This is a genomic window from Pedobacter sp. Leaf170 (genome assembly GCF_920984665.1).
GTDB lineage: Bacteria > Bacteroidota > Bacteroidia > Sphingobacteriales > Sphingobacteriaceae > Pedobacter.
Map to the genome: position 1 here is coordinate 749,731 of NZ_CAKLBP010000002.1, position 56,865 is coordinate 806,595.

69 protein-coding genes (1 of these 69 only partly in view) are annotated in these 56,865 nt (G+C 35.8%); 61 read left to right on the plus strand and 8 right to left on the minus strand.

The annotated features are described in order from the left end of the window. Positions 1-305: 305 nt before the first annotated feature. From LUA90_RS08290 to LUA90_RS08345, 12 genes are all read left to right on the plus strand, one after another. Positions 306-716 (plus strand): RidA family protein, encoded by a 411-nt coding sequence (locus LUA90_RS08290; RefSeq protein WP_231459124.1) that lies wholly within the window; start codon positions 306-308, stop codon positions 714-716. A gap of 9 nt (positions 717-725) precedes the next feature. Beyond that, complete coding sequence (locus tag LUA90_RS08295) at positions 726-1,331, plus strand: trans-aconitate 2-methyltransferase (protein WP_231459125.1); 606 nt, start codon at positions 726-728, stop codon at positions 1,329-1,331. Between the two features lie 29 nt (positions 1,332-1,360). Continuing rightward, positions 1,361-1,585 (plus strand): VF530 family DNA-binding protein, encoded by a 225-nt coding sequence (locus LUA90_RS08300; RefSeq protein WP_231459127.1) that lies wholly within the window; start codon positions 1,361-1,363, stop codon positions 1,583-1,585. 81 nt (positions 1,586-1,666) lie between these two features. After that, the gene (locus LUA90_RS08305) at positions 1,667-1,840 is read left to right on the plus strand and encodes a hypothetical protein (protein ID WP_231459128.1); all 174 of its coding nucleotides are present in this window, start codon (positions 1,667-1,669) and stop codon (positions 1,838-1,840) included. 157 nt (positions 1,841-1,997) lie between these two features. Further along, a complete protein-coding gene (locus LUA90_RS08310) occupies positions 1,998-4,811 on the plus strand; it encodes a TonB-dependent receptor (protein WP_231490704.1) in 2,814 nt (937 codons plus the stop codon). Positions 4,812-5,408: 597 nt separating this feature from the next. After that, entirely contained in the window at positions 5,409-8,399 is a 2,991-nt protein-coding gene (locus LUA90_RS08315) for a TonB-dependent receptor (RefSeq protein WP_231490705.1), read from the plus strand. A gap of 11 nt (positions 8,400-8,410) precedes the next feature. After that, complete coding sequence (locus tag LUA90_RS08320; RefSeq protein WP_231459131.1) at positions 8,411-10,123, plus strand: RagB/SusD family nutrient uptake outer membrane protein; 1,713 nt, start codon at positions 8,411-8,413, stop codon at positions 10,121-10,123. Between the two features lie 527 nt (positions 10,124-10,650). Further along, positions 10,651-11,064: a 30S ribosomal protein S12 gene (gene rpsL / locus LUA90_RS08325; protein ID WP_010599925.1), complete on the plus strand. Its 414-nt coding sequence runs from the start codon at positions 10,651-10,653 to the stop codon at positions 11,062-11,064. 17 nt (positions 11,065-11,081) lie between these two features. Beyond that, entirely contained in the window at positions 11,082-11,549 is a 468-nt protein-coding gene (rpsG, locus tag LUA90_RS08330; RefSeq protein WP_056097505.1) for a 30S ribosomal protein S7, read from the plus strand. Between the two features lie 134 nt (positions 11,550-11,683). Further along, positions 11,684-13,798 (plus strand): elongation factor G, encoded by a 2,115-nt coding sequence (gene fusA, locus LUA90_RS08335; RefSeq protein ID WP_231459132.1) that lies wholly within the window; start codon positions 11,684-11,686, stop codon positions 13,796-13,798. A gap of 149 nt (positions 13,799-13,947) precedes the next feature. Continuing rightward, complete coding sequence (rpsJ, locus tag LUA90_RS08340; RefSeq protein WP_008244591.1) at positions 13,948-14,253, plus strand: 30S ribosomal protein S10; 306 nt, start codon at positions 13,948-13,950, stop codon at positions 14,251-14,253. Between the two features lie 98 nt (positions 14,254-14,351). Continuing rightward, complete coding sequence (locus LUA90_RS08345) at positions 14,352-14,609, plus strand: hypothetical protein (RefSeq protein ID WP_231459133.1); 258 nt, start codon at positions 14,352-14,354, stop codon at positions 14,607-14,609. A 7-nt stretch (positions 14,610-14,616) separates the two neighbouring features. Here LUA90_RS08345 and LUA90_RS08350 read toward each other — a convergent pair whose 3' ends face one another. Beyond that, complete coding sequence (locus LUA90_RS08350; RefSeq protein ID WP_231459134.1) at positions 14,617-15,276, minus strand: response regulator transcription factor; 660 nt, start codon at positions 15,274-15,276, stop codon at positions 14,617-14,619. 259 nt (positions 15,277-15,535) lie between these two features. Here LUA90_RS08350 and LUA90_RS08355 point away from each other — a divergent pair, with 259 nt between their 5' ends. After that, entirely contained in the window at positions 15,536-15,784 is a 249-nt protein-coding gene (locus LUA90_RS08355; RefSeq protein ID WP_231459137.1) for a hypothetical protein, read from the plus strand. A 69-nt stretch (positions 15,785-15,853) separates the two neighbouring features. Here LUA90_RS08355 and LUA90_RS08360 read toward each other — a convergent pair whose 3' ends face one another. Further along, on the minus strand, positions 15,854-16,048 hold the full coding sequence (locus tag LUA90_RS08360) for a YtxH domain-containing protein (protein WP_231459138.1): 195 nt from the start codon (positions 16,046-16,048) through the stop codon (positions 15,854-15,856). A gap of 10 nt (positions 16,049-16,058) precedes the next feature. Continuing rightward, positions 16,059-16,448 (minus strand): hypothetical protein, encoded by a 390-nt coding sequence (locus LUA90_RS08365; protein WP_231459139.1) that lies wholly within the window; start codon positions 16,446-16,448, stop codon positions 16,059-16,061. Between the two features lie 150 nt (positions 16,449-16,598). Here LUA90_RS08365 and dgt point away from each other — a divergent pair, with 150 nt between their 5' ends. From dgt to LUA90_RS08385, 4 genes are all read left to right on the plus strand, one after another. After that, entirely contained in the window at positions 16,599-17,942 is a 1,344-nt protein-coding gene (gene dgt / locus LUA90_RS08370) for a dGTP triphosphohydrolase (protein ID WP_231459141.1), read from the plus strand. A gap of 248 nt (positions 17,943-18,190) precedes the next feature. Then, positions 18,191-20,587, plus strand: coding sequence for a hypothetical protein (locus LUA90_RS08375; RefSeq protein WP_231459143.1), 2,397 nt, complete (start codon positions 18,191-18,193; stop codon positions 20,585-20,587). A 5-nt stretch (positions 20,588-20,592) separates the two neighbouring features. Beyond that, positions 20,593-21,111: a gliding motility-associated C-terminal domain-containing protein gene (locus tag LUA90_RS08380; RefSeq protein ID WP_231459145.1), complete on the plus strand. Its 519-nt coding sequence runs from the start codon at positions 20,593-20,595 to the stop codon at positions 21,109-21,111. A 5-nt stretch (positions 21,112-21,116) separates the two neighbouring features. Beyond that, positions 21,117-22,013 carry a PorP/SprF family type IX secretion system membrane protein gene (locus LUA90_RS08385; protein ID WP_231459147.1) on the plus strand — a complete coding sequence of 299 codons (897 nt, stop codon included), beginning with the start codon at positions 21,117-21,119 and terminating at the stop codon, positions 22,011-22,013. A 47-nt stretch (positions 22,014-22,060) separates the two neighbouring features. Here LUA90_RS08385 and LUA90_RS08390 read toward each other — a convergent pair whose 3' ends face one another. Next, the gene (locus LUA90_RS08390) at positions 22,061-22,672 is read right to left on the minus strand and encodes a hypothetical protein (RefSeq protein ID WP_231459149.1); all 612 of its coding nucleotides are present in this window, start codon (positions 22,670-22,672) and stop codon (positions 22,061-22,063) included. A gap of 84 nt (positions 22,673-22,756) precedes the next feature. Between LUA90_RS08390 and LUA90_RS08395 the strand changes: the two genes are divergently transcribed. From LUA90_RS08395 to LUA90_RS08555, 33 genes are all read left to right on the plus strand, one after another. Then, positions 22,757-24,013, plus strand: a complete 1,257-nt coding sequence (locus LUA90_RS08395) for a prephenate dehydrogenase (RefSeq protein ID WP_231459150.1) — start codon at positions 22,757-22,759, stop codon at positions 24,011-24,013. Between the two features lie 248 nt (positions 24,014-24,261). After that, positions 24,262-25,098 carry a sulfite exporter TauE/SafE family protein gene (locus tag LUA90_RS08400; RefSeq protein ID WP_231459152.1) on the plus strand — a complete coding sequence of 279 codons (837 nt, stop codon included), beginning with the start codon at positions 24,262-24,264 and terminating at the stop codon, positions 25,096-25,098. After that, positions 25,098-25,478 (plus strand): DUF1634 domain-containing protein, encoded by a 381-nt coding sequence (locus LUA90_RS08405; RefSeq protein ID WP_231459154.1) that lies wholly within the window; start codon positions 25,098-25,100, stop codon positions 25,476-25,478. The genes LUA90_RS08400 and LUA90_RS08405 overlap by 1 nt, the downstream gene beginning before the upstream one ends. Before the next feature lie 260 nt (positions 25,479-25,738). Then, positions 25,739-26,356: a 50S ribosomal protein L3 gene (gene rplC / locus LUA90_RS08410; RefSeq protein WP_231459155.1), complete on the plus strand. Its 618-nt coding sequence runs from the start codon at positions 25,739-25,741 to the stop codon at positions 26,354-26,356. A 4-nt stretch (positions 26,357-26,360) separates the two neighbouring features. Further along, complete coding sequence (gene rplD / locus LUA90_RS08415) at positions 26,361-26,990, plus strand: 50S ribosomal protein L4 (protein WP_231459157.1); 630 nt, start codon at positions 26,361-26,363, stop codon at positions 26,988-26,990. A 1-nt stretch (position 26,991) separates the two neighbouring features. Then, entirely contained in the window at positions 26,992-27,282 is a 291-nt protein-coding gene (gene rplW, locus LUA90_RS08420) for a 50S ribosomal protein L23 (RefSeq protein ID WP_231459159.1), read from the plus strand. A 20-nt stretch (positions 27,283-27,302) separates the two neighbouring features. Next, the gene (rplB, locus tag LUA90_RS08425; protein WP_231459161.1) at positions 27,303-28,127 is read left to right on the plus strand and encodes a 50S ribosomal protein L2; all 825 of its coding nucleotides are present in this window, start codon (positions 27,303-27,305) and stop codon (positions 28,125-28,127) included. Beyond that, positions 28,127-28,393: a 30S ribosomal protein S19 gene (gene rpsS, locus LUA90_RS08430; RefSeq protein ID WP_010599906.1), complete on the plus strand. Its 267-nt coding sequence runs from the start codon at positions 28,127-28,129 to the stop codon at positions 28,391-28,393. The genes rplB and rpsS overlap by 1 nt, the downstream gene beginning before the upstream one ends. A 7-nt stretch (positions 28,394-28,400) precedes the next feature. After that, positions 28,401-28,760, plus strand: coding sequence for a 50S ribosomal protein L22 (gene rplV / locus LUA90_RS08435; protein WP_231459164.1), 360 nt, complete (start codon positions 28,401-28,403; stop codon positions 28,758-28,760). Positions 28,761-28,770: 10 nt separating this feature from the next. Continuing rightward, entirely contained in the window at positions 28,771-29,616 is an 846-nt protein-coding gene (rpsC, locus tag LUA90_RS08440; protein WP_231459166.1) for a 30S ribosomal protein S3, read from the plus strand. A gap of 40 nt (positions 29,617-29,656) precedes the next feature. After that, the gene (gene rplP, locus LUA90_RS08445) at positions 29,657-30,079 is read left to right on the plus strand and encodes a 50S ribosomal protein L16 (RefSeq protein ID WP_010599903.1); all 423 of its coding nucleotides are present in this window, start codon (positions 29,657-29,659) and stop codon (positions 30,077-30,079) included. Positions 30,080-30,154: 75 nt separating this feature from the next. Continuing rightward, positions 30,155-30,367, plus strand: a complete 213-nt coding sequence (gene rpmC / locus LUA90_RS08450; RefSeq protein WP_056097521.1) for a 50S ribosomal protein L29 — start codon at positions 30,155-30,157, stop codon at positions 30,365-30,367. A 13-nt stretch (positions 30,368-30,380) separates the two neighbouring features. Then, positions 30,381-30,635, plus strand: coding sequence for a 30S ribosomal protein S17 (rpsQ, locus tag LUA90_RS08455; RefSeq protein ID WP_010599901.1), 255 nt, complete (start codon positions 30,381-30,383; stop codon positions 30,633-30,635). Position 30,636: 1 nt separating this feature from the next. Further along, entirely contained in the window at positions 30,637-31,005 is a 369-nt protein-coding gene (gene rplN / locus LUA90_RS08460) for a 50S ribosomal protein L14 (protein WP_010599900.1), read from the plus strand. A 1-nt stretch (position 31,006) separates the two neighbouring features. Further along, positions 31,007-31,348, plus strand: a complete 342-nt coding sequence (gene rplX / locus LUA90_RS08465; RefSeq protein WP_231459168.1) for a 50S ribosomal protein L24 — start codon at positions 31,007-31,009, stop codon at positions 31,346-31,348. Next, on the plus strand, positions 31,345-31,911 hold the full coding sequence (gene rplE, locus LUA90_RS08470; protein ID WP_086547740.1) for a 50S ribosomal protein L5: 567 nt from the start codon (positions 31,345-31,347) through the stop codon (positions 31,909-31,911). Before rplX ends, rplE begins: the two co-directional genes overlap by 4 nt. Next, entirely contained in the window at positions 31,911-32,180 is a 270-nt protein-coding gene (rpsN, locus tag LUA90_RS08475; RefSeq protein ID WP_231459173.1) for a 30S ribosomal protein S14, read from the plus strand. Before rplE ends, rpsN begins: the two co-directional genes overlap by 1 nt. Before the next feature lie 143 nt (positions 32,181-32,323). After that, the gene (gene rpsH / locus LUA90_RS08480) at positions 32,324-32,722 is read left to right on the plus strand and encodes a 30S ribosomal protein S8 (protein WP_010599896.1); all 399 of its coding nucleotides are present in this window, start codon (positions 32,324-32,326) and stop codon (positions 32,720-32,722) included. A 19-nt stretch (positions 32,723-32,741) separates the two neighbouring features. Next, a complete protein-coding gene (gene rplF / locus LUA90_RS08485; protein ID WP_231459174.1) occupies positions 32,742-33,299 on the plus strand; it encodes a 50S ribosomal protein L6 in 558 nt (185 codons plus the stop codon). 5 nt (positions 33,300-33,304) lie between these two features. Further along, on the plus strand, positions 33,305-33,658 hold the full coding sequence (rplR, locus tag LUA90_RS08490) for a 50S ribosomal protein L18 (protein ID WP_231459175.1): 354 nt from the start codon (positions 33,305-33,307) through the stop codon (positions 33,656-33,658). An 18-nt stretch (positions 33,659-33,676) separates the two neighbouring features. Then, positions 33,677-34,195, plus strand: a complete 519-nt coding sequence (gene rpsE / locus LUA90_RS08495) for a 30S ribosomal protein S5 (RefSeq protein WP_255713364.1) — start codon at positions 33,677-33,679, stop codon at positions 34,193-34,195. 4 nt (positions 34,196-34,199) lie between these two features. After that, a complete protein-coding gene (gene rpmD, locus LUA90_RS08500) occupies positions 34,200-34,379 on the plus strand; it encodes a 50S ribosomal protein L30 (RefSeq protein ID WP_231459176.1) in 180 nt (59 codons plus the stop codon). 100 nt (positions 34,380-34,479) lie between these two features. Further along, positions 34,480-34,926 carry a 50S ribosomal protein L15 gene (rplO, locus tag LUA90_RS08505; protein ID WP_231459177.1) on the plus strand — a complete coding sequence of 149 codons (447 nt, stop codon included), beginning with the start codon at positions 34,480-34,482 and terminating at the stop codon, positions 34,924-34,926. 7 nt (positions 34,927-34,933) lie between these two features. Beyond that, a complete protein-coding gene (gene secY, locus LUA90_RS08510) occupies positions 34,934-36,280 on the plus strand; it encodes a preprotein translocase subunit SecY (RefSeq protein WP_231459178.1) in 1,347 nt (448 codons plus the stop codon). 92 nt (positions 36,281-36,372) lie between these two features. Further along, a complete protein-coding gene (map, locus tag LUA90_RS08515) occupies positions 36,373-37,158 on the plus strand; it encodes a type I methionyl aminopeptidase (protein WP_231459179.1) in 786 nt (261 codons plus the stop codon). A 71-nt stretch (positions 37,159-37,229) separates the two neighbouring features. Then, a complete protein-coding gene (gene infA / locus LUA90_RS08520; RefSeq protein WP_010599888.1) occupies positions 37,230-37,448 on the plus strand; it encodes a translation initiation factor IF-1 in 219 nt (72 codons plus the stop codon). Between the two features lies 1 nt (position 37,449). Continuing rightward, positions 37,450-37,566, plus strand: coding sequence for a 50S ribosomal protein L36 (gene rpmJ, locus LUA90_RS08525; protein WP_010599887.1), 117 nt, complete (start codon positions 37,450-37,452; stop codon positions 37,564-37,566). Between the two features lie 70 nt (positions 37,567-37,636). Then, positions 37,637-38,014, plus strand: a complete 378-nt coding sequence (gene rpsM / locus LUA90_RS08530) for a 30S ribosomal protein S13 (protein ID WP_010599886.1) — start codon at positions 37,637-37,639, stop codon at positions 38,012-38,014. A 150-nt stretch (positions 38,015-38,164) separates the two neighbouring features. Next, positions 38,165-38,554 carry a 30S ribosomal protein S11 gene (gene rpsK / locus LUA90_RS08535; protein ID WP_010599885.1) on the plus strand — a complete coding sequence of 130 codons (390 nt, stop codon included), beginning with the start codon at positions 38,165-38,167 and terminating at the stop codon, positions 38,552-38,554. A gap of 61 nt (positions 38,555-38,615) precedes the next feature. Continuing rightward, complete coding sequence (gene rpsD, locus LUA90_RS08540) at positions 38,616-39,224, plus strand: 30S ribosomal protein S4 (protein ID WP_231459180.1); 609 nt, start codon at positions 38,616-38,618, stop codon at positions 39,222-39,224. An 85-nt stretch (positions 39,225-39,309) separates the two neighbouring features. Next, complete coding sequence (locus LUA90_RS08545) at positions 39,310-40,302, plus strand: DNA-directed RNA polymerase subunit alpha (protein ID WP_231459181.1); 993 nt, start codon at positions 39,310-39,312, stop codon at positions 40,300-40,302. Between the two features lie 126 nt (positions 40,303-40,428). Further along, the gene (gene rplQ / locus LUA90_RS08550; protein ID WP_231459182.1) at positions 40,429-40,962 is read left to right on the plus strand and encodes a 50S ribosomal protein L17; all 534 of its coding nucleotides are present in this window, start codon (positions 40,429-40,431) and stop codon (positions 40,960-40,962) included. 88 nt (positions 40,963-41,050) lie between these two features. Beyond that, complete coding sequence (locus LUA90_RS08555) at positions 41,051-41,875, plus strand: glycoside hydrolase domain-containing protein (RefSeq protein ID WP_231459183.1); 825 nt, start codon at positions 41,051-41,053, stop codon at positions 41,873-41,875. Between the two features lie 40 nt (positions 41,876-41,915). Here LUA90_RS08555 and LUA90_RS08560 read toward each other — a convergent pair whose 3' ends face one another. Together LUA90_RS08560 and LUA90_RS08565 are read right to left on the minus strand one after the other, a co-directional pair. Beyond that, positions 41,916-42,551 carry a gluconate 2-dehydrogenase subunit 3 family protein gene (locus LUA90_RS08560; protein WP_231459184.1) on the minus strand — a complete coding sequence of 212 codons (636 nt, stop codon included), beginning with the start codon at positions 42,549-42,551 and terminating at the stop codon, positions 41,916-41,918. 10 nt (positions 42,552-42,561) lie between these two features. Continuing rightward, positions 42,562-44,298, minus strand: a complete 1,737-nt coding sequence (locus tag LUA90_RS08565) for a GMC family oxidoreductase (protein ID WP_231459185.1) — start codon at positions 44,296-44,298, stop codon at positions 42,562-42,564. A 261-nt stretch (positions 44,299-44,559) separates the two neighbouring features. Between LUA90_RS08565 and LUA90_RS08570 the strand changes: the two genes are divergently transcribed. Next, positions 44,560-45,765 carry an SAM-dependent methyltransferase gene (locus LUA90_RS08570; RefSeq protein ID WP_231459186.1) on the plus strand — a complete coding sequence of 402 codons (1,206 nt, stop codon included), beginning with the start codon at positions 44,560-44,562 and terminating at the stop codon, positions 45,763-45,765. 14 nt (positions 45,766-45,779) lie between these two features. Here LUA90_RS08570 and LUA90_RS08575 read toward each other — a convergent pair whose 3' ends face one another. Beyond that, positions 45,780-46,238 carry a DoxX family protein gene (locus tag LUA90_RS08575; protein ID WP_231459187.1) on the minus strand — a complete coding sequence of 153 codons (459 nt, stop codon included), beginning with the start codon at positions 46,236-46,238 and terminating at the stop codon, positions 45,780-45,782. 405 nt (positions 46,239-46,643) lie between these two features. Between LUA90_RS08575 and rlmD the strand changes: the two genes are divergently transcribed. Further along, positions 46,644-48,056, plus strand: coding sequence for a 23S rRNA (uracil(1939)-C(5))-methyltransferase RlmD (gene rlmD / locus LUA90_RS08580; protein ID WP_231459188.1), 1,413 nt, complete (start codon positions 46,644-46,646; stop codon positions 48,054-48,056). A gap of 98 nt (positions 48,057-48,154) precedes the next feature. Continuing rightward, a complete protein-coding gene (locus tag LUA90_RS08585) occupies positions 48,155-48,553 on the plus strand; it encodes a hypothetical protein (RefSeq protein WP_231459189.1) in 399 nt (132 codons plus the stop codon). A 61-nt stretch (positions 48,554-48,614) separates the two neighbouring features. Here the strand turns inward: LUA90_RS08585 and LUA90_RS08590 are convergent, their stop codons facing one another. Continuing rightward, on the minus strand, positions 48,615-49,322 hold the full coding sequence (locus LUA90_RS08590) for a head GIN domain-containing protein (RefSeq protein WP_231459190.1): 708 nt from the start codon (positions 49,320-49,322) through the stop codon (positions 48,615-48,617). Positions 49,323-49,563: 241 nt separating this feature from the next. Here LUA90_RS08590 and LUA90_RS08595 point away from each other — a divergent pair, with 241 nt between their 5' ends. From LUA90_RS08595 to hemH, 8 genes are all read left to right on the plus strand, one after another. Next, positions 49,564-50,073 (plus strand): phosphoribosyltransferase family protein, encoded by a 510-nt coding sequence (locus LUA90_RS08595; RefSeq protein ID WP_231459191.1) that lies wholly within the window; start codon positions 49,564-49,566, stop codon positions 50,071-50,073. 73 nt (positions 50,074-50,146) lie between these two features. After that, positions 50,147-50,770: a 1-acyl-sn-glycerol-3-phosphate acyltransferase gene (locus LUA90_RS08600; RefSeq protein ID WP_231459192.1), complete on the plus strand. Its 624-nt coding sequence runs from the start codon at positions 50,147-50,149 to the stop codon at positions 50,768-50,770. Continuing rightward, the gene (locus tag LUA90_RS08605; RefSeq protein WP_231459193.1) at positions 50,767-51,864 is read left to right on the plus strand and encodes a glycosyltransferase family 2 protein; all 1,098 of its coding nucleotides are present in this window, start codon (positions 50,767-50,769) and stop codon (positions 51,862-51,864) included. Before LUA90_RS08600 ends, LUA90_RS08605 begins: the two co-directional genes overlap by 4 nt. After that, on the plus strand, positions 51,834-52,490 hold the full coding sequence (locus LUA90_RS08610; RefSeq protein ID WP_231459194.1) for a carotenoid biosynthesis protein: 657 nt from the start codon (positions 51,834-51,836) through the stop codon (positions 52,488-52,490). The genes LUA90_RS08605 and LUA90_RS08610 overlap by 31 nt, the downstream gene beginning before the upstream one ends. 29 nt (positions 52,491-52,519) lie before the next feature. Continuing rightward, on the plus strand, positions 52,520-53,368 hold the full coding sequence (locus tag LUA90_RS08615; protein WP_231459195.1) for a 4-hydroxy-3-methylbut-2-enyl diphosphate reductase: 849 nt from the start codon (positions 52,520-52,522) through the stop codon (positions 53,366-53,368). A 61-nt stretch (positions 53,369-53,429) separates the two neighbouring features. After that, positions 53,430-54,104 (plus strand): fatty acid desaturase, encoded by a 675-nt coding sequence (locus LUA90_RS08620; protein ID WP_231459196.1) that lies wholly within the window; start codon positions 53,430-53,432, stop codon positions 54,102-54,104. A gap of 117 nt (positions 54,105-54,221) precedes the next feature. After that, positions 54,222-56,594, plus strand: a complete 2,373-nt coding sequence (locus LUA90_RS08625; RefSeq protein ID WP_231459197.1) for a TonB-dependent receptor — start codon at positions 54,222-54,224, stop codon at positions 56,592-56,594. A 2-nt stretch (positions 56,595-56,596) separates the two neighbouring features. Continuing rightward, on the plus strand, positions 56,597-56,865 hold the start of the coding sequence (gene hemH, locus LUA90_RS08630; RefSeq protein WP_231459198.1) for a ferrochelatase. Its footprint extends 742 nt past the window's final position; the window shows 269 of its 1,011 coding nt (coding positions 1-269); its start codon is at positions 56,597-56,599; the stop codon falls past the right edge of the window.

The window sequence follows — 56,865 nt, forward strand, 5'->3', positions numbered from 1 at the left end:
CTTTACATGCATTATATAAACGCTCTGAATTTTCAGGGCGTTTTTTTTTTGGAAATGTACGGTAAAGTAATGCTTCGGTTAATTCAGTCCCGCTGTACACTTTAGTCCCGATGAAAAATCGGGAGCTGCCGTTTCCATCGGGTTTACGATTAATGGTTTTGTTACTGCAAAAACAAAACACTCAAAAAAAACATTTTTTTCAAAAATTTTTGCTCAATTAGCGCTAAAAACTCTTTTAATATATTATTGCAAATTGCTAACACTGAAGGAAATTATAAATAATAGTTTTACCAGAAATAACTGAAATGAAAAATAAAGTTTTAGAAATTAGTAATCCGGAAGGCATTTATGATCCGTGTCCGCATGGTTATGCTCACGTTGCCACTGTATCAGCAAAAGATTTATTAGTATTTATTGCCGGGCAGGGTGGAAGCAGAATGGATGGGGTTTTAAGTACCGATTTCAGAACACAGGTAAAAATAGTTTTCGAGAATATAAATATCGCTTTAGCGAGTAAAGGCATGGGCTTTAAAAATATCGCAAAGCTTACTACTTTAGTTGTAGATTACGATGAGGAGAAACATCAGGTACTTATTGAAGAATCAAATTTAATATGGCCCGATTTGGAGTTTCCAGTAAATACATTAATTCCTGTTCAGAGATTAGCCTTAAGCGGCATGTTAATCGAAATTGATGCTACGGCAGTTGCTTTTTAAATAAAAATTATGGAAGGGAACCGGCAGAACGTGTTTGAAGTTTACAATAAAATTGGTGAGTGGTTCGCTGACAACCGGCCAACAAATTTAATCGAGAAAAAATACCTCGATAAACTAATATCCATTATCCCGGTAAGTGGAACTGTTTTAGATATTGGCTGCGGTACGGGAATTCCATTATTAAAATATTTTAAAGATTCTGGTTTCCAGGTAACCGGAGTGGATGCCAGTAAAAAGATGCTCAGCATTGCTAAAGAGAATTTCGAGGATGTCGAATTTATTCTTGCAGACATGCGAAAACTTAAACTCGAAAGAAAGTTTAATGCAATAATTGCCTGGCATAGTTTCTTTCATTTGCCTTTAGAAGAGCAGCCTGAAACACTTGATGTTTTTAAGAAGCATTTGCTTCCCGGTGGTGTTTTATTGTTTACCTCAGGTTCAAAAAATGGAGAATCGTGGGGATTAAACGGTGGTGAAAATTTATTTCATGCTTCTTTAGCCACTAAAGAATACCAATCGATTTTAAATAAACATCAATTTAAAATAATTGAACATAAAACTGATGATCCGGATTGCGGCGGTGCAACCGTTTGGATGGCGCAATATAATCCTTAATAAATCATAATTTGAATTAACTTTGCCTCATGGCAGAGCAGAAAAACAATCCCTTGCATGGTTTAACCTTAGAAAAAATTGTTACCGATTTACAAGTGCATTATGGCTGGGAACGGTTGGGTGGGCTCATTAAAATAGATTGTTTTAATAGCGATCCTTCCATAAAATCGAGTTTAAAGTTTCTCCGCAAAATGCCTTGGGCCCGAAAAAAGGTTGAAGATTTATATTTGGATACTTTTCATAAAAGTAGATAGTATATTCATCCATTCTTCATTTTGTATTTAGAGATTTATTAAACAATTAATAAGGTTTTATTAATCTTAAATCATAAGAAAATGAAAGCAATTAAAATTTTAATGATCGCCCTGATAGCAGCTTTTACTGTTAATGCCGTTAATGCACAAACTACTACAGCTGTTAAAGCTAAAACTGAAAAAGCTCAGGAAAAAAAATCCCATAAAAAACATCATCACAAACAAAAAGCCAAAGCGGTTGCATCAAAAATGTAAAATCTAAAATGTGTTTATATAAAAACCTCGGCCTGAAACCGAGGTTTTTTTGTTTTGTGTTAAAATGATTGTCACGTTTTAATATTTTTTGTGTCTTATACTTGAAAACGGATTAAAACCATCTATTTCAACCAAACAAGAAAACTTAAAATTTAGTATGAAGAACTATTTACTACTAATCCTGTGTGTAATATCTACGAAAGCCTTCGCACAACAATCTGCTACCCTAACCGGTAAAATTTTAGAAGAAAAAACAGCTCAACCTATAGAATATGCTGGTATTGTGCTTACAAGTAAAAAAGATTCAACTATAAAAATTGGTGCTGTTTCGAACGCAACAGGAGAATTTATTCTTAAAGATGTTGCTAATGGCGATTATAAATTCAAAATAACGGTAGTAGGTTTTAATCCTGTCGAAAAAAATATAGCGGTAAATGGCAAGCCATTAAATCTTGGCGTTTTTAAGCTGAAAGAAGATGCCATTATGCTCAAAGATGTTTCGGTAAATGGTAGAATTGCAACGGCAACCATAAAAAAAGATACTGTAGAATTTAATGCAGATGCCTATAAAACACAACCTAATGCTGCGGTAGAAGATTTGCTGAAAAAATTGCCAGGTGTTACAATTGATAAGGATGGAAGTATTTTAGTGCAGGGGCAAAAAGTTAACAGGCTTACCGTTGATGGAAAAGACTTTTTTGGAACAGAACCAAAAACTGCCACCAAGAATTTGCCTGCAGATGTGATTGCCAAAGTTCAATTAATTGATAGTAAAACTTTAGAAGCAAAAGCCACAGGCATTGATGATGGACAGCGGGAAAAGGTATTAAATTTAACCATCAAGGAAGATAAAAAGAATGGCTGGTTTGGTAATGCAAATTTATCAGGCGGTACTACAGATAGATACAGCGGATACCTGAGTGCAAATCATTTTACCAAAAAGATGCAGTTTGCTTTGTTAGGTATGAGCAATAACATTAGTAACTCAAGTTTTCAATATGAAGATTTAAATAGCTTTACCGGTGGAAATATCGGGAATATTTTTGCGCCACCTGGCGGAGGTGGTTTTTCTATCAATGTAAATAATGGGCGTACAACAATTGGTGGCTCAGGCGTGTTTGATAACAGCGCCATAGGCGAAGTAACCACACATAGCGGAGGTTTAAATTACAGCAATAGCTGGGGCAAAAAAGATAAGTTAACCTTAAGCAGTAGCTATTTTACTTATTTTAGTAAGGGTTTAGGTTACCGATTTTCGAACGTACAGGACATTAACCAGGATGACGTTTTAAGAACCGATGAAGTTTCAAACCGAAATTCGGACAACCAGGCACACCGTTTTAACTTTAAGGTAGAATTTCATCCCGATTCTTTAACAGATATTGCATTACGCTCTAATGCGATTTTGAATTACACCAGCAACATCAATAACCGAACGTTTAATTCTACTTTTGATTTGGCCGGAAAAACCAATCAAGGTAACCAATACCTAAATCAGGAAAATGCTACGCCGTCTGTATTCGGTGAATTTTCTTTAACCAGAAGACTAAAAAAAGGTTCGGTAATTTTAGGCTTAAACGGAACGCAAAATACTTTTAATGCTGATTGGTTAAACAAATCTTTAATAAATAATTATCGTGGAAACCTTATAGATGTTACCGATATAAATCAACAGGCAGAACAAGAAAACAAATCTAAAAATTATGGTTTCGCAATAAATTATATTCGCCCGCTTTTTAATAAAAAGTGGAGTGGAAACATCGCATACTTGCAAAATAATAGTGCCGTAGAAGCGCAACAAACCACCCTTAGTTATAACCCGCTTACCAACACATACGATACGGTTGTGCCTGATTTCTCCAACACTTTGAATAATAAAACATGGTTGCAGAGTGCCCGTGTTGGTTTGATTTATAACCGCACACAATGGACTTATAACCTGGGCTTAGGTTTTCAGGAAACCGGGCTCGATGCATCTACCTATAGCAGCACAGGTTTAAATACAAATAACATCGAAAGAAGATATTACAATATTTTGCCACGATTAAACATCAGTTTCAGAAACCCTGCTAAACACACTTTGCAATTAAATTATAATGCAAATGTGAATCTGCCATCGGTTAACGATTTACAGCCGGTACAAAATAATAGTAATCCATTGTATCAACGTGTTGGTAATCCAAATTTGGAGGCTCGTAAAAGTCATCGCATGTCGGTAAATTTTAACACATTTAGTGCCGATAACAATAAATACTGGAATGGATATTTCCTTGTAAATTATGCTTTGGATGATATTGGCAACAGTATTAATTATGTAGAAGGTGTTCAATATGTGCAACCTGTTAATGTTGATGGTAACTATTATATGAATGCAGGTACTTTTTTTGGGCAACCGACCAAGCTTAAAGGTTTAAGAATGGGTTACGGGTTAAACCTATCGTTTTCGCACAACTCATCCTTCATCAACAGTGAAAAAAATGTAACAGATAGATATAATTTCGGGCCAAATGCCAACATGAGTTATGATGTAGCAGATAAATTAAATGCAGGAATTTATTTTGGCGTTCAGTATAGTAAGGTAAACAATTCGCAACCAAGTGCGCTCGACAATAAATTTATTAGTTTTTACAGTAGCACCAGTCTGAGCTATGAATTTATTAAGAATACAAGGTTTAATGCAGAGCTTAACCACAATGGTACAGCCGGAAGAGCAGATGGATTTAACAATAATATTTTCCTTTTAAATGCCGGGATGGAGCAATATTTTATGCAGCGCAGAATTACTTTAGCGTTAAAAGGCTTTGATATACTAAATCAAAATACCAATATAGATAGAACTGTTAATGGTAGCAGGATAGAAGATATTCGTTTTAATAGTATAACCCGATACTTTTATGTTTCCTTAAATTACAAGATTACCAAAGTTGGTTCTAAAAGCGAAAGAAGCAACCCGAGAAGTACAGTAAATTAATGGTAGATAGCCTGTCGGAAATTGGGGTTTAATAAATTTTAAACCTCAATTTATCGTAACTATTAATTAGTGTTCAAATCAGCTTATTAAAAGGCTTTATTATAAATGCTGATTTCAAGTAAATTGAACACGCTAAAAAAAACTACGATTTTTCAAGAATTGTACCTGCTACAACAAATTTTAACGCAAACGATTGTTAGAAGTCGGTTTTTAATTTGGTTGACATCCCATAAAGGCAGAATGGATAGAAATATATGCTTGATAATAAGCTAAAATCACTTATTAATATCCTTAAACAAGCTATAAAATCTGTTAACTAACAGAAAACACTTCATTCTAAATAATTTCTTACAGATAAGCTTTAAAATTTCTTTAAAGGCTTGTGTTTGAGCAAACGTTTGCGTTGAGTTTGTAAGTTTTTTAATGCTTTAATCGTATAATTTTGAGTTAATCAGGATGTAAAATCTCCTCGATTAGCAAACAGATAAGTTTAATTCTAACTAACTAACAAATCTACTTTATTATGCTGTAATGTGTCCAAACCATTAGTTCCCATTCTTAAACAAACAAACTAACCATTTTAACCAAATTTCTGTAATGAAAAAGTTATCACTATTATTTTTTCTATGTGCTTTTGCTATATTAGTCAAGGCACAAAATCTACCCATAACCGGTACAGTTGTGGATGTTGAAGGCAAATCTATTCCCAGTGCCTCTGTAAAAGTTAAGGGCACCACTCGGGTTTCTTCAGCCAATGCTTCAGGCGCTTTTACCATAGAAGCTAAAACAGGCGATGTTTTAATCATCAGCTATGTAGGCTATACTTCAAAGGAAATTACAGTTTCCAAACAATCTTTAGGAAATATTACATTGGCAGAATCTACTGAATCATTAAATGAAGTTGTTGTGGTAGGTTACGGTGTTCAAAAAAGAGAAAGTTTAACAGGTGCCTTAAGTACCATTAAAGGTAGTGCATTACAAAATGTTACTTCACCAAATGTACAAAACCTTCTTGCCGGTAAAGCCCCGGGCTTATTTGTTGCCCCAGGTTCAGGCAGACCAGGTTCTACGGGTGCAGTTATCATTCGTGGTCAGGCTACTTTAGGTGGAACAACCAGCCCGCTTTGGGTTATCGATGGTGTAATTATTGGCTCAAGTCCTGGTGATTTAAATCCGGAAGATATTGAAAATCTAACCGTATTAAAAGATGCTGCATCTACTGCAATTTATGGTTCGCAAGGTGCAAATGGTGTAATCATCGTAACTACTAAAAGAGCAAAATCTGGTCAAATGACTATTGATGTATCTTCAAGGCTAGGTGTTACACAGCTTACTAATGGAAATCTACAAGTAATGAATGGTGCAGAATTATATGATTACTTTGCTTCATTTGCAAATGCAAACACAATTAGTTTCCCTAGGTGGAAACCGGATTTGCGTAACAGTAATTTCGATTGGTGGGATTTAGCTACTAAAGAAGGTTTTAATCAAACCCATAATGTTACTATTCAAGGTGGAACAGAAAAATTACAATCGTTACTATCTGTTGGTTTTTATGATGAATCAGGGGCTATAAGAGGTTATGATTATGAGCGTTACAATTTTAGGTTTAATACTGTTTACAAACCTTATAACTGGCTTACCATTAAACCATCGTTAGTTGGTGCTCGCCGTGGTGTAACCGATAAACAATATTCTGTAACTTCTATATATTCAAATTTACCATGGGATAGCCCTTATGATGCGAATGGAAATTTAGTTCCTCATCGTTCAAGTACCTGGGTAAACAGTGTTTCTACAAATTATCTTTATGATTTACAATGGAATAAAGGAGCGAACACAAATTATGAACTGATGGGTAATTTGGATTTCGACATCAAAATAACCGATAAGTTGACTTTTTCATCTGTTAATAACTATAGATTTAATACCTATTCTGCAAGTAGCTACACAGATCCACGCTCAAATGGTGGCTTAAGTGTAAACGGACGTATTACCGAATATAGGGATGAATATACCCGTCGTTACACTAACCAGCTTTTAACATATATTAATTCGTGGGGTAAGCACAGTTTAAATTCTGTAGCAGGTTACGAGTTTAATGATTATAGAAGTAAATCTTTAGATGTTTACGGAACAGGTTTAATTCCAGGTTTTGAGGTGCTGGATGTAGTATCTAAACCAGAAAGAACCAAAGGAGGAATAAGCGAATGGGCAGTACAATCTTTACTTTTTAAAAGTAGTTATTCATTTGATGATAAATACCTGGCACAATTATCGTTGCGTAGAGATGGTGCGTCTAACTTTGGAAAAAAATATGGTAACTTCTTTTCTGTTGGTGCCGGTTGGAATATTCACCGCGAAGATTGGTTTAAAGTTAAAAACATCGATAATTTAAAATTGCGTGCCGCTTTTGGTACAGTGGGTAACCGCCCAAGTTCTTTATATCCGCAGTTTGATTTATATGCTGTAAATCCTGCTGCGAGTTATAATGGTATTCCGGGCCTTTTAATTAGCCAACTTGGAAACGAAAATCTTACCTGGGAAGAAACTTATACAAGTGGCGTAGGTTTAGATGCTGCTGCGTTTAATAACAGACTTAGGTTAAACGTAGATTATTACATCAAAAACACCAATAATATCCTTTATAATGTACCAATTTCTGGTTTAACAGGCGTAACAAGACTTTATCAAAATGTTGGTAAAATGAGAAACCAAGGTATAGAGATAGCTTTAGGCGGTGATATTATTCGTACAAACGATTTAACCTGGAGTTTGGATATGAATTTAGGTCACAATGTGAATAAACTTACTGATATCTATAAAACCCGTAATTTGGATGGCAGCTACACAGCTAAACCAATCATTGTTGACGATGGTTTAGGCATCGCCGGTTCTGCAACACGTATACTTCAGGTTGGTTTGCCGGTAGATACTTATTATATGCCGGAATGGGCTGGGGTTAACCCTGATAATGGTTTGCCGCAATGGTATAGAGTAACCAGAGATGCAAATGGCAATGAAACCGAAAGGACAAAAACGTCTACTTATGCGCAAGCTACTCAAGAGAAGCTTTCGAAAGCGTCGCCAGATTTCTTTGGTGGTATTACAACATCATTAACCTATAAAAAATTTGATTTAAATGCTGTATTTGGATATTCGATAGGTGGAGAAATTTACAATTATTCACGTCAGGAATATGATGCTGATGGAGCCTACACGGATAGAAATCAAATGAAACTTATTGATGGCTGGAACAGATGGCAAAAACCTGGCGATATTGCTACCCATCCTGTTGCCAAATACAATAATCAGGATAGAGGGAACTCAATGTCGTCACGTTACTTAGAAAGCAGCGACTTTTTCAGAATGCGTTCTTTGGCGGTGGGCTATCGTTTTAATTTGACGAAATATAAAGTACGTAATTTAAGGGTGTTTTTATCTGGAGAGAACTTATTTGTTTTAACCAAATATTCGGGTGTAGACCCAGAATTACCTGCTAACGATGGTGCCGTTTTATTTTCTACCGGGCCATCTGTGTATCCTATGTCAAGAAAATTTATGTTCGGGTTTAATGCTTCATTCTAAATAATATAAAAATGAAAAAGATATTAATTGTCATTTTTGCTGCAATTGCACTATCATCTTGTAAGGTTGATAGAGAACCCTACGGTTCCTTGCAATCTGAAAAAATAAATCAAAATCCAGAGGAATCTATAGATGGATTGCTTAATGGAGTATATGCACAGCTTAAAGCATGGTCAGATCCTATGCATCGCTTAGGCGAATATGCCGGAGATAATATGATGATCAGAGGTTCTTCTACAGATCCATTCTTCGAATTTATCTCTTTTGCCAGAACACCAAATAATGCAAGATTAACCACCTTTTGGGATAGTGGTTATAAGGCAGTGGCGCAGGCTTCAAACATAATTAACTTAATTCCGCAAGGGAAAAACGCCACACTTGATAGTAAGTTGGGCGAGTGCTATTATGTTAGAGGAATGATGTATTTCTATTTGGTGCGTGCTTACGGACGTCCATACTACCAAAATCCGGAAACTAACTTAGGTGTGCCTATTGTTAACGGAACACCAAAAGACGTTATCAATTTAAATTTACCAGATAGAGCAACTGTTAAAGCTACTTATGAGCAGGCTATTGCTGATTTGAAAAAGGCAGAGGAATTGATAACGATTAACAAAGGACCTGATTTTGCATCTAAAGGCGCAGCGCAAGCTATGCTTTCCAGAATTTATCTGTATATGAGTGGTACCTATGAAAACCCTAATCAAACAAATGCTCAGTTGGCGGTAGATTATGCGAACAAAGTTATCGCTAACACCTCTAATTATGGTTTGTTGCCACGAGATCAGTTTATGAAATATAATACTTTAATACCTGAGAATAATAGAGAAACTATTTTCGCTATTAAACGTGTTGCTTCAGAGTTTTCTGGTTCTGATCATTATTATGGTATTGGTGGTATGTATGCTAACATTGGCGGACAAGGTTGGGGTGAAATGTATGCAAGTGCAAAATATATCAGTTTATTAAACGAAACGGGTAGAAATGACTGGCGACCAGATAAATATAAAATGGTTGATGCAAGGGCCGCATTTATCGAGCCGACTTATTCAAAAAATTCTGCAGGTGCTTACACAGAGGTATTTAGATTTATTAAAGACGATGCAGGTAATGTTGTAAACTATGTACAAGCAACTGTAACCAGAAATGGAGGTACAATTACCTGTACCGAAGGTACAGATGTTTACACACTAACACCGGTAAATGCAGCGCAGGAAATTTATACCATTAACTATAAAAATGGTAAAACCTATACGGGTGTTATTGATTACTTTATAACATTAAACCGTGTTTATCCTCAATTTTATATTGTTAAAGATTCTCGTGAAGGCGAAGATTCACATTTACATTCTCCGGTAATTAGCCGTTTAGGTGAGGTGTATTTAAACAGAGCGGAAGCTTATGCCAAATTACAAAGATTTTCAGAAGCGCTTAGTGATTTGAATACGATAAGAACACGTTCTATTGTTAATGGTGGCTACGCTACTTTAAATGCATCAAACGCTGGTGATTTAATTGATAAAGAAAGACAGTTGGAACTTGCTTACCAGGCAGAACGTAGTTTCGATGTGTTCCGCAATGGAAAGGCGCTTAGCCGTCAATATCCTGGACCTCAAAATCAAAATGTTAATATTGCAGCTACAGATTTTAGAGTGGTTTATTACATCCCGCAAAGTGCTATTAACTCATACCCGGGTAAATTAACGCAAAACCCAACTCAATAATAGCGTTTATTAATTCTTTTAAATTATTTTGATAAGGCTGTACTATTTATTTGGTACAGCCTTTTTATTTGCCAAATAAATTATTTAAAATGTTAGCTATTTTCAGAATGTTTTATGCAGGCCGGATTAATCTAAACCCGATATACGCGTAAAGCTGCCGATTTAAGCATCTGTATTTATGTTTTTTAGTATGCTTTCATGTTTACACAGGTTTTTTGGCGCTTGTAGCATTAGCGGGACCGAACATAACCTAAGAACTACTGAAATTGCTTTTCAAAAAAAATCTCTACATGTTAATGTGAAATGCTGAAGTAGCTTGAGCAAGGCGAATGCACCATCAGGAATGTTTGAAATTTACAACTCCTTAATCTTCAACTTAAAACTTATTACTTACAACGTAAAACTTTTTACGCTAACCCCTTGATTTATAAAAAGAATTGTTCTACTTTTGCAGTCCGTTTTATGGGCTATCTGTAAGGATGCCGGGGGAGCGGTAAATTTTTTAATAAAAAACATAAAAAAGCACAATGCCAACCATTCAACAATTAGTTAGAAAAGGTAGAGTAGCACTGGAGTTCAAGAGTAAGTCTCCAGCGTTGGACAGCTGTCCACAGCGAAGAGGTGTATGTACACGTGTGTACACCACTACCCCTAAAAAACCAAACTCAGCAATGCGTAAAGTAGCCCGTGTTCGTTTAACGAACGGTAAAGAGGTTAATGCATACATTCCTGGGGAAGGTCACAACTTACAGGAGCACTCAATCGTATTGATTCGTGGTGGTCGTGTTAAAGATTTACCAGGTGTACGTTACCACATCATTCGTGGTGCACTAGATACATCAGGCGTTGCTGGTCGTAACCAACGTCGTTCTAAATATGGTACTAAACGTCCTAAACCAGGTCAGGCAGCTGCTGCACCTGCAAAAGGAAAGAAAAAATAATCGGGAGGAAATAAGAAATGAGAAAGTCAAAACCAAAGAAGAGAATTATTCTTCCTGATCCAAAATTTAACGATGTTCAAGTAACTCGTTTTGTAAACAATATGATGTATGATGGAAAAAAATCTATCGCATATTCTATTTTTTACGATGCTGTTGAAATTGCTGAGAAAAAAGCAGGTGAAAACGGTTTAGAAATATTCAAACGTGCTTTAACTAACATTATGCCAGCTGTAGAGGTTAAATCTCGCCGTGTTGGTGGTGCTAACTTCCAGGTTCCAACTGAGGTTAGACCAGAGCGTAAAACTGCTCTAGGTATGAAATGGTTAATTTTATATGCTCGTCGTCGTGGTGAAAAAACGATGAAGGAGAAATTAGCTGGCGAAATCGTTGCTGCTGCTAAAGGTGAAGGTGCTGCTGTTAAGAAGAAAGAAGATACGCATAAAATGGCTGAGGCTAACAAAGCGTTCTCTCACTTCCGTTTCTAGTAGTTTATTTACAAATTAGTAAGATTACACAGATTTAATTAGAAGATTATACTGATTAAATAAATTACACCGATTTGTTATTTAACATAATCGGTGTAATCATTTAAAATCAGATAAATCAACAAAAAAATATAATGGCTAGAGATTTAAAATTTACAAGAAATATTGGTATTGCAGCTCACATTGATGCAGGTAAAACTACAACAACTGAGCGTATCCTTTATTATGCTGGTGTTAGTCACAAAATTGGTGAGGTGCACGAAGGTGCTGCAACAATGGACTGGATGGCACAAGAGCAAGAGCGTGGTATTACTATTACTTCTGCTGCTACTACAGTTAACTGGAAGTACAGAGATCAGAATTACCACATGAACATTATTGATACACCGGGACACGTGGATTTTACCGTTGAGGTAAACCGTTCGTTACGTGTATTAGATGGTTTAGTGTTCTTGTTTTCTGCAGTTGATGGTGTTGAGCCTCAATCAGAAACTAACTGGCGTTTAGCTAACAACTATAATGTTGCTCGTATTGGTTTCGTTAACAAAATGGACCGTTCTGGAGCTGACTTCTTAAAAGTTGTTAAGCAAGTTAAAGATATGTTAGGTAGTAATGCAGTGCCTTTACAGTTACCTATCGGTTCTGAAGATTCATTTAAAGGTGTTGTTGATTTAATTAACAACCGTGGTATTGTTTGGAACGAGCATGATAAAGGTATGACCTTTACTGAAGTGCCAATTCCTGATGATATGGTTGATGAAGTTGCTGAGTGGAGAGAGAAATTATTAGAATCAGTTGCTGATTATGATGAGTCTTTAATGGAGAAATTCTTCGAAGCACCAGAAACCATTACTGAGCGTGAAGTTTTAGATGCTTTACGTGCGGCTGTTTTAGATGCTAAAATCGTTCCTATGGTATGTGGTTCATCTTTCAAAAACAAAGGTGTACAAACTATGTTGGATTATGTAATGGAATTATTGCCTTCTCCTTTAGATTCTGAAGGTGTTACAGGTACTAACCCAGATACTAACGAAGAAATTTTATTAAAACCAAGCATTAATGAGCCATTTGCAGCTTTAGCATTTAAAATTGCAACTGACCCATTCGTAGGTCGTTTATGTTTCATCCGTGTTTATTCTGGTAACTTAGAGGCAGGTTCTTACGTTTATAACACTCGTTCAGAGAATAAAGAACGTATTTCTCGTATCTTCCAAATGCATGCGAACAAGCAAAACCCTGTGCCTAATGTGGCTGCTGGTGATATTGCTGCGGTAGTTGGTTTTAAAGATATCAAAACTGGTGATACACTATGTGATGAGAAAAACCCAATCATTCTTGAGTCTATGAACTTCCCTGAGCCTGTTATCGGTTTAGCTATTGAGCCTAAAACTCAAGCTGATGTTGATAAATTAGGTATGGGCTTATCTAAATTGGCTGAAGAAGATCCTACATTTAGAGTCCAAACTGATCAAGAAACTGGCCAGACTGTAATTTCTGGTATGGGTGAGCTTCACTTAGATATTCTAATTGACCGTTTAAAACGTGAATTTAAAGTAGAAGTAAACCAAGGAGCACCACAAGTAGCTTACAAAGAGGCAATCTTTGGTACTACTCAACACCGTGAAACTTACAAAAAGCAATCTGGTGGTCGTGGTAAATTTGCTGATATCCAGGTTATTATTTCTCCAATCGATGCTGATTTCGAAAAAGGTGGTTTGCAGTTTGTAAACGAAATTACAGGTGGTTCAATTCCACGTGAGTTTATCCCTTCTGTAGAGAAAGGTTTCGCTTCTGCAATGTCGAATGGTGTGTTAGCCGGTTATCCACTTCCTGATATGAAAGTACGTTTGATTGATGGTTCATTCCACGCAGTCGATTCAGATGCTTTATCATTCGAGCTTGCTGCTCGTATGGCATATCGTGAGGCTTTACCTAAATGTAAACCTACTTTGATGGAGCCAATTATGAAAATCGAAATCTTAACCCCTGAAGAAAACATGGGTGATGTTATCGGTGATATGAACCGTCGTCGTGGTCAGTTACAAGGTATGGATACTCGTAATGGTGCACAAGTTATCAAAGCATTAGTTCCACTATCAGAAATGTTTGGTTATGTAACGCAGTTACGTACAATCACTTCAGGACGTGCAACTTCTACAATGGAATTTGATCACTACGAGCCAGCGCCTAAAAACGTACAAGACGAAGTAATTGCTAAGTCTAAAGGGAGAATTAAATCAGAAGACTAATTCGCCCCTCCCTAACCCTCCCCAGAAGGGAGGGAATTAAAAATAATATTGCACTTGCTACCTCCCTCTCCTCTGGAGAGGGTTGGGGTGAGGCTTAATCCGATTCCTGTTGTTAATAGCTCTAACAGGGAATCATAATTAAAAATAAGATGAGCCAAAGAATCAGAATTAAATTAAAATCTTACGATTACAACTTAGTAGATAAATCTGCTGAGAAAATCGTAAAAACTGTTAAACCTACGGGTGCAGTTGTAAGTGGACCGATTCCACTTCCTACAGAGAAAAAAATCTTTACTGTATTACGTTCTCCACACGTAAACAAAAAAGCTAGAGAGCAGTTCCAATTATGCGCTTACAAACGCTTATTAGATATTTATAGCTCTAACTCTAAAACGGTTGATGCTTTAATGAAACTTGAATTACCAAGCGGTGTTGAAGTTGAAATCAAAGTTTAATTGATTTTAAAAGAACTGAAGCCTTCGATGAAAATCGAGGGCTTTTTTTTGTACCATCTTTTTTGAAACAATGGATGCTGGTTATGGGTTTAATTTGTATGAGCAAGCAAGAAAACAAGCCAGAGCACACGCAAGAAAATTTACCTATTGAAGGACAAGATTTTGCAGATCCTAAAGAAGAAATAAATAAAAAGCCGTCATCTCATGGAGAGGTAGCTAATCAAAAAGGTGGAGATTTCTCTGATCTAGAGGAAAGCAGAATGGAAAATCCTCCGGAAAAAAGAGATACTAATGGTTCAGATAAAGATGATGTAGATGATTTAGCTGGAAATGTAAAACAAGAAGATGGTGTCTGATTAATGGTTAATCGATAATTCTATTCCGCACTACAAAGTTTATCAAGGCCGCTGTATTTTTAGTACCGGTTTTATCAAGCAAGTTTTGCCTGTTGCCTTCGATGGTTCTTTTGCTGGTAAATAATTTATCAGCAATTTCACTATTGGTAAAGCCTTGTGCAATTAAATTTAGGATTTCTATTTCTCTTTTAGAAATATCAACGTTAGCTTTAATTTTTTGGGCATTGTAATCCTGAGAAGCATCGGCCTGTGCCAGCAAATTTAAAGAAATGCCAGTGCAGATATATTTGTAACCACCGGTAGTTTGCTGGATAGCGAATATAATCTCGTCAATGTTTACATTTTTAAGGAGATATCCATGTGCACCAGCTTTTAAGGCCTGGTTAACATATTTTTCATCCTCAAGCATTGTCAAAATGAGTACTTTAATATCTGGATAGCTTGAACGAAGCGCAGCAATAAGTTCGATGCCGTTCATATCTGGCATATTGATGTCAGTCAATATCAAATCTGGTTCAACACCCGATTCTAATAAACTTAAAACCTCTTCTCCGTTCTTCGCCTCGGCTATAATTTTAATGTTTTCCTCTTTTTCTAAGAGTGCCGCGATTCCATTCCTAACAATGGTATGATCCTCAGCGAGTAATACTTTAATATGATTTTTCAATTTCGGTTACAAAAAACTAGTTAGTCGATCTCAAATATCGAAATATTTTAAAACGTAAAGGCCCGTGTTTGTACTTCAAATTGTTGTATTAATACGTATTAATTATACTTCGTATAAGTAAACAAAACCAACGTACTTTTGTTTAGATTTTCATTTTTTTCCTTCTTTAATTTTGCACTGCTTAAGCAGAAAAAAGAATTAAACCTTTTAAAATTTTAGATGTTATTATGTTAATACATCCTACCTAAAAATACCTGAAATGAATACGAATAAAGAAAATAGCGGAGGTTCAAATAAAGAGCATAAAGCAAACATCGATTTAGATAATGATACTTATGGTCATAGCTCAAACAATGAAGCTTTTAAAAGGAAAGATGAACCAGCTCATGATGGAGAAGATAATATTGATGCATCAGGAAAACTAAAAGATAAAAATCTTACAGAAAGTGATGATTTATCGAGTAGAAATAAGGGGGAGAATAAGGGAATTGGCGGTAAAGAACAATAATATTCTTTTGCAAATATTAATATATCTATTGATGAACGATTATTCATCAATAGATAAGATTTAATTTATTTAGTACATGCCGCTCGTCTGGTTCAGATCCTGCTTCACATTTTCACCAAATCGTTTCGCTCTATCAATATAATCCGGAGCTTGTTCTTTTAAATCATCAACAATAGATTTTCCATCTATTCCTCTTTTTTTAGTTGCGTATTTGTACCCGTAAACAGCTGCTGCCCCAAGTATCACATATTTTAATAAACTCATTTTCTTTTTTTTATATTCCTGTATTTAAAGCATCATCCTCGTTTCTTTGCTTTATATTATTGCGTTGGGTGGTGTTAAAATCTTTAGATGAACTCCCAGTACCACTTGCAGCACTTTCAATCGTTGGGTTTTTATCTTTGCTATTATACGCATCATCACTTAAAGAATCTGCACCCTGAGTTCCGGTATTGTCAAAGCCATCTCGGGCAACGATTTTAGTCGAAGTATTAGCATTTTTGCTGTCATTATTTTCAGTCGGCTCTTTGCCAAATGAGGTAACCTCGTTACCATCATTACCGCTTTCAAAAGCTTTTTGAACATCAGATTTTACTTTTGCTTCATCGGTATTGCCAACAAAGCCTTCTAAATGTTCTTCTTTATTATAAATGCTCGTTTTCATGTTGCTGTATCTTAATTAAAAAACAAGTAATTAGGTAAATGGTTTTGTTTTATTCGCTTTCATTCTTAGATAAATACAACTGTAGCGATAAAATTCTTCGTTATGAGTTTTCAGTTTTGCTTAACTTGCCAACCTAATAAAAGCTAATTCATGGAGTGGAGTAAATTACTATCAAATAAACGTTTTGGTCAGGAACAATATGGTGCAAGCAATGATAGGGCTCGTTCTGATTTTCAACGTGATTATGACAGGTTAATTTTTTCTTCACCGTTTAGAAGGTTGCAAAACAAAACACAGGTGTTTCCCTTGCCTGGAAGTGTTTTTGTACATAACCGTTTAACACATAGTTTAGAAGTTGCAAGTGTGGCCCGCTCTATGGCAAATCTTTTTCTCAATAAAGTGGAAGATAAAAATCCGGCATTAATTAAAAGTGTACCACTGATAAACGAAGCTGGAAACATTGTTGCTGCCGCGGCACTTGCCCATGATTTAGGTAATCCGGCATTTGGACATTCGGGCGAAGCAGCTATATCCCGTTATTTTACCGATGGAGATGGAAAAGCTTATCAACAGGAAATGAATGAATCTCAATGGCATGATTTAATAAATTTTGAAGGCAATGCAAATGCAATAAGAATTTTAACGCATCCACTAAAAGGAAAAGGAAATGATGCCTACGCCTTAACTTACTCTACTCTGGCATCAATTGCAAAATATCCATGCGCATCAATAGCAGGCAAGCAAAAAGGATTATTACATCGCAAGAAATATGGTTTTTTTCAATCTGAACAGGAAAGTTTTTTAAAAATTGCTAATGAATTAGGGATGGAAAGGGAAGAAAGTGAGTTTTTGATTTATAAACGCCACCCACTTGTTTATCTTGTAGAAGCTGCAGATGATATTTGTTACAGCATTATTGATTTGGAAGATGCGCATCGGTTGAAAATTTTATCTTATGAAGAAGTGAGAGGTTTTTTGTTGCCTTTCGCCAATTCAAAAACCATAGAAGACAGACTTAAGAACGATTATGAAGATGATGATGCTAAAATTGGATTATTACGTGCGAAAGCAATTAATACTTTAACCACAATTTGTGCAGGCCTATTTTATGATGAACAGGAGCATCTTTTAAGTGGGACTTTAAATAAAAGCCTGACGGATTTATTACCCGAACCATATATTAGTGCCTGGAAAGCAATCGAGAAGATATCTGTCGAAAGAATCTATAATTTTTCATCAGTGATTCAAAAAGAAGTAGCGGGTTATAAAATAATGGCTGGTTTGCTCGAAGAATTTGTTCCTGCACTTATTCACAACAACACACATTATTATAAGAAACTTGTTAAACTTATTCCAAAACAATACCATACAGATAAAGAGGATATATATTCAAGAACCCAAAGTGTACTCGATTTTGTTTCCGGAATGACCGATTTGTATGCTGTTGATTTGTATCGGAACATTAAAGGCATTTCTTTCCCTTCGGAAACTTAAATCATCGCCTTAGCGCTTTGGGGAATGTTTTTAGAAAATATTACTAATGCTGTTTTAATGTTATAACAGTCTTTGTGTAAAAATTTAATTTCATAATATTCATTTAACATACCATTATTAAAGTTTTTTTAATGCTTTAAAGGTTTTCGTGTAAACATCTCTATGTAGGATATACTAATTCATAGATTTGAGAGTTAGGCCGTGCAATCATCCGCATGCTTACTCTAAAATGATCACATTCCTGTTAAATGAAAAGAACTCTACTCACTGCTTTGCTATTATTTGGCATGGCATTTTTTGTTAAGGCTCAAACTCCTCAGCTATTTAACTATCAGGGAGCTGCACGAAATTCAAATGGTACAGCACTGGCCAACAAAAACATTACATTAAAAATCAGTATTCTTGATGCCTCGGCTAACGGACCTGCACAGTACTCCGAAGTACGAAGTGTGGTCACAAATGCTTTCGGGCTATACAGTGTTATTATTGGCAGCGCCGGTGCAACTTCCACAACAGGAACCATTGCAGGTGTTACCTGGGGCGCAAATTTAAAATTTATTAAAGTTGAAATTGATCCTGATAATGGAAACAATTTCAGCCTTGCAGGAACTGCCCAACTACTGAGCGTTCCTTATGCATTGTATGCTGCCAATGGCCCAACAGGAGCAAAAGGCGATACAGGAGTTGCTGGACCTATAGGTTTAACTGGCCCTGCTGGTCCGCAAGGTGCAACTGGTGCACAGGGCATTAAAGGCGATACAGGAGCTGCTGGACCTATAGGTTTAACTGGCCCCGCTGGTCCGCAAGGTGCAACCGGTGCGCAAGGCATTAAAGGAGATACAGGAGCTGCTGGACCTGCTGGATTAACTGGCCCCGCTGGTCCGCAAGGTGCAACTGGAGCGCAAGGCATTAAAGGAGATACAGGAGCTGCTGGACCTGCTGGATTAACTGGCCCCGCTGGTCCGCAAGGTGCAACCGGTGCGCAAGGCATTAAAGGCGATACTGGAGCTGCTGGACCTGTTGGTTTAAATGGTCCAGCTGGTCCTCAAGGCCCAGTTGGGGCAACTGGTGCCCAAGGTATTGCCGGCGTAGCAGGAGTTAAGGGCGATAAGGGCGATAAAGGCGATGCAGGTATTCAAGGTCCAGTCGGTCCATCAACTGGTGTCGCCGGAGGAGATTTAGCAGGGAATTATCCAAATCCAACTATTGCTAATCTTCAGGGTAAAACACTTACCGCACCAAACCCTGTCAATAATCAGGTATTATTATATGATGGAGCTGTATGGAAACCGGTAACATTAGATGTAAGTAATATTGCAGGTGGCAAGGCACTTAACTCAACAGATTTAAGCATTGATGCAAATGGTGCTACAGCATTATTAAAGGATGTAGTTATAAACATTAATAATGGAGCTGTTACTACAATTAAATTGGCAGATGGAGCAGTTACAACAACCAAATTAGCTGACGCAGCTGTAACTTCAATAAAAATTGGTAATAAAGAAGTTAAAAATGCAAATATTGATGATGCAGCAGTTGGTACCTTACAACTTGCAAACGCATCTGTTTCTGTAGCTAAGCTTACAACTGCAGGGGTAACTGATGCGAATAAAGTATACATTACGAATGCAGCCACGGGTGTACCCGAATTAATCAGCAGAAATGCTTTTATAAATGCTTCAGGATGGGCACTAAGAGGTAATACCGGCAACCAAGATAATTTGACCAACTTTTTAGGTAATACAGATGATGTTGCAATCAATTTCACTGTAAATGGTCAAAAATCGGGTAGAATTGGAAACTCTGCTGATTTAAATATTTCTTATGGCTATAGAACGATAACAAATAACATTACTGGTTATTACAATAGTGCTTTTGGTAAAGAATCACTTTCACTAAATAATTCTGGCTATGAAAATAGTTCTTTTGGTTATTTAGCCATGCAAAGAAACATGAGTGGTTTTAATAACTCTGCATTTGGTTCACAGGCATTACTTGTTAATACTTCAGGCTCTGATAATACAGCAATTGGCACAAATTCTTTAATCAGAAATATTAGTGGAACAGGTAATACGGGTATAGGAAGCGGCACCTTAACCTTTAATACCGGAAATAATAATACAGCAATCGGCCAACTAGCTGGTGCGGCAATTAGTAGTGGTACGGGTAATATTTTAATTGGCAGCAACGCCGGAAGCTCACTTACAACCAACAACAATACATTAGTTATAGCAAATACCAATACAACACTGCCGTTAATTTTTGGGCAATTGGCAACAAATGGTGGCGCACTAACTGTAAATAATAGTTTAGGCGTTACAAGCTCTGCACCATCAGCCTCAAGCACCTTAAACATTAATGGTTCATTTGCAACGGGTATTTTAAGATACACAACAGGCGGAAGTTTAACATTAAATGAAAGTCATCACACAGTTAGAGTTTTAGGAGCGCTTGCAACTTCCATTGCTTTACCACTTGCGGGCGATGCAAAGGGTAGGATATATAGAATTATAAATGGCTCATCAGCTGCTGTGAATTTGGCAAACGTTGTACAACCAAATGGAACCGCCATACCAACGCTTCCATCTAATGAGGTAATTACAATTCAAAGCGACGGAACGGATTGGGTAAAAATTTCGCAGTAAATGCCATGAAAAGATTATACTCATTCATCAGCTGTGCTTTATTAATAGCAATTGGTTTAGTTGCCCAAGCGCAAACCAGTATTCCGGCCAATCTTCCGCAGGTGATAAATGCTGCGAGCAATTATGGTAAAATCAATAATTTATATTTTGATTTTTCAGTAGGAGAGATGGTATTGGTTGAAACTTTCCAATCAAGTAACATTGCGCTAACACAAGGGTTTTTACAACCGATTATAATTTCTCAAACGGTAACAGATTTAATCATCACAAACAACTTTTTAACCCCAAATGGTGATGGTAAAAATGATTTCTTTGTGGTGAAGGGCTTAGAGAAATATTTAAATAATAAAATTAAGATTGTTGATAGAGCAGGAAGAGTTATTTATAGTGCCGTCAATTATCAAAACGATTGGGATGGATATTACAATGGGCAACCGCTTGCAGAAGATACCTACTATTATCTTATCGATTTAGAAAATGCAGGTACTGTAAAAGGTTTTATATCTATTATTTATAAAAAATAACAGCTTTGAAAAGGATAAAAATATATATAATTGGGCTGTTATTAATCTATGCAATTCAACCTGCATACAGTCAATTAAATCCAATGGGTAGCGTTTACTACCAAAATCAATATTTGGCAAACCCTGCTTTGGCTGGTATTGATTCGATGATAAACTTAAACGGTGCTTTTAAGGCGCAGTGGACTAGTATTAAAGGTTCTCCCAGAATTCAATACTTAACCGGCGATTTGCAATTGAAAAGCAAAAAGGTTGGGTTAGGGATATTAGTTTACAATGAAAGCGCAGGTTTAATTAACAGAACAAGGGCAACATTTAGCTATGCTTATCACTTAAAACTTAATGCAGATTCAAGCTATATTGATTTTGGCTTAGCAGCAGGTGTAATGAATGAATGGCTTGATTTAGGTAAAGCCATGGGCGATGTTAATGATGATATTCTGGCTAATTTCAGAGACAGGCAATTATACATTGATGGTGATTTCGGTATAGCCTATAGAAATGAAAAATTAACTATACAAGGCTCATTACCAAACTTAAAGCGGTTTTTTAAACGCGATCAGGTTAGAAATGTAGTAGATAGATCAATATATTTTCTTGCCGCTGGATACAAAATCAGCATGAAAAGTGAAACCCTTAATTTAATCGAACCTAAGGTTGTATTTAGAGGAATAGAAAATTATAAGGGTATATTAGATGTTGGTGCAAACTTTAGTTTCTTGCAAGAAAAATTTGCGGTAAGTGGTATTTATCATAGTACAAACAGCATCACATTTGGCGCTGGTCTAAACTATCAACGCAAGCTTCAGCTTTTGCTTCAGTATACTACCAACACATCTGGCCTGCAAAATTATAGCAATGGAGAGTTTGAAATTGGTTTACGTTACAGCTTTCGCAAGTTTTGATATAAAATAAAATCGGTCAGTTAACAACTGACCGATTTTTAAATATTTTACCTTCTACCCATATCATCCCACTTATTTCGTTCATCCTGCAACTCTCTGGCAAGCTTCATTTCTTTATCCTTTGCCTTTACTTTATGTGCCTGAAATTCATCAGCAACTTCCTGATATAATTGTGTTCTGTAGTTTGCCTCTTTTCTGTATTTTCCCGTCTGTAAAATCACAATCGCTAATCCGGCACCCAAAACTATAATTATTGCCCAAACAATGGTATTATAAGTTCCTTTATTAAAAGAAATCCCTAAAAAATTAATTTCATTTACAGAAGCTGTTGCACTCGCTAATGAACTCTCCTTGCCAGATACTTCACCCTTTAAGCCTGCAATATTTTCCGCCTGGCCTTTAATCTGTTGTTTAGCTTCGGCTAATTGTTTGCGTTCTTTTCGCAATGTATCGTTTACACTTTTCCATAATGATGTTAATCTGGATGGATTAATGAGTTTTGCTCCATACAAGGTTTTCGATTTTTTTAACATAAACTGATACTGTCCGTTTAAAGATGGGTCAGTATTTTTTGAAGTGTCTTGCTGTGCATGGGCAAATGCAACGTTTAAAAATAGTAGCGCTCCTAAACAATAAAGGATGTGTTTAATTTTTTGCATAGTTTAAATGTAAATGTTAAAATGTAAAACTACATTTTTATATAATTTATTATAAATTAATTTCTGATAGATTACATTTGTTTCATGCAAATAGGAATTATTGGTTTAGGCGATATGGGTAAATTGTATGCGCATTCGTTTGTAAAGGCTGGTTATAAGGTGTGTGGAGCTGATATGCCCTTGCGTTATAATGATTTGAAATCAGAGCTCGAACCAAAAGGTGTAGAAGTTTTAAATGATGGACATGAAGTATCAAGAAAATCTGACTTTATAATCTACTGTGTAGAAGCAGAGAAAATAGATGAAGTTGTTGCAGCTTTTGCGTTATCTACCAAATACGGGGCAATAGTAGCGGGGCAAACTTCTGTAAAGCATCCTGAAATTGCAGCTTTCGAAAAGCATCTTCCTAAAGAAACTCAAATTGTAACCTGCCATTCTTTGCACGGACCAGCTTTTAGTCCTGAAGGACAAACTCTGGTCGTTGTACGTCATCGGGCTACGGATGAGGTTTATGCCAAAGCGCTTGAAATTTATCGCTCCCTAAAGTCGAATATTATAGAAATGGACGATTTCCATGAGCACGACCGCATTGTAGCCGATACACAGGCGGTTACACATATGGGTTTTGAAAGCATGGGGTCAGCATGGAAAAATGCTGGTTTTTTCCCTTGGGATAATCCTTCTTATTCCGGTGGAATCGATAATGTAAAGATTTTAACTACGTTAAGGATTTTTAGCTACAAATCGCACATTTATGCCGGTTTGGCCATTCTAAATCCATATGCTCAAAAACAGGTTAAATATTATGCTCAGGCAGAATCTGAATTATATAAGCTGATGATTTGTGAAAATGAAATTGAATTCCGGGCAAAAATTTATGCTGCCCGTGATTTTGTGTTTCATGAAAGTAGAAACCTTTTATTGCTAGATGATAATATCATGAAAGAGTTTAGCCTATCAGATGCGGAGCATAAACAGAAACCCAATTCGCATCTAAGCTTGTTGAGTATGGTTTATGCCTGGTATAAAATGGGTATAAATCCTTATGATAACCTAATTTGCCAAACGCCACCATTTAAACTTCGTTTAGGCATAGCCGAATATCTTTTTAAAAATGAGGAGATGTTAGAAGAATCTATTCAAACTGCTTTGTACGATAAATCCATCCGAGGGGATGATTTAGAATTCCATACCGCAGTTCATGAATGGGCGTCAATAATTGGTTACGGCGATTTGAAAGGTTACAAAGAACATTTTGAAGCTGCAAAATCTTTTTTCGCTAACAGATTAAACGATGGGAGAGATTTAAGTGCAGAAATGATTAAAAGGCTAGGGAAGTAACGGAGATGTAGGATGTTTTTTGTTAGATGGATGATGTCTTGAATTTTATTCCAGCGAGAGCAAACTAAGGTATGCATTACTATTAGGAAATATCAAGCCGATGAAATCGTCCGGGATGAAAAATTAAAATTCCCCATCTCCATCTACCATTTTCCATCTACCATTTTACATATTCCATATACCATATAGACTTTATTTAATTCTCTAAATCGTTCGTTTAGCCAAAATGTGTGCCTTATATTTGCCGCATGTCGGTATTACTATTTACCATTATTGTATTAGTTGGCGCTTTTTTAGCAGGTTTGCTAGGCTCCTTAACTGGTTTAGGTGGTGGCGTTATCATCATTCCATTGCTAACTTTAGCTTTAGGTGTCGATATTCATTATGCAATTGGTGCATCAATTGTTTCAGTAATTGCAACCTCTTCGGGTTCTGCGGCGGCATACGTTAAAGAAGGTATTACCAACATCCGGATTGGTATGTTTTTGGAAATCGCCACGACAGTTGGTGCAATAAGTGGTGCTGTTGTTGCCGTTTATCTTAATGCAAATTACATCGCCATCATATTTGGTTGTATTTTAATTTTCTCAGCCATCATGACATTGAAAAAAAAGGTAGACCACTCTACTCTGGATTATTCAAATAAATGGGCTAAATTTTTTAAACTTAATGGAAGTTATCCTGATAAAGGTATTGAGCATAAATATGCTGTAAAAAATGTACCAGGTGGTTTCCTTATGATGCTTTTTGCAGGAACACTTTCTGGGTTATTAGGTATTGGAAGCGGCGCCTTAAAAGTTATTGCAATGGATAATATCATGCGATTGCCTTTTAAAGTATCAACTACCACAAGTAATTTTATGATGGGTGTTACAGCTGCAGCCAGCGCTATTGTTTATCTGCATAGAGGGCAAATAGACCCTGGTATTGCAATGCCGGTTTGTATTGGCGTTTTAGCGGGTGCAACCATAGGCTCAAAAATTTTGCTTAAAACCAATACCGGTAAGTTAAAAATTGTATTTGCAGTTGTAGTAGCGTTTTTGGCGCTTCAAATGATTTATAAAGGCTTAACAGGTTTGATGTAATGAAAGAATTAGAAGAGAAAGATATTCAGGTAATTTTGGGTACCCTATTAAGGGCCGGTGTAATCATCTCTATGACCATTGTGTTAATCGGCGGCTTTATTTTCTTGGTGCATAACAAAGGTGCAGTTACCGACTATAAAGTATTTACGCCAGAGTTATCTAAATTTTCATCAATTGCAGAAATATTTGAAGGCCTGTTAACTTTTAAAGGTGATGCGATTGTTCAGTTTGGTGTTCTGATGCTAATTTTCACTCCCATTGCCCGTATAGTTTTCGCCATTTTTAGTTTTTTGCTCGAAAAAGATTATCTCTATGTATTAATAGGTTTTATCATTTTAGCCATTATCGCAATAAGTTTAAGTGGTGGTGTAGCGCATTAGCTCTATATTTCTGCTAACTCCCCATCTATCAGCAAATTATTTGAATACCTTCATGACTTTTACTCAAAAGGTGCATTTTTGTTAACAAAACCATTATCGCTTCAGCGCCTTTGAAAAAAAATCAATAATAGTTGAAAAATATTTAGCTAACTATTTGAAAATTAATAATTCTTGTCTATCTTTGCCCTCCCTTTCGGGGGATGCACAACCACCTTGAACGAAGCCCTACTGCTTCGATGGGTGTTAAATTAAAAGATAAAATGTCAGGAATTATTGGAAAAAAAGTAGGAATGACCAGTATCTTCGATGCAGATGGAAAAAACATTCCATGTACTGTAATCGAGGCTGGGCCTTGTGTAGTTACACAAGTGAAGACCGAAGAAAAAGACGGGTATTCATCTATTCAGTTAGGATATGATGAGAAAAAAGAGAAAAACACAACTCAACCGTTAAAAGGCCATTTCGCGAAAGCAAACACAACTCCGAAACGCAAACTTGTTGAATTCGATTCGTTTACAACTTCACTTAACTTAGGTGATGTAGTAACCGTTGATTCGTTCGCAGAAGGCGATTTTGTTGATGTTGTAGGTACCTCAAAAGGTAAAGGTTTTCAAGGTGTTGTAAAACGCCACGGATTTGCCGGTGTTGGTATGCAGACTCACGGTCAGCATAACCGTTTACGTGCCCCAGGTTCATTGGGAGCGTCATCATTCCCATCACGTGTATTCAAAGGAATGCGCATGGCAGGAAGAACAGGTGGAGACAGAGTAAAAGTTCAAAACTTACAAGTTTTGAAAGTTTATGCTGAGCAAAACTTATTAGTAGTTAGTGGTTCCATTCCAGGAGCTAAAGGTTCTTACGTAATCTTAGACAAGTAATCAGATGGAAGTTAAAGTATTAAACATTTCAGGTAAAGAAACAGGTGCCAAGGTGCAACTTCCTGAATCGGTATTCGGTATCGAGCCTAACGACCACGCGATTTATTTAGATGTTAAACAGTATTTGGCTAACCAACGTCAAGGTACTCACAAATCTAAACAACGTAATGAGATTGCTGGTTCAACTCGCAAACTATACAAACAAAAAGGTACAGGTGGTGCAAGAGCAGGTAGCATTAAATCTCCGTTATTTAACGGTGGTGGTCGTGTTTTCGGTCCTCAACCACGTGATTACAGTTTTAAATTAAACAAGAAATTAAAATCATTAGCACGTAAATCTGCTTTAGCTTATAAAGCAAAAGATAACAACGTGGTAGTTTTAGAAGATTTTAACTTCGATACAATTAAAACTAAAAACTACACAAGTTTATTAGCCGCATTAAACGTAGGTACTCAAAAAACTTTGTTGGTTTTACCTTCACAAAATAATAATATCTATTTATCAAGCAGAAACGTAGAGAAAACTAAAGTAATTACTGCAGCAGATTTAAATACATACGATGTATTAAATGCAGGTGTACTTGTTTTAACAGCAGATTCTGTAAAAACTTTGGAGGAGGCATTTGCCAAATAATATGGAAATTTTAAAAAAACCAATATTAACCGAAAAAGCTTCAGGTTTAACTGAAAAATTAAACGTTTTCACGTTTAGCGTTAATCATAAAGCAAATAAATTACAGATTAAATCTGCAATCGAAAAACTTTATGGTGTAACTATCGTAGCAATCAATACTATGGTTGTAGATGGTAAAGCTAAATCTCGTTACACTAAAGCAGGTTTTGTTTCTGGCCGTAGCCCGAAATATAAAAAAGCAATTGTAACGTTGAAAGACGGTGAAACAATAGATTATTACGCAAATCTTTAATTTAATTATTAATTATAACTATGGGCTTAAGAAAATTTAAACCAGTTACTCCGGGTACCCGCTTTAGAGTTGGGGCCAGCTTTACGGAGATTACAGCAACCAAGCCCGAAAAATCATTGGTTGTATCATCAAAAAAGTCTGGTGGACGTAACAATACAGGTAAAATGACTATGCGCTACATGGGTGGTGGTCATAAAAAATCATATCGTTTAATCGACTTCAAACGCGATAAATTTGATATTCCTGCAACAGTAGCTACTGTTGAATACGATCCAAACCGTACTGCCCGCATCGCATTGTTAAACTATGCAGATGGCGAGAAGCGTTACATCATTGCTCCTGAAGGATTACAAGTTGGTTCGGTATTATTATCGGGCGATACTGCAGCTCCGGAAGTAGGTAACACTTTAAAATTATCGAACATTCCATTAGGTTCTATCGTTCACAACGTAGAGATTCACCCTGGAAAAGGAGCACAATTAGCTCGTAGTGCAGGTGCTTACGCACAATTAGCTGCCCGCGATGGTAAATATGCAACCTTAAAAATGCCTTCTGGCGAAACCCGTTTAATCTTGACTACTTGTCTTGCTACTATCGGTGCTGTATCTAACTCAGATCACGCAAACGAAGTATTAGGTAAAGCTGGTCGTAAACGTTGGTTAGGTCGTCGTCCGAGAACAAGACCGGTAGCGATGAACCCAGTCGATCACCCAATGGGTGGTGGTGAAGGTAGATCATCAGGTGGTCACCCTCGTTCAAGAAATGGTGTTTTAGCTAAAGGCTACAAAACCAGAGAACTTAAGAAATATTCTAATCGTCACATCATAGAGAGAAGGAAGAAATAATGGCTCGTTCGATAAAAAAAGGACCTTATATTGACCATAACGTAGAGAAAAAAGTAAACTCTATGAATGATTCAGGCAAAAAGTCTGTAATCAAAACTTGGTCTCGTAGATCAATGATTTCACCAGATTTCGTTAATCATACATTTGCAGTACACAACGGTAATAAATTTATTCCAGTGTACGTAACAGAAAACATGGTTGGTCACAAATTGGGAGAATTTGCTCCAACCAGAACATTCAGAGGACACGCTGAAAAGAAAAAATAATTAGACAATGGAAGCAATAGCAAAATTAAATAATTGTCCAACCTCACCGCGTAAGATGCGTTTGGTTGTAGATCTTATCAGAGGTGAACGTGTAGAGAAAGCATTAAGTGTTTTAAAGTTTACCAATAAAGAAGCAGCAATAAGAGTTGAGAAATTATTATTATCTGCAATTAATAACTGGGAAGCTAAAAATGGTAAAACTTCTGATGGAAGCGAACTATTTGTTAAAACAATTATGGTAGATGGTGGTCGTCAGCTTAAGCGTTTACGTCCGGCACCTCAAGGTCGTGGATATAGAATTCGCAAGCGTTCAAACCACATCACTCTGATTGTAGATAGTAAAAATACAGAAACAACTCAAAACTAATTTATAGGAAATGGGACAAAAAGCAAATCCAATAGGTGCCAGATTAGGTATCATCAAAGGATGGGATTCTAATTGGTTCGGTGGCAATAACTACTCCGATAAATTAGTTGAAGATGAGAAAATAAGAAAATACCTTTCTGCTCGTATCGCTAAAGGTGGTGTTGCAAAAGTAGTTATCGAGCGTACATTAAAACGTATCACTGTAACTATCCACACAGCTCGCCCGGGTATTGTAATCGGTAAAGCAGGTGCTGAGGTTGATAAAATTAAAGAAGAGTTAAAGCAATTAACTAAAAAGGAAATTCAAATTAACATCTTCGAAATTAAACGCCCAGAACTTGATGCACAATTAGTTGCAGAAGGTGTTGCAAAGCAATTAGAAGCAAGGATCTCATTCCGTAGAGCAATGAAATCTTCTATCGCATCAACAATGCGTATGGGTGCTGAAGGTATTAAAATCATGACTTCTGGTCGTTTAGGTGGTGCTGAGATGGCACGTACTGAGCAGTACAAAGAAGGAAGAGTACCTTTGCATACATTCCGTGCTGATATCGACTATGCTTTAGCTGAAGCTTTAACCACTTATGGTAAAATCGGCGTAAAAGTATGGATCTGTAAAGGTGAGGTTTATGGTAAACGTGATTTGTCTCCAAACATTGGTGCAACAAATAACGGTCCTAAAGGCCAATCTGATAAACCAGCATTCGGTGGAAGAGATAACAGAGGTGGTGGAAGAGATAACCGTGGCGGTGGTAACGACAGACGTGGTGGAAACCAAGGTGGTGGTCGTGGTCCAGGTCAAGGTGGTGCAAACAGAGGTGGTGGCGCAGGCGCTAACAGAGGTCCTCGTAAATAATTGATTTATTAACATCGTTTAACGATTAGAACAAAATAAAATGTTACAGCCAAAAAGAACGAAGTTCAGGAAGATGCAAAAAGGCAGAATGAAGGGTTTAGCTTCTCGTGGAGCTGAATTAGCATTCGGATCTTTCGGTATCAAATCTTTAGAAGCAACTTGGATTACAAGTCGCCAGATAGAGGCTGCTCGTATCGCGGTAACACGTTTCATGAAACGTGAAGGCCAGGTATGGATCAGAATTTTCCCTGACAAACCGGTAACTAAAAAACCTGCCGAAGTACGTATGGGTAAAGGTAAGGGTGCTCCAGAATACTGGGTAGCAGTAGTAAGACCAGGACGTGTAATTTTCGAAGCTGAAGGTGTGCCTTTAGAAGTAGCTAAAGAAGCATTACGTTTAGCAGCTCAGAAATTACCAATCCAAACAAAATTTGTAGTACGTAGAGATTACGTAGAAGCATAGTAAAGTGTGTTGAGATGAATGTTGTAAATACTTGTTTTTTATAACCGCTACACTCAACGTAAAAGAAAAATAAAAATGAAAAATTCAGAAATCACAGGGCTTTCAAAAGAAGAATTAGTAGCTAAGATTGCGGAAGAAAAAGAGAACTTGTCAAAATTAAAGTTCGCTCATACTATTTCAGCTATCGAGAATCCTTCTCGTATTGCTAAAGTAAGAAAAGACATAGCCCGTTTAAACACTGAACTGACTAAAGTAAAAAACGCTGAGTCAGCTACTGAAACTAATTAATTTGAGAGTCGAAATGGAAAGACAATTAAGAAAAACAAGAACCGGGTTAGTGGTAAGCAACAAGATGGATAAATCTGTTGTAGTGAGCGTGGAACGTAAAGTAAAACACCCGATTTATGGTAAGTTCGTAAAGAAAACTACCAAATTTATGGCTCACGATGAGAAAAATGAATGCGGTATCGGTGATACAGTATTAATCATGGAAACTCGTCCGTTGAGTAAAAACAAGAATTGGAGATTGGTACAAATTTTAGAAAGAGCTAAATAAGATGGTACAACAGGAATCGAGATTAAACGTTGCTGATAACAGTGGCGCTAAAGAAGTATTAGTAATTCGTGTGCTAGGTGGAACCGGCAAACGTTATGCTTCAATTGGTGATAAAGTGGTTGTAACTGTAAAAAGCGCTTTACCGTCAGGTAACATTAAAAAAGGTACAGTTTCTAAAGCAGTAGTTGTTAGAACTAAAAAAGAAATCCGTCGTAAAGATGGTTCTTATATCCGTTTTGACGATAATGCTGCTGTATTATTGAACGCACAGGATGAGCCAAGAGGTACACGTATCTTTGGCCCGGTTGCGAGAGAACTACGTGAAAAACAATTCATGAAAATTGTATCATTAGCACCGGAGGTATTATAAAATGGGAAACAAAGTAAATACACCATCAAAACTTAAAATCCGCACAGGAGATTTAGTTAAAGTAATTGCTGGCGATTCAAAAGGTCAACAAGGAAAAGTACTTTCAGTACAAATAGATAAAAACAGAGCCATTGTAGAAGGCATTAACTTAGTATCTAAACATACTAAACCAAATGCTGCAAACCCTAACGGTGGTATTATTAAAAAAGAAGCTGCTCTTCACATTTCTAACTTAATGTTAGTTGATCCTAAATCAGGTAAAGCTACCCGTGTTGGCCGTAAAGCTAATGCAGAAGGCAAATTGGTTAGAGTTGCTAAAATTTCAGGAGAGGAGATTAAATAATGGCTACACCTAGATTAAAAAGCAAATACAAAGAAGAAGTTGTAAATGCACTAAAAGAAAAATTCCAGTACAAAACTGTAATGCAGGTTCCTAAATTGGAAAAAATCTGTATTAACCAGGGTGTTGGTCGTTTCTCGGTTACAGATAAAAAGATTATGGATACCACAATCGTTGAGTTGACTACAATTACTGGTCAGCAAGCGGTTCCGGCTAACTCTAAGAAAGATATCTCGAACTTTAAATTACGTAAAGGTATGCCAGTAGGTGTGCGTGTAACATTACGTGATAATAACATGTACGAGTTCTTAGATCGTTTAATTTCTGTAGCTTTGCCACGTATTCGTGATTTCAAAGGTATCAATGATAAAGGATTTGATGGAAAAGGTAACTACACTTTAGGTGTTACTGAGCAAATCATTTTCCCTGAGATTAATATCGATAAAATCAATAAAATTTTAGGTATGGATATAACTTTCGTAACTTCGGCAAAATCTGACGTAGAAGCCTTAGAGTTATTGAAACAATTCGGTTTACCATTTAAAAATCAAAAAACAGCAGAATAATGGCAAAAGAAGGTGTAAAAGCACGCGAAGTAAAGCGCCAAAAATTGGTAGCTAGATACGCTGAGAAACGTGCAGCTTTAAAAGCTGCAGGAGATTTAGAGGGTTTAGATAAATTACCTAAAAACTCATCTCCGGTACGTTTACACAACCGTTGTAAATTAACTGGTCGTCCACGTGGTTACATGCGTACCTTTGGTATTTCAAGGGTAACGTTCCGCCAAATGGCACTAGACGGTAAAATACCAGGTGTTAAAAAAGCATCTTGGTAATATAGTTTAAAGTTTTAAGTTATAGGTTGTAAGTAAAAACTTACGACTTATAACTTATTACATATAACTCAAAATTAAAATTTAACCGATAGCAGGTCCCACAGCTGGGTAGCAGAAGGAAACCACTATCAAAAACAATAAAAATGAATACAGATCCAATAGCAGATTATTTAACAAGAGTAAGGAATGCCATTAAGGCCAACCACCGTGTTGTAGAAATTCCTGCATCAAACCTTAAAAAAGAAATTACTAAAGTTCTTTTCGACAAAGGTTACATCGCGAACTATAAGTTTGAAGATACTACAGTTCAAGGCACAATTAAAATTGCTTTGAAATATAATCCAATTACTAAAGTTCCTGCTATTCGTACATTAGTGCGAGTAAGTAAACCAGGTTTGAGAAACTATGCTGGCGTAGAAAACATGCCAAGAGTATTAAACGGTTTAGGTATCGCAATCTTATCTACTTCTAAAGGTGTAATGACTGATAAAGAAGCAGCCAAATTAAACATTGGTGGTGAGGTATTGTGTCACGTTTATTAATATTTAGGAGAACAACACAATGTCAAGAATAGGAAAAGCCCCAATTACAATCCCTGCAGGTGTTACTGTGACCGTATCAAAAGATAACGTTGTAACTGTAAAAGGACCTAAAGGTGAATTAGTACAAGCAGTTGATGCAGACATCACTGTAGGACAAGAGGATGGTACATTAACAGTTAGCCGTCCATCAGAGCAAAAGAAACACAAAGCTTTACATGGTTTATACCGTTCATTAATTAACAACATGGTTGTTGGTGTAACTGAAGGTTATAAATTAGAGCAAGAATTAGTAGGTGTTGGTTACCGTGCAACAAATCAAGGTAATACTTTAGATTTAGTTTTAGGTTATTCTCACCACTATGTATTTCAGTTGCCACAAGAAATTAAAGTAACTACGACATCAGAAAAAGGTCAAACGCCTAAAATCATTTTAGAAAGTATTGACAAACAATTGATTGGACAAGTAGCAGCGAAAATCCGTTCGTTACGTGCACCAGAGCCATATAAAGGTAAAGGTATCAAGTTTGTAGGTGAAGTGTTAAGAAGAAAAGCAGGTAAATCAGCATCTAAAAAATAGTAATCATGGCAGGTAAAAAATTATCAAGAAGAGATCGTATTAAAAAAGGGATCAGAAAAAGACTTACCGGTTCGGAAGAACGTCCAAGGTTATCTGTATATAGAAGCAATAAAGGTATTTATGCTCAGGTAATTAACGATATCACCGGTACAACAATCGCTTCGGCATCATCATTATCCAAAGATTTTGCTGGTACTGGAAGTAAATCAGACCAATCAGTTGCAGTAGGTAAATTAGTTGCCGAAAAAGCAATTGCTGCAGGTGTTAAACAAGTTGTTTTCGATAGAAATGGCTATTTATACCACGGTCGTGTAAAATCGTTAGCTGAAGGTGCTCGCGAGGCTGGTCTAGTATTTTAATCTGAAAGAAAAAGTAAGATGTCAACTATCAATATAAAAAGAGTTAAAACCACCGATATCGAATTAAAGGATCGTTTGGTTAGTATACAACGTGTTGCCAAAGTAACCAAAGGTGGTCGTACTTTCAGCTTCTCAGCAATTGTTGTTGTTGGAGATGAGAACGGTGTTGTAGGTTACGGTTTAGGTAAAGCGAAAGAGGTAACTGAAGCTATTGCAAAAGGAGTGGATGATGCTAAAAAGAACTTAGTAAAAGTTCCAATTTTAAACGGTACTGTTCCTCACGAGCAAATTGGTAAATTCTCTGGTGGTTTTGTTTTAATCAAACCAGCAGCAGTAGGTACCGGTGTAATTGCTGGTGGTGCAATGCGTGCTGTATTAGAAAGTGCTGGCGTACATAACGTATTAGCAAAATCTAAAGGTTCATCAAATCCTCACAACGTGGTAAAAGCAACTGTTGATGCATTGACAAAAATGCGTGATGCTTATACAGTAGCTCAAACTCGTGGTATCGATTTAAACAAAGTTTTTAACGGATAATATCATGGCTAAGATCAAAATAACACAAATAAAAAGCGTTATCGATAGAAGCGAGCGTCAAAAAAGAACCGTTCAGGCTTTAGGTTTATCTAAAATGAACCAGAGTGTAGAGGTAGAAGCTACTCCTCAAATTATCGGTATGATTCGTAAAGTGAATCATTTAATCGCAATCGAAAGTATATAATTTTTCTAAAGATGTATCCGTTATTTAATGGATACATCTTTTATATTATTAATCGTTGTGCCTGTTTAGTGAAAGCGAAGGGCAACACAAATTCAAAAAAATGAATTTAAGTAATTTAAAACCTGCAAAAGGTTCTACAAAAAACAGTAAGAGAATTGGTCGTGGTACAGGTTCAGGCCGTGGTGGTACTTCAACTCGTGGTCACAAAGGTGCTGGTTCACGTTCTGGTCACTCTACTAAAATCGGTTTCGAAGGTGGCCAAATGCCTTTACAACGTCGTGTGCCTAAAGTTGGTTTCAAACCAATTAACCGTACAGAATACGTTGGTGTAAACTTAGATGTTTTACAAGGCTTAGCTGAAAAATTTAACTTAACTACAATTGATTTCGCAGCTTTACAACAACATGGTTTAGCTTCTAAAAACGACTTAGTTAAAATTTTAGGCCGTGGTGAGGTTAAAGCAAAAATCGAAGTTACAGCACATGCGTTCTCTGCAACCGCACAAAAAGCTATTGAAGCAGCAGGTGGTTCAATTGTAAAATTGTAATTATTAAATGAAGAAGCTATTTACTACTTTAAGTAATATCTGGAAAATACAAGAATTAAAAGACCGTATTTTATTTACGGTTATGATTCTTTTGGTATACCGTTTCGTATCTCACGTGGTTTTACCGGGTGTGGATCCAACTGCTTTAGGTGAAAACGAAAAATCGGGCATTTTAGGCTTACTAGATATGTTCGCCGGAGGTTCATTCTCTCGTGTTTCTATTTTAGCATTAGGGGTAATGCCTTATATCTCTGCGTCGATTGTGGTGCAACTATTGGGTATTGCTGTTCCTACTTTCCAAAAAATGCAGAAAGAGGGCGAAAGTGGTAGAAAAAAATTAAACCAGATTACACGTTATTTAACAGTAGCCATTACGATTGTTCAATCGGTTGGTTATGTTAAAACTCAAGTTCCGGAAACGGCAATCTTGCCTGTAATGAGCCAAACCATGTTTTATATTGTATCTACGTTTGTATTAACAGCAGGTACTTTATTTGTAATGTGGTTAGGTGAAAAAATTACTGATAAAGGTATTGGTAATGGTACATCATTAATTATTATGGTGGGTATTATCGCTCGCTTACCGCAAGCTATTAGTCAGGAGTTTTCTGATAAAGTAGGTGCAGCAAGTACAGGTGGTGGTCCGGTTGCATTAGTATTAGAGGTTGTTGCCTTATTTGCTATTGTAATGTTTACCATTTTAATTGTACAAGGTGTACGTAAAGTACCAGTACAGTATGCAAAGAAAATTGTTGGAAACCGTCAGTTTGGTGGTGTTCGTCAATACATTCCTTTAAAGGTAAATGCTGCTGGTGTAATGCCAATCATTTTTGCGCAGGCTTTAATGTTTATTCCTGGTGCGTTAATTCAATTTGTGCCTTCTTTACAAGGTTCTTGGTTAATTCAATTTAGCAACACAACTTCATTAGCGTACAGCTTAACATTTGCATTTTTAATTATTGCATTTACATTTTTCTATACAGCCATTACGGTTAATCCAACTCAAATGAGTGATGATATGAAGAAAAATGGTGGTTTTATACCAGGTGTAAAACCAGGTTTTGCAACATCAACTTTTATCGATGATGTAATCTCTAAAATCACATTTCCAGGTGCAGTATTTTTAGCAATAATTGCCGTATTACCTTCAGTTGCCGTTAAATTTGGTATTAAACAAGAATTTGCTCATTTCTTTGGTGGAACATCACTATTAATTTTGGTAGGTGTTGTTTTAGATACTTTACAACAAATTGAAAGTTATCTATTGATGCGTCATTACGATGGTTTAATGAAAACAGGTAGAGTTACTGGCAGAACAGGGGTTCCTGCTGCAAGTAGCAATGCAGCATTGTAATTAATAAAATATTGAATTTTGAATAATGAAATGAGTGAGTTACCTTTTGGTGGTTCACTCATTTTAAATTCAGACATTCAAAGCTGAAAATAATGTCTAAAATCTATTACAAATCTCTGGAAGAGATCGAGTTAATAAGAGAGAGTTCAATGCTTGTTTCAAGAACTTTGACTGAAGTAGCAAAGGTAATTGGTCCGGGTATTCGTACAAATCAATTAGATAAGTTAGCTTACGAGTTTATAAATGATAATGGAGCAATCCCGGCATTTTTAAACTACAATGGTTTCCCTTACTCTTTATGTATTTCACCAAATGAACAAGTAGTTCATGGTTTTCCAAGTGATTATGTAATAAAAGAAGGCGATTTAATTTCAGTAGACTGTGGAGTAATCAAAAATGGTTTTTTCGGAGATTCGGCATATACCTTCTCAATAGGTGAAGTTGATGCATTAAAGCAAAAATTAGTTGAGGTTACCAAACAGTGTTTATTATTAGGGATAGAAAAGGCTGTGGTTGGAAAGCGTGTTGGCGATATTTCTTTTGCAGTGCAGCAGTATGCCGAGGCTAATGGATTTAGTGTAGTAAGAGAATTGGTAGGTCATGGTGTAGGGGTGAAGCTTCACGAAAAACCAGATGTTCCTAATTACGGAAAACGCGGTAGCGGGCCAAAACTTGAAGAAGGAATGGTTATCGCAATTGAACCTATGATAAATGCTGGCGTTGCCGGTGTTAATTTTCATAGTGACGGATGGACAATAACGAGTAAAGACAGTAAACCTTCAGCTCATTTTGAACACTCAATAGCAATAAAAAAGGGCAAGGCAGATGTTTTATCAAGCTTTTCTATAATAGAAGAAGTTTTACAACAAAAAAAATAAATAATTAAAATTTTTTATTTAATTTTGCAACCCGGTTTATAACCAGCTAAATAAGTAACAATCAATAAAATATGGCTAAACAAGCCTCAATTGAACAAGACGGAGTAATAAGAGAAGCATTATCAAATGCTATGTTCAGGGTAGAACTCGAGAACGGTCACGAGATTATTGCGCACATTTCAGGTAAGATGAGGATGCACTACATCAAAATTCTTCCTGGTGATAAAGTGAAACTAGAGATGTCGCCGTATGATTTAACAAAAGGTCGCATCACTTATAGATACAAATAAAATGAAAGTTAGATCATCAATTAAAAAACGTAGCGCTGATTGCAAGATTATTCGCCGTAAAGGTAAACTTTACGTTATCAATAAGAAAAATCCAAAATACAAGCAACGTCAAGGGTAATTAGAGATTATTGTAATGTACCGCACAACGGTGGCCCGCCGTTCGGAATTACTTAAAAACATAAACAAATATGGCAAGGATTTCAGGTATTGATTTACCAAGAAACAAAAGAGGAGAGATAGGGTTAACCTATATCTACGGAATAGGTAGAACAACTGCACAACGTATTTTAACTACTGCAGGTATCGACTTAAACAAAAAAGTACAAGATTGGTCTGATGATGAATTATCAGCAATCCGTACAATGATTAACGACGAGATTAAAGTAGAAGGTGCTTTACGTTCTGAGGTTCAGTTAAACATTAAACGTTTAATGGATATTGGTTGTTACCGTGGTTTGCGTCACAGAAAAGGTTTACCTTCTCGTGGTCAGCGTACTAAAAACAACTCACGTACTCGTAAGGGTAAGAGAAAAACAGTTGCTAACAAGAAAAAAGCTACTAAATAATAGATAGATGTGAGATCTGAGATTTGAGATGTGTTAGCATGTCTTTTAATCAGCTCAAATCTGGAATAAAACAGAAAAAGTAGGATACTGAGTATCGGGGTAGGGGAAGTCTCATATCTCAAGTCTCATATCTAAAATCTAAAAGATAAAATGGCTAAGAGTAAAAAAGTAACCAAAAAACGTATCGTTGTAATTGAGCCTGTTGGTCAGGCACACATCAATGCTACTTTCAACAACATCATCGTTACCTTAACAAACAACAACGGACAGACTATTTCATGGTCTTCTGCTGGTAAAATGGGCTTTAAAGGTTCTAAAAAGAACACCCCTTATGCAGCTGGTCAAGCAGCTTCAGATTGTGGTAAAGTTGCGTTTGATTTAGGTTTACGTAAAGTTGAAGTGTTTGTAAAAGGTCCGGGTTCAGGTCGTGAATCTGCAATCAGAACTTTACAAGTAGCAGGTATTGAAGTAACATCTATTAAAGATATTACGCCACTTCCTCACAACGGATGTCGTCCTCCTAAAAAGAGAAGAGTTTAATTAATTTTAAAGCTAAGAATCTTCAGTTACAGACTGAATGATACTTTAAAAACAGAAAAAAATGGCAAGATATACAGGCCCAAAATCAAAAATCGCACGTAAATTCAGAGAACCAATTTTCGGTCCTGATAAAGTGTTAGACAGAAAAAATTATCCTCCTGGCCAACATGGCGTTTCAAAAAGAAGAGGTAAACAATCTGAGTATGCAATCCAGTTAATGGAGAAACAAAAAGTAAAATATACTTACGGTGTATTAGAAAAGCAGTTCAGTAACTTGTTTAAAAAAGCATCTTCACGTGCAGGTATCACTGGTGATAACTTACTTCAATTATTAGAAGCACGTTTAGATAATACAGTTTACCGTTTAGGTATCGCAACAACCCGTTCTGGTGCACGCCAGTTAGTTAGCCATAAACACGTAACTGTGAATGGTGAAGTTGTAAATATCCCTTCATATCAGTTAAAAGCTGGTGATGTTGTAGCGGTTCGTGAAAAATCTAAATCATTAGAATCAATTAGTAACTCTGTTTCAGGCAGAACAATTAATAAATTTGCCTGGTTAGAATGGAATGCAAGCGATTTAACTGGTAAGTTCTTAACTTATCCTCAACGCGATGAAATTCCAGAAAACATTAAGGAAAACTTAATCATCGAGTTATACTCAAAGTAATAAATAGAATAGTTAATTACCTCGAAAGGGTAATTAACTTTTTTCATGTTACTATATATTCAATAACGAATTTAAAAAAATATAAATGGCAATTTTAGCATTTCAGAAACCAGACAAAGTGATCATGCAGAAATCAACAGATTTCGATGGCACATTTGAATTTCGTCCTTTAGAGCCCGGTTTCGGTGTAACAATTGGTAATGCCTTAAGAAGAATTTTACTTTCTTCTTTAGAAGGTTATGCTATTACTACTATTCGTTTTTCAGGCGTTTCTCACGAGTTTTCTACCATGAAAGGTGTTGTAGAAGATTTAACTGATATCATCTTAAATTTAAAACAAGTTCGTTTTAAAAAGACTGGTGATTCTGGAGATACTGAGAAAGTTTTCATCATCGTTAATGGTCAAGATCAGTTTAAGGCTGGTGATATCACTAAATTCTCTAACAACTTTACAGTTTTAAACCCTGAGCATGTTATTTGCAATATGGATAAATCTGTTACTTTGGAAGTGGAATTAACCATCAATAAAGGACGTGGTTATGTACCTGCTGAAGAAAATAAAGTTGCTGATGCTGTTGTAGGTGTTATCGCAATTGATTCGATTTATACTCCGATGAAAAATGTAAAATACACGATTGAAAACTTTCGTGTTGAACAAAAAACGGATTATGAAAAATTAGTTTTAGATATTTCTACTGATGGCTCAATTCATCCTGAAGAAGCATTAAAAGAAGCGGCTAAGATTCTTATCCAACACTTTATGTTATTCTCTGATGAGAATTTAGTATTAGAATCTCAAGCTAAAGAAGAAACTAAAGAAGTTGATGAGGAAATTTTACACATGCGTAAAATCCTTAAAACTGAATTAGTTGACATGGATTTATCTGTTAGAGCTTTAAATTGCTTAAAAGCTGCTGATATCCGCACTTTAGCTGATTTAGTTTCTTATGACGTTGCTGATATGTTAAAATTCAGAAACTTCGGTAAGAAATCTTTAACTGAGATTCAAGAACTTGTAAAATCAAAAGGTTTGTCATTTGGTATGAACCTGTCTAAATTTAAATTGGACGAAGAATAAAATTGTTTAAGTTTTAGGTAGTACGTATTACGTAAAACTTACAACTTAATACTTTTATAATAATTATTATTTCACAGTGTATAATTCCCTCTGAGATAGAGACGGTATACACTTAATTAAAGAACAATGAGACACGGTAAAAAAGTTAATCACTTAGGCAGAACCGACAGCCACAGAAAAGCGATGTTAGCTAACATGGCTACTTCACTTATTAAGCACAAAAGAATTACTACAACTTTAGCTAAAGCTAAATCTTTACGTACTTATGTTGAGCCAATTATCACTAAATCAAAAAATGATACTACTCACTCACGTCGTACAGTATTTGCTTACTTACAAGATAAAGAAGTTGTAACTATTTTATTCCGCGAAGTTGCTGAGAAAGTTGCTAACCGTCCGGGTGGTTATACTCGTATTATTAAATTAAACAATCGTTTAGGTGATAATGCAGAAATGGCTTTAATCGAATTAGTTGATTTCAACGAAGTTTACGGTAAAGACGTAGAGGCTAAAGAAGAAAAGAAAACAACTCGTCGTGGTAGAAGTAAAGCAACAGCTGCTCCAAAAGCAAAAGAAGCTAAAGCTGAAACTACTGAAGAAGTTGCACCAGAAGCTACTACTGAAGAAGCTCCTGCTACTGAAGAGCCTAAAGGAGAATAATTTAATTCACTTTAAAATCTTAAAAAGTCCTGTTCTAACGAGCAGGACTTTTTTTGTTTATATTCAACTTCAAATTAATTATTAAAAAATGCGAACATTAGCTTTTATCATCAGCTTGCTATTATATACCTCAAAAACCTTTGCACAAGGTATTCCATCTCGCCAGTTATCATTAGAGGACAAGGTAATTTCTTTGAATAATATAAGATTTGAGTTAAATGCTGATGGGCTTCCAAAGCAATCTAACATCGAAAATGATGGAAGGAATGACCAGCCTCAGCATCTTTTATACGAACCCATGCATTTTCATTTTTATACATCTGCTAAGGCTCAGGAGAAAATGACCGTATTGAACCTTGATGTTGTTTCACAAAATAGGGATTCAATTGTGTGGAAAGCAACGAGCACATCGGCAAATTTAAAAATGAATGTATATGGTAAAATGCTCTCAAGTGGCTTAATAAAATATAGAATTAGTCTGCTACCAACAAATAATATCCATTTGGCTGCTGTAAATTTTCATATTCCATTTGAAAAATCTGTAGCCAGGTATTTAAAAGGATTGGGGCAGGATAGCTACATGAGACCAGATACTGTTAGATGGAATCAGGCTAGTTGGGAAAATATTGAACCCACTGTTTGGATTGGAAATGACTCATTAGGGCTTTATCTCGGCATAAAGGAATCAAGTAAGTGGTTGAAAAATAATGGAGGAAGCATTCAAATTAATGTTAAAGGAAGTTCTATGCTTGCAGATGTTTATGCATCAAACATAACTTTAAACCAAGGGGATATATTGGATTTTGATTTTAATTTGATTGTAACAGCTCAAACCAGTAAGGGGCAGTATTCTATCGCAAAGCGATTTAAAAAATATAAAAAATTGGATAAGAAAGCATCTAACAAAAACTAAAAACCGAAGCGCTGAAGAACGCTTCGGTAAATTATGCTTATTATATTTTAACGTTTTGCATGCCGTATTGCTTTAACACGTCATCTGGAACTCCTGCCCATTGGTTAGGGCTATTCCCAACGTAACCAATATCTTTTACACCCATTTCGGTAGTGTAAAAACCTGAAGCTGTTAAATCTCTCATTCTATTGAAAAATTTAACTCCAGGCAGCATTTCTGGCCTAGCCTTTTTTGGGTAAGCAATTTCATCTACAACAGATATTCTTTCTTTTTCTGTAGCTTCTGCAAATGATTTTTGGAATTTATTGAAGCAATAAATATCTAACCATTTTAAACCGCCTCGCATAGGAACTTTATGTTCAGGAATATCCTTAACAATAAATTCTATAAATTCTGGCACTTTAGCATCCGATGCACTTCCGGAAACATCATCTTTAGGGATAATGATATCGGCAAGAATTGTAATGGTTGCCATTTCATGTTTAGTAAAGAAAGTTTCAGAGTTAAGATTTTTATCTCTGTCGATTTCCCATTGTTCCCGCCCAGCCTCGCTAGCTTTTTCATCGGTAGCAGGGGCAACTTCTGTTTTACTTTCTGGTTGTTTACAAGCATCAATTATAACACTCGTACTTATCGCTGTTAAACCTAATGCTTTTAGTGAATCACGTCTGTTCATAATATGATGCTTAAATGTTTTGTTTTTTCTTTTGAGCCAATATGTATTCGGCAGTCCTCATTGCCAATGCTAAAATAGTCCAGGTTGCGTTTTTATCCCCTTGTTGAACAAAAGGGCCAGCATCAACAACAAAGAGATTTTTACAATCGTGTGCCTGGCAATATTTATTTAATGCCGATTTTTTAGGATCATCACCCATTCTAATTGTTCCCACTTCGTGGATAATTTTACCTGGATTTAGCAAGCCATAATTGGTATCGGCTCCATGAATTTCTGAAGTTACAACAGCGCCCATTTCTTTCATAATTGATAAAAAGGTTTCTTGCATGTGTTTTGCTTGCAGAATTTCCTCTTTAGCCCATTTATAATTAAATCTTAATACCGGAATACCATATTTGTCAACCACATCAGGGTCTATTTCGCAATAATTATCTGCCCTTGCAATTGCAGTTCCTCTACCAGCCATACCAACACTTGTTCCGTAAAAGCGGCGATAATCATCTTTTAATGATTTACCATAACCGCCAGCCTCTTTCTTGTTACCATTTCTATCTGGTACCATTCCGTTCATTTTTGCAACGCCGCCGCCAAATCCATAAGATGGCATACCTAAACCACCACCGTATTCTATATGATAGCCGCGAGGGAAATCAAGCTTTTTATTATCGAGCCACCAGGGTGAATAAATGTGAACACTGCCTAAACCATCTTCATTATAACGTTTTCTATCCATTAACTGAGGTAAGAAACCATAAACACCTGCACCGGTAGAATCGTGTAAATATTTACCTACAACCCCGCTGCTGTTGGCTAAACCTCCCGGATGCGCTGATGATTTTGAATTTAATAAAATACGTGCAGATTCGCAGGCACTAGCGCCTAAAATGACGAGTTTACCGGTAACCTGATATTCTTGCAGGTCTTTTCTATTAACATAAGATACACCTTTAGCATTTCCATCTTTATCCGTAATCACTTCTCTAACCATTGCATCGGTAATTACTGTTAAATTACCGGTTTTTACAGCCGGTATTACCAGGCAGGATGATGCAGAGAAATCTCCATAAACTTTGCAACTTCTACCGCATTGACCGCAGTAAAAACAAGGGGCACGGTCGTTATTGCCTTTTATAGATTCTGTCATTACTGCGCCACGGCCGGTAATTACTTTAACACCTGCTTTTTCAGCTCCTTTTTTTATGAATAGCTCATTTAATCTTGGTTTAGGAGGTTTCATGAAAATCCCATCGGGTTCATTTTCGATGCCTTCTGCCGTTCCGTAAATTCCAATCATGCGGTCAACCTTATCATAAAACGGTTTCACATCATCATAAGTGATAGGCCATGCATCCGTTAAACCATCTGTTGGTTTAAAATCTACCGGACCCATTCTAAGTGATATTCTGCCCCAATGGTTTGTTCTTCCACCCAGCATACGTGAGCGAAACCATTCAAACTCTGTTTTATTTTTTTGAGTGTAAGGTTCTCCTTCAAGTTCCCAGCCGCCATAAGAGGCATCAAAATCGCCAAAGGGCCGCACCGTTCCTGCACCTCTACGTGGAGATTCCCAAGGCCATTTTAATTGGTGAGAATCCATTCTGGGGTCGAAATACTGACCGGCCTCGAGCATTAAAACCTTTTGCCCGGCATTTGCTAACACGTAGGCTGCCATCCCACCGCCAGCACCCGAACCAACAACTATGGCATCGTAAACAGTGGGCGATTTTTTTATTTGAAAGTCACTCATGAATAGGAAATAGATTAAATTGAATTTCTAATCTAAGGCTTAATTTTTTTAAATAAAAGTATTTATACGGCAAATCTTCTTTTTGGAATGGTTATAGATAAAAACTGCATAGTTATCGCTAAATCGTATTAGCGGAGTGCTGGTTAAATAATTTTCAATAAATTTCGGGCTTATCATTTTAGAAAGTCTTTTGAGTGTTACAATCATTCCAACATAGCCATTGCTTGGCAAACTTATTTATCTTTGTATTTTTTATAGAGGATGGAAGTATCAGAATATATCGAACAGTTTGCAATCAAGATTAACGAAAGCCTGAAAATGCAGACATTTGTTAAAATTTCGCTCGGCAATTATCGTGGAAACGAAGAGGGATTAAAACAGATTTTGGTTAGAAGAGTAATTATTAAGCGTGATGATAAATTAGCCTTAACTTTTAGATATAAAACTCGAGATATCGTTAAAAACTTTGCTCTAGACGAAGGAATTCAAATGATTTCTGATTATCTGGATAATGGATTCAAAATTGCGACTTTAATTACCACGCAAAACGACCACATTTTAGAGGAATTGATTAATAAAAAAATCGTTTTCAGGACAATTGAATCATCTAACAAAAAATTACCTGAACTAAGCCACGATAAGGAAAAGGAAAGATTAATCAAACCTGGTTCTAAAGCTTATTTAAACGCACTTAAAATTACGGATACAGAAGGAAAGGTTTACAAAAATGCACAAGATAAATTCAGGCAGATAAATCATTATATAGAAATTTTAAGTTCTTTAATTAAAGAATTACCTGAAGGTACAATAAGCAAAGTTGCCGATATGGGTTCTGGTAAAGGATATTTAACTTTTGCTTTGTACGATTATTTGCATTCAGTTTTAAAACTGGATTCTGAAGTAATTGGTGTAGAATACCGAAAAGATATGGTTGACTTGTGCAATCGCGTTGCTTCTGAATCTTCATTTGAAAAACTGAAATTTGCAGAAGGCTCGATTCAGGATTTTGATGCAAATGATGTGAATTTATTAATTGCACTTCATGCATGCGATACCGCAACAGATGATGCGATTTTTAAAGGCATTAAGGCAAATGCCGAATTAATTGTTGTTGCACCTTGCTGCCACAAACAAATCCGCAGGGAAATTGAGCAAAATAAAGTTAAGAATGATGTTTCATTTTTAACCAAATACGGAATCTTTTTAGAGCGCCAGGCTGAGATGGTTACAGATGGAATTAGAGCGTTAATTTTAGAGTATTTTGGTTATAAAACTAAGGTGTTGGAATTTATCTCTGATGCGCATACACCCAAAAATGTTTTAGTTGTTGGGATAAAAAAAAATCAAAAGTCTTTAGTCGGAAGTCCGATAAATGAAACACAGAAGGAAATCCTTCAAAAAATCAAAGACAGCAAGGCGTATTTTGGCATTCAATATCATCATTTAGAAAGATTGTTGGGATTGTAAATTACGCCTAAACCTTATTCGTAACGCTTGCCCTTTTTGTGCTTTAAACCTTCATCAACAGATAATGGGCCTGAGCCAATTACCCAAAATAAAATGAGCAAAAACAACACTATCACAGATAACCAAAGCTCAGAATTAAGCATTGAAAAGCCCTGCAAAATATTCACGAAAAATACGGCGCAAAGTAAAATGGGCATTTGGATTACTGCTGCAAATCGGGTAACTAATCCTAAAGTGATGAGTATGCCGCCAACCAAATGAGCGAAGGCAACTACGTGTATGGCAACGCTAATTAAAACGCTAGAAAAGCCAAAAACATTGTTCTGCGTTATTAGGTTTTGCAATGTGTTGGTATCACTAATAAATGAAATGCCTTTTCCAAAAATTATAAGGCCTAAAATTATTCTCAAAAAATCAAGCCATTTTGTTTGATGAACATCTCCCCAATGTTCAATTTTACGGATTACGTTCATGGTGAACCTCCCTTTTGGTGAATTTATATATTAAGTTACGAAAATCCTGATTTTAAAACAACATTACACACCTATTAATTTAACATAAAATTAATTTATACCATTTCGGTTTTTGGTATAAAATTTGTATTATTGTAAAAATAGGAGCGTTTTTGTTATGAGTAATGAAATTTTAGAAATCTCGGTATCTATTGATGAAAAATTTGATCTTCAATTTAATTGGTTAGGCTTTTGGGCTTCGGCGCTTAAATTTATTGGCAAATAATTTTTCATCAATTAATAATCTGTGTTAGACTCACCGGTCTAATAAATTCATACATCCTATTTTTCTGATTTATTTGTAATCATTCTGTCCTGTTCTTTCAACTTTAGTCTTTCAGCTTTTAGCCTTATATTTGCGGCATAATGAGTAGAAGAAAACCTGGTACGGTAACTATAATTCCAAACGTACAAATAATAGATATTGCAGAAGAGGGAAAAGGTGTTGGCAAAGCCGATGAATTGGTGATTTTTGTTGATAAAGCTGTGCCTGGCGATGTGGTTGACGTTCGGTTAACCAAAAAGAAAAAAAACTTTGCCGAGGCTATTATAGAGAAATTGCATGAGCAATCTGACCTGCGTACCGAACCATTTTGTGCTCATTTTGGAACATGCGGCGGCTGTAAATGGCAACACATGGGTTACGATGCTCAGTTAAAATTTAAACAAAAAAATGTTGAGGCTGCATTACAGCGACTCGGTAAAGTAGATACCTCATCAGCAGAACCGATTCTAGGTTCAGTTAAAAATAAATATTACCGTAATAAATTAGAATTTACCTTTTCGAATAAACGCTGGCTTGAAAAAGTTGATGTGGATAAGGATGAGGATTTCGATATGAATGCTTTGGGATTTCATGTTCCGTTGCGTTTTGATAAAATATTAGATATTGAGCACTGTTATCTGCAAGATGAGCCATCAAATCAGATTAGAAATGCTGTCAGGAAGTATGCTCTGAAGAACGAGTTATCGTTTTACGATTTAAGAAACCACGAAGGTGTTATGCGTAATTTGATTATCAGAACATCTACAACTGGAGAAGTTATGGTGGCGGTTGTTTTTGCTTATCCCGAAGAAGCACAAGTAAACGGTTTAATGAATTTTTTAAAGGCAGAATTCCCTCAAATAACATCGTTGTTGTATATCATCAACCAAAAGAAAAACGACACCATTTTTGATCAGGATGTAAATGTTTTTGCTGGTCGCGATCATATTTTTGAAGAAATGGATGGCATCAAATTTAAAATTGGTGTAAAATCATTCTATCAAACTAATTCTGAACAGGCTTTTAAATTGTATAAAATTACCCGAGAGTTTGCCGGTTTTACTGGTAATGAATTGGTGTACGATTTATATACTGGTGCAGGTACAATTGCAAACTTTATTGCTAAAGATGTAAAGCAGGTTGTTGGTGTTGAATATGTGCCAACGGCGATAGAAGATGCCAAGTTTAATTCAACCTTAAATGGGATTAACAATACCATTTTTTATGCAGGTGATATGAAAGACATTCTTACTTCAGATTTTATTTCAGCGCATGGCAAACCTGATGTGGTGATAACCGACCCACCAAGGGCCGGTATGCATACAGATGTTGTGCAACGTTTATTAGAAATGGAAGCCGAAAAGATTGTGTATGTAAGTTGTAATGCTGCTACGCAAGCCCGAGATTTAGAACTATTGAAGGATAAATATGATGTAGCCAGAATAAAACCTGTTGATATGTTTCCGCATACGCAACACGTAGAAAATGTGGTATTATTGAAATTAAAAGGATAAGATAATTAATGATAGAATTAGTGAATAAGAGAATTTTAGATTTAGTAAATCAAACCCAATCACTCATTCAATAATTCATTCAATCAAAATTAAGAAAGATGGATAGAGAAGAATTATTAAGTGCGAAACCTGAAGATGATGGAACACCGAAGAAGGTTGAAAGCCCTTTAATTAGCTTAGAGAAAGATTTAGAATTTTATTCTGAAGCGATTAAAGAAGTTGCGGTTGAAATTATGGTTGAAGGTATTTCTGCTTATCCGATATTTATTGCACATCAGCATGAAGTTAGCCTGGGCGAGATTATTTTAAACCGAGAGGAATTAAATACGGATTGGACTATTCAGGCTTCTACACTGGAAGAGTTTGTAGAAAAGGGCATCATTAATAAAGAAAGAAAAGAGCAATTTTTAAAAGCCTACAAAAAACCAGAAGATTTTATGTGCGTTTTTGTAATCGTTCCGGAAGGGGCAAATTTTGTTTACTTCCCGTATAAATAAAAAAAGTGCTGTTTTGTATCCGCAAAACAGCACCAGTAAATTAAATTAAACCTAAAACTAACTAATTTACTTTAGTTACATCGCCACTTTTTGATGATGATGTTTTCTTTAAAGAAGCACTGCCTTTGTAATGCACATCGCTGCCACCACTAGCACCTGCCTCTAATCCTTTAGTTACATTTATATTTGCATCAGAACCTCCAGAAGCTGAAACTTTAGCATATTCCACCGGGAAATCGTATGCATTAACATCGCTACCGCCACTAGTTTGTAGTACCATATTTTCTGCTTTTCCGGTTAATTTTACGTCACTACCGCCGCTGCTTTGTATTTGTATATCTTTACAAACAAGGTTTAGTTTTACATCACTACCGCCTGATGAACGAATGGCAATTTTATCTGCTTTAATTTGATTTTGACTGAAAACATCACTTCCGCCGGATGCGGTTAAAGCATTTAATGTTTTAAAACTTAAATAAGCTTTGATGCTTTGGTTTCTAAACATGCTACTCCAATTTAAACCCTCTTTAACTTTGATGGTTAAATTGCCGCCGTTCTGTTCTACAACAACATTTTTAAGTAAATCTTCTGATGATTTAATATCAAGGTTTTCGGTATTGCCTTGCGTTAAATATAAATCGATGCCGCTGCTTACAGTTACGCTGCTAATGTTTTTAATTGCAACATGTTTATTTTCCTGGGCACTTACATAATTATTTGTAATCAGAAATAATATCAGCAATGCTGATGTTTTGAATAAGTTTTTCATCTGTTTATAATTTGTTTTAATGGTTTTTTAAGGCTCTAAGATTATTCATTCCGTTTCTTGGTTTGAAAATCATGATGGTTTCTTATTGCGTTAAAGATTGTTTGAGTATAAATTTAATGTTTTAGGTTATTGATTAGACGTACACTAATCGCAAACGTTGCAGTTCGTAGAAATTATTTTTGAAATAGTTTGAATTTCATCCTTAAAATCGTTCTTTTTGTAATCAAACCTTTTTATACAAATGGCAACATCTCAGGTACTAATTCTTGATAAAAAACAAATTCAGCAAAAAATAGATAGAATTGCATATCAAATTCTTGAAGATAACTTGAATGAGAAAGAGATTGTGCTGGCCGGTATTTGGGATAGGGGATATAAACTTGCCATAAGGTTAGAGAAAGTTTTAAAAAAAATTTCGTCGCTTAAAATCATTTTATTAAGAATAGATTTAGAAAAAGAAAGCAGTAAGCTTATTGCCAAAACAGATTTAAACGAAAGTAATTGGAAAAACAAAGTAATTATTCTGGTTGACGATGTTTTAAACAGCGGTAAAACACTGGCTTATGGTTTAGGCGTTTTCTTAAATACACCTCATAAAAAAATACGCACAGTAGTTTTGGTAGATAGAAGTCATAAAATTTTCCCTATTGCTACAGATTTTGTTGGCTTAGAGCTTGCTACAATTTTAAAAGAACATGTAGATGTGGTAATGGATGTTGAAGGCGAAGAAGACCGTGTTTATTTGAGTTAAATTAACATTTCTTATTTACCAGAAAACAAAAGCATTACTTGCAATTAAGCCCAATTTTTTGCAATTTCCCTAAATGTACCTTCCCAAAAAAAATACGATAATCTACAGGTTTTTTACCTGGTACATAAAATTTATAATCAAGAAAGATTTTACGTCTTTTAAACACGATTCTGTTTCATTTCAACGAGATTCTTCTATCTTAATTATTGCAAATCATTTTAGCTGGTGGGATGGTTTTTTTATTTTTTATTTGAATAAAATTGTCTTTAAAAAAGAATTTCATGTTCTGGTAAATGCAGAAAATTACCATAAAGTGAGCTTTCTGAAATACCTTGGTGCCTTTGCAACCTCTAGCGGAGGTAAAGATGTTTTAAATACTTTAAGCTATGCGGGAGAACTTTTAAGCAACCCGAATAATCTCGTGCTTGTGTTCCCGCAGGGGAAGTTGCATTCTAATCATGCTCAGGAAATAAATTTTGAAAAGGGGGTTATGCAGATGATAAACTCGAGCAATAAAAAGATAAATATCATTTTTGCTGCAACGTTTATCGATTATTTTTCCAGTAGAAAACCATCCGTATTTATGTATCTCCATAATTGGGATACTGAAGAATATATAAGTTTGCAACTTTTAAAGAGCGCTTACAATAAACATTATAATACATCGCTTGTTAAACAGACACAAATTAAAGAATGACGGTTTTTATTTACGCAGCATTAATTTTTCTGGTTATCAGGTTTTCGGTTACTGTATTCAATTTTCTTTCTAACCCAAAACTTCCCCGCACGGTTAAACATTACGATTATAAGGTTTCAATTTTAATACCGGCAAGAAACGAAGCTGAAAATATAATTGGCTTATTGCAATCCATTAAAGAACAAGATTATCAAAATTATGAGGTTTTAGTGCTCGATGATGATAGTAGTGATAATACTTATAATCTGGTTGCGTCTTTTTGCGAGGAGAACGATAAATTCAGTATATATCATGGCGAAGCATTACCAAAAGGATGGCTTGGTAAAAATTATGCCTGCCATCAGCTATCTAAACAGGCCAGCGGAAATTACTTTTTGTTTTTGGATGCTGATGAAGAAATTAAAAAGGGCTTTATAAATAGCTTAATTTTCCGAATGGAAAACGGTGGATTGAGTTTGCTCAGCGTTTTTACTAATCAGATTATGCTAAGTTTTGGTGAAAAACTTACTGTGCCTTTGATGCATTTCATTTTATTGAATTTGCTACCATTAAGATTAGTTCGAGTTTCTGATAATCCGGCATTTTCTGCTGCAAGTGGGCAATGTATGTTTTTCAAAGCTTCAAATTACCAGGATAACAACTGGCACGAGAGCGTTAAAAATAAAATTGTGGAGGATGTAGAGATTATGAAACTGGTAAAGCAAAAAGATTTTAAAGCCGAAGCACTTTTGGCTAATGGCTTAATTTACTGTCGGATGTACAAAAATCTCAGCGAATGCATAAATGGCTTTAGTAAAAATTTACTAGCAGGTTTTGGTAATAACATCATAATATTACTAATTTACCAACTTTTGGTTATTGCATGGCCAATAGTTTTAATTCTGAATTTCGATTTATCACTACTTGCATTACCCTTAACATTAGTTATTTTAAGCAGATTGATGATATCATTTTTATCAGGACAGAACGTTTTACTTAATTTAGTTTTACATCCTTTACAAATGCTGTTCTATTTGCTAATATCATTAATATCAATAAAAAAGCATTTATTTAAAACCGGAACATGGAAGGGCAGATTAATCAAGCAGATTTAAGAAAAAAGAAAATAGCGGTTGCTGTTATTATCATTTTTCATTTGGTTGGTTTAACAGGATTCTTAATTCCCTTATTGCAGCCATATTTTATGAAGCTTGTGCCGTTTCATTTATTGCTGATGTTTGCCATTATCATTTTTTCTTACAACGCCGACTTGAAAAGATTATTACTCTTTATTTGTGGCGTTTTTATTTGTGGTTATTTAGTCGAAGTATTAGGCGTAAAAACTGGGAAAATTTTTGGTAGTTACGCTTATGGTTCCACGCTGGGTTTTAAGCTTGCCAGTGTGCCTTTATTAATGGGCGTAAACTGGGTTATTTTAATTTTTAGCGCCGGACAAATGATTAGGAGTTTTAAAATTAGAAATGGAATACTGGCATCACTTTTAGGCGGGTTCTGTTTAATTTTGTTAGACTTTTTTTTAGAGCCTATTGCCGTTAAATTCGACTACTGGCATTGGGATAAAAACATAATACCGGCTCAAAATTTTCTGGCCTGGTTTATTGTTTCGGTAATTTTGCTCAAGTTTTATTACGCTTTAGGCCTAAAACAACAGAAATTTATTGGCACAACCATGTATATTTCTCAATTGATATTCTTTGTTGTTTTATACATAACAAGATGATAGGATATTTTGCTTAATTTTGTAGCACAATGAGTTATAATTTACAAGTCACTATTGATAAAGCTTCGGGTTTCTGCTTTGGCGTTGTTTACGCAATTGAAATGGCAGAAGATATTTTAGAAAACGAAGGGCGTTTATATTGCCTGGGTGATATTGTGCATAATGATGAAGAAGTTGAACGTTTAACAAAAAAGGGCTTAAAAATCATCGACCATGAGGTTTTAAAAACCCTGAATAATGAAAAAGTGCTTATAAGGGCGCATGGCGAAGCACCTTCTACTTATCAGTTAGCGCTTGATAATAATTTAACACTTATAGATGCTTCTTGTCCGGTAGTTTTGAAACTCCAAAACCGGATTAAAAATTCACATGATGATGATGAGCAAATCTTAATTTTTGGAAAACATGGCCATGCTGAAGTTATTGGATTGCAAGGACAAACAGATGGGAAAGCAATCGTTTTTCAGGATTTAGCAGAGCTAGATAATGTAGAGCTGCCTTCTAAATTTACCCTTTACAGCCAAACAACAAAAAGTGTAGATAAATTTTACAGCATCAAAAATGATTTGTTAGGCCGCGGTTATGAAGTTAAAGCAAACGATACCATCTGCAGGCAGGTTTCTAATCGATACGAAGAGCTTGAAAATTTTGTAAGCCATTACGATAAAATTATATTTGTTTCGGGCAAGAAATCGTCAAATGGTAAGGTGCTGTATGATGTTTGTAAGAAATTTAACCAAAACTCTTACTTCATTTCTAATGTAGAAGAACTTGATAAAAACTGGTTTGCCAGTAATGATAAAGTTGGTATTTGCGGGGCAACCTCTACACCAATGTGGCTAATGGAAAATGTAAAAGCTGAATTAGAACAGTATTAAGCAGATTTTAAAATCAAATCTTCTCTAAAACTGTTTACCTAATAAGTAACCTTAACCTTAATTGAAAACAGTTAATAAAAATATTGGTGTTTTAGTTGCACTAACCATAATTGTTTTTTGGTTTACCTCACTGTATTTTCTTTTAAACTGGAATTTTTCCTGGTACAATCCATTAGTATATTTAATGGTTTTCATCCAGATGCATTTATACACAGGCTTGTTTATTACAGCTCATGATGCTATGCATGGAACCATTTCGGGTGATAAAAAAATTAATAATTTATTGGGTTATGTATCTGTATTTTTGTACGCGGGCTTTTTTTACAATCGCCTGCTGGCAAAACACCATGACCACCACAAGCATGTACATACGGAACACGATCCAGATTATGCGCCACACGGATTTTGGAAATGGTATTTCAGTTTTATGATGAATTACGTAAGCATTATACAGTTGGTTATTATGGCTATAGCTTACAATGTGTTAAAAATTTGGGTTAATGAAGCCAACTTGTTGATGTTTTGGGTGCTTCCATCACTACTAAGTACTTTTCAGTTGTTTTATTTTGGAACTTATGTGCCTCATAAAGGCGAGCACGATAACGAGTTCCATTCATCAACGCTCTCAAAAAATCATTTCATCGCTTTTATAACCTGTTATTTTTTTGGTTATCATTTAGAACACCATCAAAAACCATCAGTTCCCTGGTGGAAACTACATCAGCAAAAAGCCTAATATTTTACCTAAATATGTTTCTCGCTTTAATATAAGGATGCTTTTATCATACCGTAAAATAGTATTTTTGCTTCCAATAAACTGTCTTAGCCATTTTAAAACCATCTAAAAATACGCATGTACAAGAAACATTTCTTGCTCATTTTTTTTCTTTTGCTAAGTACCTTCGCTTTTGCACAAAACGGTGTAATTAAAGGAAAAGTTAGTGATGTTTACACCAATGAAGGGCTCGGAGCGGTAACTGTTATTTTGCAAGGTACAAATGTTGGTACGCAGACCGATACTTTAGGTAATTATTCAATATCTGGATTAAAACCCGGTGTTTACAACATACAGTTCAGGGCTGTTGGCTATCAAAATAAAACATTTTTTGATGTTCAGGTAGCAAATGCTAAGCCGAGCATTATTAATTTAGCTTTAGAATCTGCCCAAAATGAAATAGGAGAGGTAACCATACGATCGCAGCGTTTCATTAAACCAATTGAAAGCCCATTGTCTTTACGCACCATCGGTGTTACAGAAATTAAAAGAAATCCTGGCGGCAATAGAGATATTTCCAAAGTAATTCAATCACTCCCGGGTGTATCTGTACCTGTAAGCTTTCGTAACGATATTATAATTAGAGGTGGTGCACCCAATGAAAACAGATTTTTTATTGATGGTGTAGAAATTCCAAACATTAATCATTTTACAACACAAGGCTCATCCGGCGGTCCGGTTGGTTTAATTAATGTAGATTTTATAAATGAGGTAGATTTTTATTCAGGTGCATTTCCTGCATCACGTGGAAATTCTTTAAGTTCTGTTTTTGAGTTTAAACAGAGAGATGGCAATGCCGATAAACTTGGCGCATCTTTAACGGTTGGCTCAAGTGATTTCGCCTTAAGTATGGATGGGCCTCTAAGTAAGAAAACTACATTATTAGCATCTTATCGTCTATCGTATCTGCAAGGATTATTCAAACTTATTGGTCTTCCTTTTTTGCCTTCTTATCAGGATTTTCAATTTAAGTTAAAAACTAAATTTAATACAAAAAACGAGCTTACCATTTTAGGTTTAGGTGCTGTAGACCGGTTTAAACTTAATTTTGACGCCGACCCAACGGAAGAAAACTTGTATACCTTATCGGTTATCCCGGTAAACAGTCAGGATAATTATACAATCGGTGCAGTTTATAAAAATTACCGTGAGCGTGGTTTTTCAACCTTAGTGCTTAGCAGGAATTATTTAAATACCAGTGCCGATAAATTTCAGGATAATGATGAGTCAAAATTAAAAACCTTAACCTATTCTTCAAAAGAAACGGAAAATAAGTTTCGGTTTGAAAATTCATCAAAAGAAGGTATTTACAAAATAAATTTTGGTGTTGGAGCAGAAACAGGCAATTACAATGTGCAAAACGCCGTTTTTTTACCAACAGGCTTGCAGAGTTATAATTCTGAATTAAACTTAATTAAGTACGGCGCCTTTGCGCAAGTTAGCGCTTCATATTTAGAGGATAAGTTAAACTTGTCGACTGGTTTTAGGATAGATGGAAGCAACTATGCTAAGCAGATGAACAATCCGTTTAAAACCTTTTCGCCCCGATTCTCGGCATCTTACAGTTTTACAGAAAAGTTCAGTTTTAACTTTAATACTGGAATTTACTATCAATTGCCTGCTTATACACTTTTGGGTTACCGAGAAAATACCGGCTCGCCTTTGCTCAATAAAAATGTTAATTACATACAATCAACCCATTTTGTTGTTGGTTTAGAATACAACAGCTTAAAAAACACCAAATTTACTATAGAAGGATTTTACAAACGATATTCGAAATACCCGCTACTTAAACAACTTAATGATACTGTACCGCTTGCTAATTTAGGTGCTGATTTTGGTGTGGTCGGAAATTCAAGAGTAGTTGGGGAAACAGATGGCAGAAGTTACGGTGTTGAGTTTTTTGCTCAGCAACGCCTAACCAAAGGTTTTTACGGTATTTTTGCTTTAACTTTATTTAGAAGTGAATTTGAGGATAAAAGAAATATTTACGTTCAATCGAGCTGGAACAGCAGGTACATTTTAAGTGCTACAGCTGGTAAAGTATTTAAAGGAAATTGGGAAGCTGGTGCTAAGTTTAGATTTAGCGGAGGAAGCCCCTACACACCTTTTGATGCGCCTTTTTCATCCTTAAAAACAAGTTATAGCGTATTACCAGAAGGCGTTAGAGATTTCGACCAACTAAATTCTTTACGCCTGGCAAACTTTTACCAACTGGATGTTAGGGTAGATAAAAAATTTCCTTTTAAGAAATTTAACTTTAACCTGTATTTAGATATACAGAATGTAACATATAACAAATATCAACTTCAACCGGCTTTAGTACTTGATAGAGATGCCAGTGGTAATCCACAGGATTTAGCAGGCGACCCATCACGTTTTAAAACGAAACTTTTAAACAATAGTGGAGGCAATATCTTGCCAACATTAGGCATAATACTTGATTTTTAAAGATGAGCAAAAAAGGAATTTTATTAGTTAATTTAGGAACTCCAGATAGCCCTGTAACTGCTGATGTGAGAAAATATTTAGATCAGTTTTTAATGGATGAACGGGTGATTGACATCCCAAAATTTAACAGAACTCTATTGGTTAAAGGTATCATTGTGCCTTTTAGAAGCCCGAAAACATCAAAATTATATAAAGAAATCTGGAATGAAAATGGCTCACCGCTTTTACATTACAGTAGAATTCAGGCTAAAATGCTTCAGGAAAAATTGGG

Coding starts and splice junctions, on each gene's coding strand:
- LUA90_RS08290 (WP_231459124.1), top strand. CDS start 306: ATGAAAAATAAAGTTTTAGAAATTAGTAATCCGGAAGGCATTTATGAT.
- LUA90_RS08295 (WP_231459125.1), top strand. CDS start 726: ATGGAAGGGAACCGGCAGAACGTGTTTGAAGTTTACAATAAAATTGGT.
- LUA90_RS08300 (WP_231459127.1), top strand. CDS start 1,361: ATGGCAGAGCAGAAAAACAATCCCTTGCATGGTTTAACCTTAGAAAAA.
- LUA90_RS08305 (WP_231459128.1), top strand. CDS start 1,667: ATGAAAGCAATTAAAATTTTAATGATCGCCCTGATAGCAGCTTTTACT.
- LUA90_RS08310 (WP_231490704.1), top strand. CDS start 1,998: ATGAAGAACTATTTACTACTAATCCTGTGTGTAATATCTACGAAAGCC.
- LUA90_RS08315 (WP_231490705.1), top strand. CDS start 5,409: ATGAAAAAGTTATCACTATTATTTTTTCTATGTGCTTTTGCTATATTA.
- LUA90_RS08320 (WP_231459131.1), top strand. CDS start 8,411: ATGAAAAAGATATTAATTGTCATTTTTGCTGCAATTGCACTATCATCT.
- rpsL (WP_010599925.1), top strand. CDS start 10,651: ATGCCAACCATTCAACAATTAGTTAGAAAAGGTAGAGTAGCACTGGAG.
- rpsG (WP_056097505.1), top strand. CDS start 11,082: ATGAGAAAGTCAAAACCAAAGAAGAGAATTATTCTTCCTGATCCAAAA.
- fusA (WP_231459132.1), top strand. CDS start 11,684: ATGGCTAGAGATTTAAAATTTACAAGAAATATTGGTATTGCAGCTCAC.
- rpsJ (WP_008244591.1), top strand. CDS start 13,948: ATGAGCCAAAGAATCAGAATTAAATTAAAATCTTACGATTACAACTTA.
- LUA90_RS08345 (WP_231459133.1), top strand. CDS start 14,352: ATGAGCAAGCAAGAAAACAAGCCAGAGCACACGCAAGAAAATTTACCT.
- LUA90_RS08355 (WP_231459137.1), top strand. CDS start 15,536: ATGAATACGAATAAAGAAAATAGCGGAGGTTCAAATAAAGAGCATAAA.
- LUA90_RS08360 (WP_231459138.1), bottom strand. CDS start 16,048: ATGAGTTTATTAAAATATGTGATACTTGGGGCAGCAGCTGTTTACGGG.
- LUA90_RS08365 (WP_231459139.1), bottom strand. CDS start 16,448: ATGAAAACGAGCATTTATAATAAAGAAGAACATTTAGAAGGCTTTGTT.
- dgt (WP_231459141.1), top strand. CDS start 16,599: ATGGAGTGGAGTAAATTACTATCAAATAAACGTTTTGGTCAGGAACAA.
- LUA90_RS08375 (WP_231459143.1), top strand. CDS start 18,191: ATGAAAAGAACTCTACTCACTGCTTTGCTATTATTTGGCATGGCATTT.
- LUA90_RS08380 (WP_231459145.1), top strand. CDS start 20,593: ATGAAAAGATTATACTCATTCATCAGCTGTGCTTTATTAATAGCAATT.
- LUA90_RS08390 (WP_231459149.1), bottom strand. CDS start 22,672: ATGCAAAAAATTAAACACATCCTTTATTGTTTAGGAGCGCTACTATTT.
- LUA90_RS08395 (WP_231459150.1), top strand. CDS start 22,757: ATGCAAATAGGAATTATTGGTTTAGGCGATATGGGTAAATTGTATGCG.
- LUA90_RS08400 (WP_231459152.1), top strand. CDS start 24,262: ATGTCGGTATTACTATTTACCATTATTGTATTAGTTGGCGCTTTTTTA.
- LUA90_RS08405 (WP_231459154.1), top strand. CDS start 25,098: ATGAAAGAATTAGAAGAGAAAGATATTCAGGTAATTTTGGGTACCCTA.
- rplC (WP_231459155.1), top strand. CDS start 25,739: ATGTCAGGAATTATTGGAAAAAAAGTAGGAATGACCAGTATCTTCGAT.
- rplD (WP_231459157.1), top strand. CDS start 26,361: ATGGAAGTTAAAGTATTAAACATTTCAGGTAAAGAAACAGGTGCCAAG.
- rplW (WP_231459159.1), top strand. CDS start 26,992: ATGGAAATTTTAAAAAAACCAATATTAACCGAAAAAGCTTCAGGTTTA.
- rplB (WP_231459161.1), top strand. CDS start 27,303: ATGGGCTTAAGAAAATTTAAACCAGTTACTCCGGGTACCCGCTTTAGA.
- rpsS (WP_010599906.1), top strand. CDS start 28,127: ATGGCTCGTTCGATAAAAAAAGGACCTTATATTGACCATAACGTAGAG.
- rplV (WP_231459164.1), top strand. CDS start 28,401: ATGGAAGCAATAGCAAAATTAAATAATTGTCCAACCTCACCGCGTAAG.
- rpsC (WP_231459166.1), top strand. CDS start 28,771: ATGGGACAAAAAGCAAATCCAATAGGTGCCAGATTAGGTATCATCAAA.
- rplP (WP_010599903.1), top strand. CDS start 29,657: ATGTTACAGCCAAAAAGAACGAAGTTCAGGAAGATGCAAAAAGGCAGA.
- rpmC (WP_056097521.1), top strand. CDS start 30,155: ATGAAAAATTCAGAAATCACAGGGCTTTCAAAAGAAGAATTAGTAGCT.
- rpsQ (WP_010599901.1), top strand. CDS start 30,381: ATGGAAAGACAATTAAGAAAAACAAGAACCGGGTTAGTGGTAAGCAAC.
- rplN (WP_010599900.1), top strand. CDS start 30,637: ATGGTACAACAGGAATCGAGATTAAACGTTGCTGATAACAGTGGCGCT.
- rplX (WP_231459168.1), top strand. CDS start 31,007: ATGGGAAACAAAGTAAATACACCATCAAAACTTAAAATCCGCACAGGA.
- rpsN (WP_231459173.1), top strand. CDS start 31,911: ATGGCAAAAGAAGGTGTAAAAGCACGCGAAGTAAAGCGCCAAAAATTG.
- rpsH (WP_010599896.1), top strand. CDS start 32,324: ATGAATACAGATCCAATAGCAGATTATTTAACAAGAGTAAGGAATGCC.
- rplF (WP_231459174.1), top strand. CDS start 32,742: ATGTCAAGAATAGGAAAAGCCCCAATTACAATCCCTGCAGGTGTTACT.
- rplR (WP_231459175.1), top strand. CDS start 33,305: ATGGCAGGTAAAAAATTATCAAGAAGAGATCGTATTAAAAAAGGGATC.
- rpsE (WP_255713364.1), top strand. CDS start 33,677: ATGTCAACTATCAATATAAAAAGAGTTAAAACCACCGATATCGAATTA.
- rpmD (WP_231459176.1), top strand. CDS start 34,200: ATGGCTAAGATCAAAATAACACAAATAAAAAGCGTTATCGATAGAAGC.
- rplO (WP_231459177.1), top strand. CDS start 34,480: ATGAATTTAAGTAATTTAAAACCTGCAAAAGGTTCTACAAAAAACAGT.
- secY (WP_231459178.1), top strand. CDS start 34,934: ATGAAGAAGCTATTTACTACTTTAAGTAATATCTGGAAAATACAAGAA.
- map (WP_231459179.1), top strand. CDS start 36,373: ATGTCTAAAATCTATTACAAATCTCTGGAAGAGATCGAGTTAATAAGA.
- infA (WP_010599888.1), top strand. CDS start 37,230: ATGGCTAAACAAGCCTCAATTGAACAAGACGGAGTAATAAGAGAAGCA.
- rpmJ (WP_010599887.1), top strand. CDS start 37,450: ATGAAAGTTAGATCATCAATTAAAAAACGTAGCGCTGATTGCAAGATT.
- rpsM (WP_010599886.1), top strand. CDS start 37,637: ATGGCAAGGATTTCAGGTATTGATTTACCAAGAAACAAAAGAGGAGAG.
- rpsK (WP_010599885.1), top strand. CDS start 38,165: ATGGCTAAGAGTAAAAAAGTAACCAAAAAACGTATCGTTGTAATTGAG.
- rpsD (WP_231459180.1), top strand. CDS start 38,616: ATGGCAAGATATACAGGCCCAAAATCAAAAATCGCACGTAAATTCAGA.
- LUA90_RS08545 (WP_231459181.1), top strand. CDS start 39,310: ATGGCAATTTTAGCATTTCAGAAACCAGACAAAGTGATCATGCAGAAA.
- rplQ (WP_231459182.1), top strand. CDS start 40,429: ATGAGACACGGTAAAAAAGTTAATCACTTAGGCAGAACCGACAGCCAC.
- LUA90_RS08555 (WP_231459183.1), top strand. CDS start 41,051: ATGCGAACATTAGCTTTTATCATCAGCTTGCTATTATATACCTCAAAA.
- LUA90_RS08560 (WP_231459184.1), bottom strand. CDS start 42,551: ATGAACAGACGTGATTCACTAAAAGCATTAGGTTTAACAGCGATAAGT.
- LUA90_RS08565 (WP_231459185.1), bottom strand. CDS start 44,298: ATGAGTGACTTTCAAATAAAAAAATCGCCCACTGTTTACGATGCCATA.
- LUA90_RS08570 (WP_231459186.1), top strand. CDS start 44,560: ATGGAAGTATCAGAATATATCGAACAGTTTGCAATCAAGATTAACGAA.
- LUA90_RS08575 (WP_231459187.1), bottom strand. CDS start 46,238: ATGAACGTAATCCGTAAAATTGAACATTGGGGAGATGTTCATCAAACA.
- rlmD (WP_231459188.1), top strand. CDS start 46,644: ATGAGTAGAAGAAAACCTGGTACGGTAACTATAATTCCAAACGTACAA.
- LUA90_RS08585 (WP_231459189.1), top strand. CDS start 48,155: ATGGATAGAGAAGAATTATTAAGTGCGAAACCTGAAGATGATGGAACA.
- LUA90_RS08590 (WP_231459190.1), bottom strand. CDS start 49,322: ATGAAAAACTTATTCAAAACATCAGCATTGCTGATATTATTTCTGATT.
- LUA90_RS08595 (WP_231459191.1), top strand. CDS start 49,564: ATGGCAACATCTCAGGTACTAATTCTTGATAAAAAACAAATTCAGCAA.
- LUA90_RS08600 (WP_231459192.1), top strand. CDS start 50,147: ATGTACCTTCCCAAAAAAAATACGATAATCTACAGGTTTTTTACCTGG.
- LUA90_RS08605 (WP_231459193.1), top strand. CDS start 50,767: ATGACGGTTTTTATTTACGCAGCATTAATTTTTCTGGTTATCAGGTTT.
- LUA90_RS08610 (WP_231459194.1), top strand. CDS start 51,834: ATGGAAGGGCAGATTAATCAAGCAGATTTAAGAAAAAAGAAAATAGCG.
- LUA90_RS08615 (WP_231459195.1), top strand. CDS start 52,520: ATGAGTTATAATTTACAAGTCACTATTGATAAAGCTTCGGGTTTCTGC.
- LUA90_RS08625 (WP_231459197.1), top strand. CDS start 54,222: ATGTACAAGAAACATTTCTTGCTCATTTTTTTTCTTTTGCTAAGTACC.